Source organism: Nocardia sp. NPDC052566 (assembly GCF_044547285.1).
GTDB lineage: Bacteria > Actinomycetota > Actinomycetes > Mycobacteriales > Mycobacteriaceae > Nocardia.
In genome coordinates this window covers 57672-114006 of sequence record NZ_JBIUAF010000009.1, presented here as the reverse complement: position 1 = coordinate 114006, position 56335 = coordinate 57672, and the positions used below count along the sequence as shown (strand labels likewise).

The following is a 56335-nucleotide window of genomic DNA, read 5'->3' as shown; positions in this document are numbered from 1 at the left end:
AAGCAGGGCGACAAGCAGGCACTGCTGCGCTTCGCGCTGGCGTAACCGGCCGCGCCACCGCGTGATCGCCCGACCGGCATGATGGTCGCGTGGGGCAGACGTTCGAACGCTGGAGCTTTGTCATCGGCGCGTCGGTGTCGGCGATCCCACTCGCAGTGCTCGCCGCTTGGCTGTTGACGCGCGCTCGGCAACGGGCAGGCCATCCGCACGCGACGCGCACGGCCGTCGCGGATGTGGTCATGATGGTCGGCACCGCACCGTGGATCTGGATGATCCTGACGCCGACCGGAGGCCGGGGCGGCGTCGAATTCGTGCCGCTGCGCGACCTTTTCACGCTCGCGCCGAATGAGGTGCTCCCGCAGATCGGCGGAAACCTGCTGGTGTTCGCCGCGCTCGGCGCGATGCTGCCGGTGCGCTCGGCCCGATTCGCCTCGCCGGTGCGCATCGTGGGCCTGGCGGCCGTCGCATCACTGACGGTAGAGACATTGCAATACGTGCTGCACCTGGGGCGGGTGAGTTCGATCGACGATGTCCTCGTCAATTCGCTGGGTGCGCTGGTGTTTTCGCTGCTCACCCACCCCTGGTGGGCCGGGAGACCGGCCGTGCTCCCCTAGAAGTGCAGCGGTGGCGCCTTCGGGAATTCGACCGGCAGCGCGGCCAGCGCGCGGTGGAACGGGCCTGGCCGCCAGACCAATTCGGCGGACGGCACCGCGAGCCGGAGCTCGGGCAGCGCGTCGAGCAACTGGTCGATCGCGTCCTGGGCGATCAGGTAGGAGATCGATGTGGCTGGGCAGGCGTGCGGTCCGACGCTCCACGCGAGATGGGAACGGTTGCCCCCGTACTCGACACCGGCGATCTCCGGATCGTTGTTGCAGGCGGACATGCTGATCAGCACCGGCTGATGCGCGGGCAGCCAGACATCGTCGATCAGGATCGGGTGCCGGGGATAGCTGATACAGAAATTCGCCAGCGGCGGATCGGTGAACAGCACCTCGTCGAGCGCGTCCCTGGTGGACAGGCTGCCGCCGAGGATATCGCCGCCGAACCGGTCGTCGCTGAGCATCAGCAGCAGGGTGTTGGCGATCAGGTTCTGCGCGGGCTCGATACCGGCCCCGTACAGGACCATCACCTGCTCGAGCACCTCGAGGTCGGTGAGCGCGGCCGCATGCCGCAGCAGCCGGGTGGTGATGTCGTCGCCCGGTTCGGCCTTCTTCAGCTCCATCAGCTCGGTCAGCGCCTCGTGGACCAGGATGTTGCCCTTCTCGGCCTCGACGGTGTCGAGCATCGCGGCCAATCCGAACGCGACCCGTCCGCCGATCTCCGGCGGGCAGCCGAGCATCTCGTTGATCACCGCGAACGCCACGGGCAGCGCGTACTGGCCGATCAGGTCGGCGCTGCCGGTCGCGCCGAACGCGTTGATCAACGGGACCGCGATCTTCTCGATGACGCGGTGCAGCGAGTGCAGATCGACGCCGTCGATCGCATCGCTCACCGCCTGCCGGTAGCGCGCGTGCACCTGACCGCTGTTGCGTAGCAGGGTCGGTCGCCAATCCATCATCGGCAGTACGGGACAGTCGGCCGGGATGTCGCGCTGCCAGGTGCGCCCGTCGGCGGGAAAGTGCTCGGGATCGTGCAGGATTCGCACCGCGGTGCGGTAGCCGACCACCAGGGTGGCCGGTGTGCCGGGCGCCAGATCCACCGGCACCAGCGAACCGTGCTGCTTGCGCATCTCCCGGTAGGCCTGGTGCGGGTCGACGGCGAATTCCGGTGTGTAGAGCGGAACTCGGGGGCCATCGGCGTCGATGGGCGAACTATGCGGCAGTGCACCGGGTCTGGCGGGCACTTCGGGTTGTGAGAGGGACACGGGGAACTCCAGTCGGTCGAGCAGATCTCGGCAGGGTGTGCGACACGACTGTGTGCCGCGCACCCGCGCCGAGGGGTGAATCGAGGTGTGGTCCGGCCGAGAACAGATCCGAAAACCACGAGGTGACCGGAATTCGCGTGCTGCCCAGCGGGACTCACGGCTGTGGCGGGTGGGCGACCGCCGGTGGCGAGGGTCAGCCCTTCGCCTCGTAGAACGGCACGTAGCCGCCGCTGGGATCGATGTATCGAGCGGCTTCGACCGTGCGCAGTGCGCCGACCATCCCCTCGAGCAGTTGTTCCAGCACGACGATGGCGGCGTTCTCCTCGTCGGAGGTGGGCCAAGCGGGATTGGTGCTCATCGCGGTATCTTTCGGGTCAGCGGAGCTCGGTCGGGATCAGGCGGTGGTGGTCGGTGACGCGCTGGAAGGCGTCGGCGCCGCGCAGCACGGTCGCCTCGTCGAAATGCCTGCCGCTGAGCGAGAGCGACAGCGGGACACCGTCGGCCGTCAGGCCGATCGGAACGGCGACAGTGGGGTTCGCCATGACGTTCCAGTACGGCGTATGCAATCCGGCGAGGATGCTCACCGGATTCAGCTGATCGATGCCGTCCACCATGGGCGCGCCGAGATGACCCGTCGGGGTCGCCACCAGGTCGACCGTGCGGAACACCTCCGCCATCGCACGCTGCGCGACATGCCGGACCTTCTGCGCCAGTACATAATCCGCGCCGCGCACCGAACTGCTCGCGGCGAACACCACCCGGCTCCCCGTGGCGTAGTCGTTGTAGCGGGAGCGCAGCGTCGGCTCGTGGTACGCGGCCGATTCGGTGGCCATGATCACCAGCGCGGCCGCCGTCGCCTCGAAGTACATCGGGATCTCGATCGGCACGATCGTCGCGCCCGCCTCGCGCAGCGCGTCGATCGCGGCCGAGAACCGTTGCGGCTGTTGCGGATCGTGGCCGTCGCCGACGAATCGGTCGAGGTTGTCGACGCCGACGGTGCGGCCGCTGAGATCACCGGTGAGCGCGGCCGGGTAATCGGCCACGGGTTCAGTGGAGCTGTAGGGATCTTCGGCGTCGTAACCGGCCAGCACCGAGAGCAGCAGCGCGCAGTCGGCCGCGCTGCGCGCCATCGGCCCGGCGTGGTCGAGGGTGTAGGCGAGCGGCACCACACCGGCTTTGGAGACGCGGCCGAATGTCGGCTTGAATCCGGTGATTCCGCTGTAGGCCGCCGGAATGCGCAGGCTGCCACTGGTATCGGTGCCGACGGCGCCGAGGAAGGCCCCCGCGAGCAGGCCGCTGGCCGAACCGGAGCTGGAGCCGCCCGCCCAGCGCCGCACATCCCACGGATTGCGCGGGATCGGGAACGGCTTGTCCGGATCCGGTACGCCGATGCCGTATTCCATGGTGGTGGTCTTGCCGGTCACGATGCCACCGGCCTGCTCGAGCCGCCGCACCACCGCGGCATCGCCGACCGACTTACCCCACCCGGGATCGAGCACCAGGCTCTGCGCCGTGGTCGGCCCGGCGGAGTGCGCGTAGAGATCCTTGACGCCCAACGGGATTCCGTCCAGCGGTGCCAACGGCTCGCCCGCCGTGATCTTGCGGTCCACCGCGGCGGCCTGTTCGCGGGCGCGATCCTCGAATCGCGCCAGGAATATCCCGAAGGTTCCGTCGTGTGCGTCGGCCGCGCTCAGCGCCTGCTCGATCAGTGCCGCCGCGCTGACCTCTCCGCTGCGCAGCGCCGCGGCCGCTTCGGTGATCGTAGTGAATGATGTTGCCGTCGAATGCGTTTCAGCCATGCCATCCCCTGTAGTCGCTGCGGCCGATCATGCCACGCCGACTACACGGACGTACGCCGGTTGACGACGCCGGCGAATAATCCGTCCCGCCCCGGACAACCGGGACGGGACGGCGGCGGTGTGATCAGGCGGCGATCAGTCGCTTGATCACCATCGGCTCGGCCAGGATCTCGTCGAGTACGTCGCGCACGTGGAAGAAGTGCGGGGTGGCGAAGTGCTCCTCCAGCGCGGCGTCACCGGTCCACTCCTCGACCAGCACCATGCGGGCGGGGTCGTTGGGGTCCACGTAGGGCTGGTAGACAAGGCAGCCCGCCTCGGCGAGCGAGGGCTCGATCATCGCTTCCAGCGCGGTGCGCAGGCGATCCTCCTGGCCGGCGGCGGCATGGAATTCGGCGACGAGGTGCAGGGTCATTGTCGTATTTCCTTTCGGGGATTTCATTGCGGGGGTGGATATTTCAGGCACGCGCCGGACCGGTTCCGGCCCCGGTCGCGGTGATGGCGTCCGCGATCGTGTCCAGATCGGCGGCGGTGAGTTCCAGCGTCCGTGCGCCGAGCCAGCCGTCGATCTGGGCCGGTGTGCGCGCACCGACGATGGCGCCGGTAATGCCGGGCCACGCAGTGGTCCAGGCCAGCGCCACCTCGGCGACGGACACGCCGTGCGCGGCCGCGATCGGGCGCAGCGCGTCGACCAGGGCGAGGTTGGCGGGCAGTCCGGTGGTGAAATCGGCGCTGCTCGAACGCCAGTCGCCCGCGCCGAGGTTCGCGGCACGCTCGGCGGTGAACGCGCCTGTCAGCAAACCGGACTGCAACGGCGAGTAGACGATCACGCCGGTGTCGTTGGCCGCGGCCCAGGCGATCTCGGCGGCCGAGGAACGGTTGATCGCCGAGAACGGCGGCTGGATGGCATCGACGTGTGCGATGCGCTCGGCCGCGGTCAGTTGCGCGACATCGTGATTGGACAAGCCGATGGCGCGTACCTTGCCCTCCTTCTTCAGATCGGCCATCACCTGCCAGTACTCGTCGAGCGGGGTCGCCGTCTCGGCGGGCACGCCCTCCTCGCCGTAGACGAAGACATCGCCGGTGTCGGGCCAGTGCACCTGGTACAGGTCGATGTGGTCGACGCGCAGGCGGCGCAGCGACGCCTCCAACTCCTGGCGCACCGACTCGGGGCTCATGATCCGGCGCGGCGGCCCGCTGCGGTCGTCACCCTCGTGCCAGATCAGGCCCGTCTTGGTGAACAGGTACGGGCGATCGGGCTCGGGCAGGTCGGCCAGTGCGCGGCCGACCAGGTCCTCGGCGTGGCCGAGTCCATAGGCGGGCGCGGTGTCCAGCCAGTTCAGGCCGCCGTCGATCGCGTGCCGGATGGCGGCGATCGACTCGGCGTCGTCGGTGGCGCCCCAGGAATACTCCCAGCCGGGGCCTGCGATCACCCAGGTGCCGAAACCCAGCGGCGTCAGGTTCATTCCGGTGCTGCCGAGCGGACGGGTCTCGCTCATCGTCTACCTCCTTGTTCCGGAACCGTTCCGGCTGTGACCACTACTTTCGGCGTTCGCAAGCGGGGTAGACAGAGCGGCGCGAGCCTGGGCACGGGATGACCAGGATGCGCGCCGCGGCGCCGGAGGATACTGATCGGTATGAGTTTGGATCGACGGGCCGAGTTGGGGGAATTCCTGCGTTCGCGGCGGGCACGGCTGAGCCCGGAGGCGGTCGGGCTGCCCGACTACGGCAGCCGCCGCCGAGTGCCGGGGCTGCGCCGCGAGGAGCTCGCGATGCTCGCCGGCGTGAGCGTCGACCACTATGTGCGCCTGGAACAGGGCCGCACACTGCATTTTTCGGAATCGGTACTGGACGCGGTCGCCCAGGCGCTGCGCCTGGATCCGGTGGAGCGCGAGCACTTCTATCGGCTCGCGCGCCCGTGGTCCGGCGAGGAACCGCAGGGCGAGCAGCAGGTGCGCGCCGGGCTGCGCAGGCTGCTCGACGCCGCGGGCGATGTGCCCGCCTATATCGTCGGCCGCGGTGTGTCGGTACTCGCCTGGAATGCCCTGGCCGCCGCGCTGATCACCGATTTCGGCGCGCTGGCGCCGCGCGAGCGCAACCTGGCCAGGCTGGTCTTCCTCGACGAGGGCATGCGCGAGCTGTACGAGGACTGGCAGGCCAAGGCCGCCGACGTGGTCGCCTATCTGCGCTTGGACGCGGCGCGCAATCCCGGCCACCCCGCGATCGCCGCGCTGATCGAGGAATTGGCCGCCGAATCCGCCGATTTCCGCACCATGTGGGCCCGCCACCAGCTCAAGGACAAGACGCACGGCCGCTACGTGTACCGGCATCCGGTGGTCGGGCGCATCGACCTCGGCTTCGAAACCCTGCGGCTACCGGACGATCCCGATCAGGCACTGATCATGCACACCACCGAACCCGGCTCGCCGAGCGCGACGGCGCTGCAACTGCTGACGAATCTGAACGAGACATCCAAGCTGACACCGGCATTCGGCGGCCGGTCGCCGATCCCTTTGCCGCACAGCGGTTTCCGGACGCGCGGGGTCGATCCGAGGGCCGACGGTCAACCGGGCGAGTGATCCTGGTTCACTCTCCGGAACGATCCGCTCGGCACGACGGCTCGCTACCGTCGAAGGATGGATCCGCGGACCGCACCGCCCATCCCGCGCATCGAGGCTCTCGACGCGCTGCGCGGATTCGCGCTGGGCGGCATCTTTTTCGTCAACATCGTCTTCATGTCCGGGCCGGGCGGTTTCACCGAGGGCGCGGCGCCGTTCCTGGATCAGGCGTTCCTGCAGGGCAAGTTCTACATCCTGTTCTCTTTCCTGTTCGGCTACTCGCTGACCATGCAGTTCCGCTCGGCCGAGCGGGCAGGCGCGAACGGGACGCTCCGCACGGTGCGGCGGTGCCTGATGCTCGCGGTCATCGGCCTGCTGCACATGATGTTCCTGTTCCACGGCGATGTGCTGTTCGGCTACGCGGTGATCGGGCTGGAGCTGCTCGCGCTGAGCAGGCTGCGGCCCAAGACCGCGCTGATCGTCGCGGGGTCGCTGTTCGCGGTCTTCGTGGTGGTGATCACCGCGTTCCTGATGCTGGGAACCGGTGCCGCGCAGCGTGATCCGGCGCAGGCGTTGGCCGCGATGCGCGCGGGCTGGCTCGACGCGGCGAGCTACCGCTGGGACGGTTTCCTCAGCGGCCTGCCCCTGTTCGTCCCGTTCGGGATGCTCGGCATTCTGCCGCTGCTGCTCGTCGGCTTGGCCGCGGGCAAGGTGCGGCTGCTCGAGCAGCCGGACCGCTACCTGCACCTGCTCCCCCGGGTCCAATGGATCGGATTCGGCATCGGCATCCCGGTCTGCGTGCTCGCCACCGCATGGCCCGCGCTGACCGGACCCGCGTATCTGGCGGCGCCGCTGCTGTCCGCGGCATACGCGGCGACCCTGCTGCGGCTGCTGCACCGCTATCCCGCGGTCGGCGCGGTCTTCGCACCGGCGGGCAAGATCGCCGCGACCAACTACATCGGCCAATCGCTGCTTACCGCGATCCTGTTCACCGGCTACGGTTTCGCGCTCGCCGGGCGCCTCGGCGACTGGACGGTGCTCGGCATCGCCGCGGCGATCTACGCGGGCCAGCTCGCGTTCAGTGCGTGGTACGTGCGCCGACATCGGTACGGGCCGATCGAATGGGCGCTACGGGCCGCGACGTATGCCACGGTGCGGCCCGGCAGGCTCCGGCGCGCCGAAACACCTTCGGCGGCCACCGGATAGCCGACTACGCGGGTTTGGTGTTGCTGTCGATGAGCAGCTTGCCGCTGCTGTCGACGACCCGCAGCTGCGGCGAGCTGTTCGACCCGCCGGAGGTCAGGCTGGCCACGCTCATATCGGCCGAGCCGTCGCTCTTGTTGCTGCCCTCGATGCTGCGGTAGCTCGCGATGGGGTTGGCGGTCCAATACTGTTGCAGCGCCTGCTGACTGCCGTACACCTGCTGCGCGGCGGGCGTCAGCTTGCTCCACGCGCCGGAGTAGTTCGAGTCCAGGATGTTGGAGTAGAACCCGTTGATCACGTCGGCGGCCGCGGAGATGTCGACCCGCTGCCCGGAGCTCTTGGTCTGGCCGAGCCCACCGGACGCGGCGGAACTCGGCCCCGCGGACGGCTTGGCCGTCGAAGGCTGACCCGCCTGCACCGACGGCGTGGTGCCGCCACCACCGTTGAGCGCGCTCACCGCGATCGCGATGGCCGCGATCACCGCACCGACCAGCGATCCGATCAGGATCGCGCGGCGCTTGCCGCCCGAGGACGAACGCGGCGGCGGACGGTGCTGGGTCGAGGTGCGCGGATGCGCCGCCGTGCGCGGATGCGCGGCGGTATCCGGCTGCGGACCGCTGTGCCGGGGCGGACGCGGCGGCGCGACCGGCTGCGGACGCGACTGTCGTTCGGTCGGCGCGTAGGTCGGCGACGCGACGGCGCTCGGCCGTAGCGCGGTGGTCGCCCCGTCGGGCGCGCCGACCTGCCTGCGCGCGTACGCCTCACTGGCAGGCACGAATCCGGCGTGTACCGGCGCGGACCCGGAATCGGCGAGCGCGGCGAGGTGATCGTGCGCGTCCCGCATGGACGGCCGGTCCTCCGGCTCCGGGCTGAGCAGCTGCAGCAGGAAATCGGTGGCGGCTCCCGCGTTGCGCGGCTCGCTGACCTGGCCGTTGGCCGCCGCGTACAGCACGGCCAGCGGGTTGGCGTTCGCGCCGTAGGGCGGCTCGCCCTCCAGCGCGTGGAAAAGCGTTGCGCCCAGCGCGAAGACGTCGGCCGCCGGGGTCGGGTCCGCGCCGCGCGCGCATTCCGGCGCGAGGTAGGCCGCGGTGCCGCAGATCAGCCCGGTCTCGGTGAGGGTGACATCGCCGGTGGCCCTGGAGATGCCGAAGTCGGTGATCTTCACGATGCCGTGGTCGTCGAGCAGCACATTGCCCGGCTTCACGTCGCGGTGCACGATGCCCGCGTGATGCGCGGCGATCAGCGCCGAGGCGACCTGCTCGCCGATCCGCGAGACCTGGCTCAGCGGCAGCATGCCCTGCGCGGACAGCACCATCGCCAGGCTGCGCGACTTCATGTACTCCATCACCAGGCACGGATCGCCGTCGTGCTCGGTGATGTCGAAGACGACGATGGCATTGGGGTGCTGGAATCGCGCGGCGTTGCGCGCCTCGCGGATCGCCCGCTGGCGCACCACATCGCGCTCCGCCGCAGGCAGACTCGCTTTGATGTGGATCTGCTTGACCGCCACCGAGCGCTGAAGGCGTTCGTCGACGGCGCGCCAAACTACGCCTGTGCCGCCGCTACCAATCCGCTCGACCAGGCGGTAATGTTCCGCGATCAATTGACCGGTATCGATGGCGCCTACTCCGAACCTTCTCGAAATCGTGACATCCCGCGTATTGACCCACATACGTGGTCCGAGACGAGTGTAGCTGGCCCGCTCCGCGTGTCGGCGAGGGCTACGGCGTGGCGCACTTTCTAGCGTGGCGCGCGCAACATTTTCCCAGCTGCCTGCACCGCGGGGCCCGAACTTCCGGCGTCGCTGATGAAGACCGCGAAGGCCAGATCGCCGTCGATGCCGACGAACCAGCCGTGCGCGTGCTTGTCATCGATGTACTCGGCGGTGCCGGTCTTGCCGAGCAATCCGGGGATGTCCTTCAGCGCGGTGGCCGTGCCGCCGGTGATCGTCTCCCGCATCATGGTTTTGATCTGGTCGTCCACGGTCGGCGGCAGCGCGGCGGGCGTTTTATCCGGAACGCCGGGCTTGCCCTTGACGATCGCGGGCGCGGGCACCGCACCCTTGGCCAGCGACGCGGCGACGAGCGCCATGCCGAACGGCGTCGCGGTCACCTGTCCCTGGCCGATGCCGGACTCGACCCGCTGCGCCGGCGTATCGGCGGCGGGCACCTTGCCGGTGACGGTGGTCAGGCCGGGTGTGACGTAGTCGATGCCGAGGCCGAGCTGTGCGGCGGCCTTGGTCAGGGCGTCCGGCGGGAGTTTCACCGCGAGGCTGCCCATGGTGGTGTTGCAGGAATTGGCGAAGGCGGTGTGCAGCGGCACGCTGCCGAGATCGAAGTTGTTGTCGTTGGGGATCCGGCGGCCCTCGATATTCGCCGAACCCGGGCACGGCAGCACAGTGTCCGGCGTCACCGAACCCGCCTGCAGCGCCGCCGACACCGTGACGGTCTTGAAGGTGGAGCCCGGCGGGTACAGACCGGTGAGCGCGATCGGGCCCTGCGCGTCGGCGGGCGCGTTCTGCGCCATCGCCAGCACATTGCCGGTCGACGGTTGCAGCGCGACGATCGCCGCGGGCGTGCCGATCGGGGCGAGCGCGGCCTCGGCGGCCCGCTGCAGCCCGAGATCGAGGGTGCTGGCGATATCGGCGCTCGGCTTGGGATCCTGACCGGCGATGCGCTGGGTGCTGCCGTCGGCGGTCTGCGCGCGCACCGCCCAGCCCGCGGCGGCGTCGGTGCTCTGCTGCCACAGCTCGGCAAGCCCGGACAGCGTCGGCGAGGCCAGTGCCTTGTCGGTGGTCAGCAGGCGCGTCTGCGGGGCCAGGGTGACGCCGGTGATGGCGGCCAGCTGCGTCTGGATCGGCGCGATATCGGCGGCGCGCAGCGTGATCGCGGTGATCGGTTTGCCTTGCGCCCCGGCTAGTTCCGATTGCAGCGACTGGGAGGTGATCCCTGGCGAGATCGGCGCGAGCAGCGCGGCGACCGCGGCGGTGTCGGCGCCCGGCGCGAGATTCACCAGCGTGACGACCTGCTGGGTCATCAGCTCACCGCCGGACGCGTCGAGGATCCGCGCGGGCGGGCCGTAGGACGGGCCGTAGCTCAGCGGGCCGAGATCGAGGCCGGGCGCGAGCATGGTGGGGTTCCAGTTGATCCGCCAGCCGCGATTGTCGGTGGCGGCGCCCGTGGTGGTGTAGCTCCACTCGTTCTTGCCGTCCGCGCCGAGCTTCCAGGTGGCCGCGAGACCGAAAGTGCCCTTGTCCTTGTTGGATTCGCGGACCTCGAATTTCACCTCTTTGCCGAGGCCGTCGAACAGCCGACCGATGGTCTGCGCGGCCTTGGCCGGGTCGTCGGTCAGCGACGCTGCGCCGTTCACATCGTCGCGGTTCAGCGCGTCGGCGAACTGCTGGGCGACCGTCTTCGGCTGATCCGGGCCCGACGAGCATGCGGCGAGGGCGAACACCGGGGCCGCGAACATGGCGAGGATCCTCAAGTGGTTACGCACCCGCTCGACCCTAGCCGGTACCCGTGCGCACACGGTCAGGCCGGACATCAGCGTCGCATCAGTTCACGTCGGCGGCCGCCGGTCGGACCGTGGCCGAGTTCGCCCGATCAACCGGATCAATCGTCCTTGCCGAACCTGAAACCCAACTCGCCCTTCTGGGAATTTGTCCACCTTCGCTCGGGTTTCCCACTCCCGCGATATCCCATCGACCGATAGTAGTTCGGCATGGAGTTGTATACGATCATCACGCGATCGAACTGCTCCTTTTCGAGGTCGGTATACATTCCGGTATTCGGATCTTCGCGACAGATCAACGCGGGCCCGAGCACCATCGGATTCGATCTGTCAACGAATGCTGCATGCAAATCGCAAGCAGGGAGATTCGTCCGGCCTATTATCAGCGCCGCCGAGATCATCACTATCTCGCGCTGGAGCTCGACGACGGCAATGCCGCCACTCTTCCGCCGTGGACGATCACTTTCGTCCAATAACTCGGCGAACCAGGTCTCGACCGATCCGGACGGAATGTTGACTTTTTTCAGGGAACCGGAAATCGGGTCGATGACCAGCGAACACACCCTCTCCCGAGCGACGATGTCTCGCAAGAAGCGTTCGGATATCCGATCGACCTGAGCGACGAATAAATCGTGTACGGCGCCGGCTCGCTGATCCCATCGACACACCGCGACCGCTCCACGGATGGTCCCCGGCGATTCCGCCGGATATGCGCGCAGCATTTCAGATGTAACAGAATTTTCTGCACGCGTCGATTCCGGATCGTAATATAGTCGCATTTGCGGACCGAGCGGAATATGATCGACAGTATCCGATACGAGTACGGCCCGCAGCCAGGCCAATGGCTCATTATCGGCCATCTGGAGACGCTCGACGCGGCCTGTTTCGTGAATAACAATAGTGGCTGGTATCGTTGCCATTTCTCATCCCCGAATATATTATCGAATACGATGAGCGTACCACGGCCATTTGATAGCGGCCCCATGAGCGACCAGTCCGACTCATGCGCCGCAGGTACGTTGACGAACTGTTGACGGATCAGGAAGGCGGCTAGCCGGGGCAGCGACAGCATCCCCTACTCCTTGCGCCAGAACGGACAACCGGGCCGTCTATGAACTGCGCCTGAAATAGGTGGCTTCGCTGATGAATCCTTGCGGGGTTACCCCTGTACTCACGACATCAGGCGTCAGGTCGGCCGACTCGGAGCGCGAGCCATGGGGCCGAGCTCAGCGTCGCGGCGTCGGTCTCATCGAGTTCTATGTCGAAGACCTCGTGCAGGAGTTTCGGCAGATCGGCAGGTTCCACCTCACGCGACTCGCCCGAACCGTCGGGGTACTCGGTGATCCAGGTGGTGCCGTCCAGGACGTGGTGCACCTCGGGCAGGAAGCGCTGGACGAACGGGCGGGCGGTGAACGGCGAGCGGGGTGAGGTGGCGACGAAGTGGTTGCCCACCGCGAAATCGATGCGGTACTGCGGCGCGGTGGTGAAGGTGTAGCGGTCGACCCAGCCGTCGCGGGCGAAGTGGTGCAGCACCCAGAGGTCGGTATCGAGTTCGCCGCGGGTCAGCTCGAGCCGGAATCGCCACTGGCCCAGCGCGAATTCGCCGCCCTCGGTGAGCTCGTACGGCGCGAGCGGTCCGGAGCCGAAGCCGACATCGCAGATCCACGCGCGAGCGTCGCCGGGGACCGTCACCCGCAGCAGGGCGTGCGTCGCGGGCCGCAGCGCACCGGATCCCATGCTGGTCCTGGCGTGCAGGCCCGTGACGCCGAACCCGATGCGCTCGAGCGCCGCCGCGAACAGGTCGACGTTCTCGTAGCAGTAGCCGCCGCGCCGCCGCCGGATCATCTTGTCCTGCAACGACACCACGTCCAGCAGCACCGGACGGCCGAGGATCGTCTCCAGATTCTCGAACGGGAAGGTCGTGGTGTGCGCGTACACGAGCTCGCGCAGCGTCTCCAGTGTCGGTGTGCGCTCGCCATCGAAACCGATCCGGCGCAGATAGGCGTCCAGGTCCAGGCTCTGTCCATCCCAGTGGTACGCCGGATCGGTCGGCTTGCTCATGACACCTCACTTCATCGTTTGGCCTTTGATCACGAGAACCGGCCCGGCGCCGAATCTGTTCCACCGCGCCGAGTGACGAAAACCGCACCGGCCGCCGCCGCACTCAGCACCACCGCGCCGAAAATCGTGGCGCCCGCGGTCAGTCCGATGGCGTCGCTGAGGAATCCGGCGCTCAGCGGCAGCACCGCGGCGGGCAGATAGCCGCCGACGTTCTGCGCGGCGTTCGCCTCGGCCAGCCGGTCCGCGGGCACGGCCGCGCTGATCGAGGTGAGACCGCCGAACTGGCCGAGCCCCTGTCCGACACCGGCGAGCACCGCGGCCGCGGCGAACAGCGCGATCGATCGGGCGGACAGCGCGGCCACCAGCGCGAGCATGCTCAGCGCCGTCGCCGCCGAACCGCCGAGCAGGATGGTGCGCACCCGGAGCCGCTTGGCCGCGAACTGAATTCCGGTGGCGCCGAGGAACATCACGAACGCAAGGCCGCCGGCAAGCACCCGGTTGGTCGCGCCGAGCAGATTCGACAGCAGCGAAGGGCCGAGCGACAGCACGAACGACGTGGCGGTGATCCCGGGAGCGAAGACCGCGATGCCGAGCAGCACCGCCGTGCGCCCGCCGGGGGCGACCGCGGGAATGCGGATCCACGGTCCGCGACCGCCGGCGCCGCGCGGCAGATCCAGCCGGGCCACCACCACGAAAGCCGAGGCGAGCAGGACCATTTCGACACCGAACACGGTCACGGTCGGTCCGGGCAGCGTCTCCGACAGCACACCGGCAAGCAGCGGGCCGAGCCCCGCGCCGAGCACCATCGCCGACGAAGCCGCGAGCGCGGCAAGCTTTTTCCGCTCGCCGCCGCCGATATCGGTGACCGCGGCCATGCCCGCCGAGACGGTCGCGCCGACCGCGAGACCGGTGAGCAGCCTGGCCAGCGCCAGCATCGCGACCGAGGACGCGGTGGCGAACAGCACGCAGGCCACCATGGCCAGCGCGATCGCGGGCAGCAGCACCGGCTTGCGCCCGATCCGGTCCGACACCACACCGGCCACCAGCAGCGCGGCGAGCAGCCCGACGATGTAGCAGGCGAAGACCACGGTCAGCGTGCCCGCGGAGAAACCGAGCTCGCGCTGCCACACCACGTACAGCGGCGTCGCCGCGTTGGACAGGATGAATACCGCCGCCACCGGCCACGCGGCCAGCCAGAGCGGGCCACTGCGCTGTGCGGTGTCCACGCGTTCGAGTACCGCCGTCATCTCGACCTCCATCAGTTCGATTTTCTTCGTACTAGTACGAGCGGAGTCGAACATAGCATCTAGTACGATGAAACTCGTACAAGGAATTCGCGACAGGAGGACTCCCGATGACTTCGGTGCCGACGCCGTTCCCCGAACCCGCGCGCGCCGAGCTGCGCCTGGAGGAGGTGCTCGGGGTACTCAGCGATCCGCTGCGGCTGGGCATCGTGCGGAAGTTGCTGCTGGAATCGCCCGATACCGACCGTTCCTGCGGCTGGTTCGAGATCGACCGGCCGAAATCGACGCTGACGCACCACTTCAAGGCGCTGCGCGAGGCGGGCGTCACCCGCCAGCGGCAGTACGGCTTGGAGCGGCGCAGCATGGTCAGGATCGATGACCTCGACGCGCGGTTCCCCGGCCTGCTCGACCTGGTCCGCGATTGGAAGCCGTGAACTCGTCTGGGGGCACGCCGAATCCGGTTCGCTGAGCGGAACGGGGCGCATTTCGGGGCGCGCGTGTCGAACCCGGTTCTGCTACGGTGCGCGGTGTCGATCCAGCGTTCGGGCACGCTGCGTCATCAAACAACGTGGGTCTGTCGCGTCCGAACCTTTCCGGGGAGTGTGCCATGGCCTTCTTGAACCGTCTGCTGACCAACGCGACGAACTTCGGCCGACTCATGGATGTCATGGAGAAGGCGCCGAAATGGCGGGAACAGCTGCTGGCCAAGAAGAACGAGCTGCGCGGCGGATCGTTCCGTGACGCGAGCATGGCCATGTGCGCGCTGGTCGCCGCGGCCGACGGCACCATCGAGACCGCCGAGCGCACCAGGGTCGCCGGGCTGATCACCACCGATCAGGTGCTGCAGAACTTCCCGGCCGATGAACTGCGGAATCTGTTCGAGGACAACTGCAATCGCATCGTCGCCGATCCGGCGTTCGGGCGCGCGCACGTCATGCAGCAGATCGCCAAGGCGGCGAGCAAGCCCGTCGAGGCGAACGCGGTGATCCAGATCGGCATCATGATCGGCAACGCGGACGGCAACTTCGACCAGACCGAGGTCGCGGCGGTACGCGAGGCGTGCCAGGCGCTGCGGCTGAACCCACAGACGTTCGGCCTCTGAGGTCTTCGGCCTGCCGCTAGTATTCGTCCATGCGTTCGATGGATGTGGCCGAGCGGCGGGCCAGGCTCGCGGTGCGGCACCGGCTCGCCGCGCTGGCACGGACCGATGCGGTGACCGATATCGTCCGGTCACTGGTGGTGCTGCACGCCACCGATCCGGCGACGGTGTTCCTCTCGGTCGGCGCGCGCAGTGTGGCGGCCGAACCGAGGCATGTGGAGAAGGCGCTCTACGACGACCGCACCCTGCTGCGCATGCTCGCCATGCGGCGCACCATGTTCGTCGCGCCGACCGAGCTGGTTCCGGTGCTGCAGGGTTCGTGCGCGGACGCGTTGGCGCACAAGCAGCGGCGCACCTACGGGCGCTTCCTCGAACAGGCCGGTGTCACCGACGGTGACGCGCTGGCCTGGCTCGCGGACGTCGAAGCGGAGACGCATCGGGCACTGCTCGCGCGCGGCGCCGCGACCGGCGCTCAGCTGAGCAAGGAGGTGCCGCGGCTGCGCACGCAGGTGAATACCGCACCGGACAAGGCGTATTCGAAACCCACCGGCATCACCACCTGGGTGCTGGTGATCCTCGGCTGCGAGGGCCGCATCGTGCGCGGCAGGCCCAACGGCAGCTGGACGAGCAGCCAATACACCTGGTCCCCCATGGAATCCTGGCTGCCCGAAGGGGTTACGGCACTGCCCGCCGAAGCGGCGCGCACCGAACTGGTCCGCCGCTGGCTCTACGCCTTCGGCCCGGCGCCCGTCGCCGACATCAAGTGGTGGACCGGCTGGACGCTCGGCGAGGTACGAAAAGCGCTGGCGGGCTTGGATACCGTCGAGGTCGACCTCGACGGCATCACCGGCCTGCTGCTCGCCGACGATCTCGAACCCGTGCCCGCGCCCGACCCGTGGGTCGCGCTCCTGCCCGCACTCGACCCCACCCCGATGGGCTGGCAGTCCCGCGACTGGTACCTCGGGCCGCACGCACCCGCGCTGTTCGACCGCAACGGCAATATCGGCCCCACCATCTGGTCTGACGGCCGCATCATAGGCGGCTGGGCCCAGCGCTCGGACGGCGAAATCGTCTATCGCCTACTCGAAGACGTCGGCTCGGACGCCACGACCCTGATCGATGCCGAGGTCGCCCGGACCGCGGCGTGGTACGGCGACGTCCGGGCCATACCGCGCTTCCGCACCCCGCTCGAACGCGAACTGACCGCCTGACCGCGCAACGCTCCCGTTACACCGGCGGCCACTGCCGGGCGCACGCGGCCGATCCGCCCGAGGTGTCGTATGCACCCACAACTCAGGATCTGCCCGGCTGAACCGTGCTACATGTCCAGGCCGAGGTCGAGGACTCGGACCGAATGGGTCAGGGCGCCGACGGCCAGGTAGTCGACGCCGGTGCGGGCGTAGTCGGCCGCGGAGTCGATGGTCAGGCCGCCCGAGGATTCGAGCTTCGTATTCGGTGCGGCATTGTTGCGGCGCTGGACGGCGGCCTGAGTCTGCCAGAGTGGGAAGTTGTCCAGCAGAACGAGTTCCACGTTCTCGGCGAGGACGGCGTCGAGCTGTTCGAGGCTGTCGACCTCGACTTCGCAGGCGATATCGGGCGCCATGGCGCGGACGGCGCGCAGGGCGTCGACGACCGAGCCCGCGGCAACCACGTGGTTGTCCTTGATCAGTGCGGCGTCACCGAGACCCATGCGGTGGTTGACGCCGCCGCCGAGGCGCACCGCGTACTTCTGCAGTGCGCGCAGGCCGGGCAACGTCTTTCGGCTGTCCCTGATCTTGCAGTCGGTACCCGAGACCTCGTCCACCCAGGCCGCGGTGGCCGTCGCGATACCGGACAGGTGACAGACCAGGTTGAGCATGGTGCGCTCGGCGGTGAGCAGGCCGCGGGTCGGCGCGACCAGATCCAGCACCGACTGGCCGGGCGACACCCTGGTGCCGTCCGGCACCCGGCCGGTGATCTCGTAGTTGTCCGCGCCGATCACCTCGTCGAGCACGAGCAGGCCGACATCGATGCCCGCCACCGTGCCCGGCTGACGCGACACCACCGACGCCTTGACCACGGCGTCGGCGGGAACCGTTGCCGCCGTGGTGATATCGGGTCCGTAGCGCAGATCCTCGTCCAGTGCGGTGCGGATCAGCCGGAGCATCTCGTCCCGGTCGAGTCCGTTGTCTAGAACCATCGGTGCACTCCTGTCTGACTGCCCGCGACACGGCGCGGACAGCGGCTGCGGTGCCGGCGGAATCGACCGCCGCCGGCACACGGGTCTGCGAATTGCGTGGTACCCCTGGGCAAACCGGTCATGGCGCGGTCAGTGACAGCGCGTGCCGGGGCGCGACGGGGAGGCCCGCGGGCGCCAATTGCGGGGTACCGTCGCGGCCGAGCCGGATCGACATGCTCTGGCGCAGCCAGTCTTCGGGGCCGCGATGATCGGATCGGGTATGGCAGCCGCGACTTTCGGTGCGCACGGTGGCGGCGAGGAGCAGTGCGCGCGCGGTGAGCGTGAGCGCGGCGTCCTCCAAGGCCGTGATCCGCTGTGCCACAGCGCCGTTGCGCGCCTCGGGATCGTCCACTACCGAAGCGCCCTTCGATGCGGAGGCATTGCTCAGTGCCGCAGCGCCATTCGAGACCCTCGCACTACTCGACGCCGCGGCGCCGTTCGATACCGCGGCATTGTTCCTCGCCACAGCCTCGTTCGATGCCGCTGTACCGCTCAGTGTCGCGGCGTTGTCCGAGACCGCGGCCTCATTCAATATCGCTGTCGCGGCGGCCAGTCCGGCGCCGTCGCGCACCACGGCGGCGTGCTCGGTCATCGCCTGCTGGAGCACCGCGCGGTCGACGTATTCCAGCGCGCCGTCGGGGATTTCGGTGACCCGGGCAGGTTCGCCCTGTCGCTCGGCGGCCGCCGCACCCGCGCGCTCACCGACGACCAGGCCTTCCAGCAGGCTGTTGGAACCTAGTCGGTTCGCGCCGTGCAAGCCGGTCCGCGCCACCTCTCCGGCGGCGTACAGTCCGGGCACCGTGGTACGGCCGTACGGATCGGTGACGACACCGCCGCACTGGTAGTGCGCGGCGGGTGCGATCGGGATGAGATCGGTGGCCGGATCGATGCCCGCCGCCAGGCAGGAGGCCGTGATGGTCGGAAACCGTTGCGCGAAGGCATCGATCGCCCGGCCGTCGAGGTAGACGTGATCGGTGCCGGTTGCCCGCATCCTGGCGGCGATGGCACGCGAGACCACATCGCGCGGCGCGAGATCGCCCCGTGGATGGACACCCGCGGTCACCGAATCGCCCGCGGCGTCGACGAGTATCGCGCCCTCACCGCGAACCGCCTCGCTGATCAGCGGCCTGCGCCCGATGCCGTCCGGCGCGTAGAGGACCGTCGGATGGAACTGCACGAACTCCAGATCGGCCACGGTCGCCCCGGCCCACAGCGCCAGCGCCACACCGTCGGCGGTGGCGCCGGGCGGATTGGTGCTGAGCCGGTAGAGCTGGCCGAGACCGCCGGTGGCCAGCAGGACGGCGGGCGCGTGCACCACGCCGAAACCCTTGCCGGACAGCGCGACAACGCCCTGCACCCCGGACGGCCCGGTGATGATCCGATACGCGGCCGCGCCGAACATCACCGGTAGCCCGGCCGCGTTCAGCGCGCGCTGCACCTCCGCGCCGGTGGCGTCACCACCCGCGTGAATGATCCGGCGGGCGCTGTGCCCACCCTCCCGCGTCCGCGAAATCTGGCCGTCACGACCGAGATCGAAGACCGCGCCGAGGTCGGTCAGCGCCGCGACGGCCTCCTGGCCACCGGACACGATGGAGCGCACCGCGGCCAGATCGCACAGCCCGCCGCCCGCCTCGACGGTGTCGCGGACATGCGATTCCACCGAATCCCCGTCCGGCGCGACGACGGCGATACCGCCCTGCGCGTACTGCGTCGAGGTGTCGTTGGGACCGCCCTTACTGAGCGTGAGTACTCGCAGACCACGCAGCGACGCCGTGCGCGCCGCGGTCAGGCCCGCGACGCCGCCACCGATCACCACCAGATCGGCCTCGGCCTCCCAGCCGATCGACACTGGACTCATCACGCACCTGTGCCTCTCTGTGCGTTTCCGGGTGTCCGGCAGCGGGTTCCGGCAACGACCGGAACCACGCGCCGCCGGCCAACCACTCGGAACCGGTTGCGGCGCAACCGATCAACGACCACCGCCGGGACGGCAGGGGTCACTCACCACCGCCCGGATTGCCGATCTCGATCATGCGCTGCACCGAATTGCGGCCGCGTGCTGCGGTTTCCAGGTCTACGTGCACCTCGTCGGTGCCCTCGACCAGGCAGCGCAGCAGCGCCGCCGGGGTGATCATCTTCATGTATTTGCACGACGCGCGGTCGTTCACGGCCTGGAAGTCGATGCCGGGCGCGGCTTTGCGCAGCTGATGCAGCATGCCGATCTCGGTGGCGACGAGCACCTGGTTCGATTTGGCCGCCTTGGCGGCGTCGATCATGCCGCCGGTGGACAGGATGTGCACCCGGTCGGCCGGGAACGCGCCCTCGCCCGCCAGGTACAACGCCGAAGTGGCGCAACCGCATTCGGGGTGCACGAACAGTTCCGCGTCCGGGTGGGTGCGCGCCTGCTCGGTGAGCTCGTCACCGTTGATGCCCGCGTGCACGTGGCATTCGCCGGCCCAGATCCGCATGTTCTCCCGGCCGGTGACCCGCTTGACGTGCGCGCCGAGGAACTGGTCTGGCAGGAACAGCACCTCGCGGTCCGGATCGATCGAGGCGACCACGTCGACCGCGTTGGACGAGGTGCAGCAGATATCGGTGAGCGCCTTCACCTCCGCGGTGGTGTTCACGTAGGACACCACGACCGCGTCCGGGTGTTCGGCCTTCCACGCGCGCAGCTCGTCGGCGGAGATCGAATCGGCGAGCGAACAGCCTGCCCGCTGATCCGGGATGAGCACGGTCTTGGCCGGGCTGAGGATCTTGGCCGTCTCGGCCATGAAGTGCACGCCGCAGAACACGATGGTGTCCTCGGGCGCCTCGGCCGCGATGCGGGACAGCGCCAGGGAGTCGCCGACGTGGTCGGCCACGTCCTGGATCTCCGGCAGTTGGTAGTTGTGCGCGAGGATGGTCGCGTTGCGCTCGCGCGCCAGTCGCTTGATCTCCTGCGCCCACTCGGGCGTCGCCTCGACTCCCGCGTATCCAGCGGGCCCGTCGAACACCTGCCCCATCAGCGGGGGCGCCAGCTTCGCTCCCGAAGTCGCCATGACGGCTCCCTTCCTCGTGCCGGTCGGCGCAGTGACTTTTCACAACACCGCCGATTCGCACCAAACCAGGTTTTCGACTTACAATCGAAAACGTGCCCCATAGTAGCACCATCCACGAATCGCTCACCGCGGTGTTCCAGGTTCGCCGCTTCCCGTCGACCATCACCGCAGGTCGAAGCCCCGTCACCGCCACGGCGGCGGCCATGGACCGGTGCCCGCCCGGTCAGCGGACCGAACTCGCGGTATTGCTGTGGGAGCGCGCGCTCGACCCGCAGAAGGGCACCTGGTCGCTACCGGGCGGCCGCCTGCGCGACGACGAGGACCTTGATGCGTCCGCCCGCCGCCAGCTCGCCGAGAAGGTCGACGTGCGCGAACTGGCGCACCTGGAGCAGCTGTCGGTCTTCAGCGATCCGCACCGCGTCCCGGCCCCGCGCCGCATCGCCTCGGCCTACCTCGGCCTGGTCCCGCTCACCGCCGAACCCGAACTGCCGCCCGACACCACCTGGCATCCGGTCTCGGCGCTCCCGGCCATGTCCTTCGACCACGGCACCGTCGTCGAACACGCCCGCACCCGCCTCGCCGCGAAACTGTCCTACACGAATATCGCCTTCGGACTCGCCCCCACCGACTTCACCATGTCCACCCTGCGTGAAATCTATTGCGCCGCACTCGGATACGACGTCGACACCACCAACCTCCAGCGAGTCCTCACCCGCCGCAAGGTGATCACCCCCACCGGCGCGACCCGCCCCCCTGGCCGCGCGGGCGGCCGCCCCGCCGCCGTCTACCGCTACACCGACTCCTTCATCCGCGTCACCGACGAATTCGCCGCGCTGCGTCCCCCGACCTGATCGCCCCAACCGTCGAGCGCAGTCGAATGGCCGTGCGACACGCCGTAACCAACGACCATTTGACTGCGCTCGAACTCTGGCCGGGCCTTTTACGCGCCGAACGAATGGTGTTGCCCGGCAAGGCGGTAACCCGCGCGTACCAGGCGGCCACGCAATGCGCGGCGTGCTCTGCGGATCATGAGTCCACCGCCTGTTTGCGATGTTTGCTCCCCCGCCGATACCGCCGCTTGTTCGCGATCGGCTGCGCCGCATTGCTCTGCCGAATCGCATGCCGACGCCGCCACGCGACGAGATCGGCGCGCTCGGCAGGCTCCGGAGACAGGTCCGTCCCCGACACCGCTCGGCTGTCGTTCTTCATGGTCGAACCTCCTCCTTCAGTCTCGGCTGGTCGTTCCGACGGATCAGGGTAGCCAGGCCCACCGACAACCCTCCACCTATTTTCGCCGCCTCGCTATATACAGGCCGGTTGATAAGCGATACCGGGCAAGTGCTCTCGCCACACCTGCTCGTCGAGCCGAGGGCTCGTGACAGCACAGATACGGTCGACCGCATGCCGCGGATTCATATCCCACCACCAGGTACCGGCGCGGCCACTCGTCACCAGATATTTTCCCGTGGGATCGAACGCCAGATAGCCCGGCCGCTCCGACAACGACGTGCCGAGCGACGCTTTTACAGCCACCGGATGCCTGCGATCGCTGACGTCCCACAGCCGGATCTCCGAGTCCTCGGACAGAGTGGCAAGGGTACGGCCATCTGGAGCGAAAGCCATCGCGGTGATACCAGCGGCATGGCCGGCGAGCGGATCACCGATCGCCACTGGACGGGCCGGGTCCGCGATATCCCAGATACGAACAAATCGGGAGTCGTACGTGACCGCCGCCGTACGACCGTCCGGGCTGAATGCCGGACCGGTGATATAGATCCCACGCCCTGTCGGAATTCGCCCGAGGCGTGTCGAACCGCCCGAGGGCGGGGAGCGCCACAGCGTCACGTCGTTGCCCCCTGAGGTAGCGAGGACATCGCCTTCCGGAACGAAATGCGGGCGGAGATCGGTGGCTGCCGAGCTGACTTCCTCGATCAGTCTCGGGAGGCCACGGTTCGCCAGGTCCCACAACCGAACTCGGGTGCTCGGCCCACCGGCGTACAGGATTGCCAGACGTTTCGAGTCAGGGCTGAACGAGGCGAATCTGGTGGTTCTGCCGTCCTGTGGAAACTCGGCAAGCGGCGTGACAGCGGCAGGGTCGGTGATGTCGAAAAGCCTTGTCGGGCTGTCGTCCCACGCACTCATGGCAATCATGCGGCCATCGGGACTGAGCGTGATATCGGAGATGTCGTGGTCGATGGGGAATCTCCCGGCCAGCCGGCGAGCGCGCACATCGCCACCACGCCAGATCTCGACTGTTCTGCCATTCACGGTGACCGAGGTATTCCCACCCGCGTCGAATATCGGCGCGGCGGCAAAGGTCGACGCCTCCGAGTCACCGCGGGGCGATGACCACAGGTGAATTCGGCCGTCGGCACCACCGGTCACCAATTGCCCATCCGGCAGGAACATCACCGTCGTCGTATCGCCCCGATTCCCTGAGACCTGAGAGTCGAGCGCGGGCATATCGTCCGGGTCGACGATCGACCACACCGTCGACTTTCCCGAGCCGACCGCGGCGGCCAGCCGTCCGCCGTCCGGACTGAAGGCCACCGGCAACCCGAATTGGGCCTGGGCGACACTGACGGGTTTGCCCAGTTTTCGCGGATCACTCGCGTCGGACACATCCCACAGTTGCAAGGTCTCGCCCGTCGCCACCGCGAGTCTGCGGCCATCCGGACTGAATTCGACAGCGGATCGTGGCCCCGGCAACTGGCCGACCAACCGGCTCGAGCGCAGATCGGTGATATCCCAGATCTGCACCGATCCCCGCAGGTCGGCAACCGCCATCCGGTGCCAGTCCCGGCTGAATGCCGGCACGAGATTCGCCGTCCGATCTCCCTGGGGAAGGTCGGGCAGACGCAGGTCGAGGCGCTGCGGCCGTACCGGATTCGCGATATCCCAGAACCAGAATCCGCCACCGGCATCGGAGGTCAGCAATGTCCGCCCGTCGGGGCTGATGTCGACCACGGCGAACGGTCCTGCCGGTAGCGGGGCGCCGATCGAGACCGGGCGCCGCGGATCAGCGATATCCCACAGGCGCACGGTGCCGTCGTGACTGCTCGATGCCAGCATTCGGCCGTCCGGACTGAACCGCACCGACACCGCACGACGCGTGTGCCCGGTGAGCGGCTGTCCCAATGCCGTGGGATGTCGCCGATCGGAAATGTCCCACAGCCGCACCGTGCCGTCGTCATGCGAGGAAGCGAGCACGCGACCATCCGGCCTCGACGCCACCGTGGTGACGCGCCCAGCCGGACCGGACACCGTCGCCGCCAGCGAAAGACTCTGCGAATCCAACAGGCGCGCCTCGATTTCCGGATCTCCGGGCCGCAAGCGGGCGGCCGCCATCGTGAATTGCACGGACAGTGAGGGATCGGTGTCGTGCAACCTGTCCGCCTCGGCCAGCACTGCGGTCACGATCGCGTTGTCGCGCTGCTGTTTCGCGGTACCACTCTGCACCAGGGCCACACCGGCGAGTACCAGGGCAGCGCCGCCGAGCAGAGCGAGCGCGGCCCGCGTCACCGATGTCCTCCGCTCCGTATGGCGGCGGGCGACCTGTGCGGCAGTCAGGAACTCGGCAGCGACCGTGCCGATCGTGCCGCTGTCGGCGTGGCCCTGCATCGTGGTCAGCCGTGCGCCCCGGTACAGCAGTGATGGGTCGCGGCCGTGTGCTGTCCAGTCCGACGCATCCGCTTGCAGGCGTTGGCGTTCCAGGTAGCCGACGCGGTCTTCGTCGATCCAGGAGCGGAGGCGGGGCCAGGCGTCGAGGACGATTTCGTGGGTGAGGTAGGCGGAGTCGGCGTCGAGGGTGACCAGGCGGGAGCGGGCCATGGCGTCCAGGGCGGCTTCGGCGGCTTGCACTGTCTGCCTGATCAATTCGGCGCGGGCGACCTTGCGGCGGGTGTCGCGGGAGTCGTCACCGACGGTGACCAGGCCGAGCAGGACCTGTTTGCCGACGGACTGTTCGAATTCGGAGAGTTGATTCCAGGCGCGCTCGGCGGTCGCGGCGACCGAGCCGAGTACGCCGCCCGCCCGCTGGTAGCCGTCGATGGTGAGCCTGGTGCCGTCGCGGCGCTGCCATACGGCTTCCATCACGTGCGAGACCAAAGGCAGTGCGCCGGGGTCGTATCCGCGCCGCTCACCGCGCCCACCCAAACCGCACAGCTCGCTGACGACGAGCTCTTCCAACCCGGATTCCAGTTTGTATCCGGCCAATTCGGCGGGACGCGCGATGGCTTCGGCGAGTTCGTCCAGGCGCATCGGACCGAGCAGATAGCTGCGGTGTTTGAGCGCGTCCTCCAGCACAGGGACATCCAGGCAGCGGGCGTAGAAGTCGGCGCGCACAGCGGCGACCACCGCCGCAGGCTCGCGCTCACCTCGAATCGCCATGTGCTCCAACGCCCCGAGGAAGATCTCGCGCTGAGCATCGTCGCGGCAGAGGGTGAACAACTCCTCGAACTGGTCGACGATGACCACACGGCGCCGACCCGCTCCCCACGAAGCCAGCTCCGCCGCAACGAATTCCGCTGACGCCGCGCAGTGGTCGACAAGCGCGGCGGCCTCGACACCAGGGTCGCCGACAGCACTACCGGAACCCGTTGCCATACCGATCTGTCCGGCAGATTCGGTATGCGATACACAGTCGGCGCCGATCGCGGTCAACAGGGCGTGCACCGGACTGGCGCCCGGCGTCAGTGTTGCTACCGCCCATTGGTCGGCCGGGTCGACCAGCGCCGGGAGCAGCCCCGCGTGCAGGAGTGAGGATTTGCCCGCGCCCGACGCGCCGACCAGCATGACGAGGCCGCCGTGGCCTTCTGGGCCGGTGGTGTCGCGGATCAGTTCGGTGAGTTCGGTGGTCGGCCTGGCGCGGCCGAAGAACAGGTCGGCGTCTTGGCGGCGGTACGAGGTCAAGCCGAGGTAGGGGCATTCCGTCGACTCCGTGTCCGGGTCCCAGGCGTTGGAGGCGTGCCACAAGCGTTGCCACTCTTGGACATCCAGTAGCGCGGGCGGCACCGGCTTGCTCGATTTGCGTGCCTCGGCGATGAGGGTGAGCAGGACCGGCAGCAGGGATTCGAAGCGGGCGGGGACATTTCGGCCCGCCTTCCAGTCGCTGATCCGCTGCACCGATGCCCCGCCCTTCTGCCCGGCGGCCCGTGTGCCGCGCATCCGCGCCTCGGCCGCCGCCGCGACCCGGCGCAGTGTCGGATTGCCCGCGGCCTCGAACAGTGCCGCGAACTGTTGCGCGAACACGGTTCTCGGCGACGGGCGCCAGCGCGATCCCGGTGGGCGCGAATCCATCTGTCCTCCTGCGTATCCCGATGCGGGAGCAGCCCCCCGACCTGTTCCGAGAGTACGGCCGCGGCTGCGGTGCCCTCATGTGATAGCCGGCAAATGCCGAGGTAGCGGCCCCGCAACCGGATTCCGGACCGGACACCGCACCTGCCAACTGTCAGGCGGTCGGCCCGAGCGGCCTCGCGGCGGCGACCGCCAGCGCGCGGGCCCGTGTCCAGCACGCCGCCAGCGCGGTGAGCTCGGCGATCTCGCCGCCGACGTCTTCGGCGGTGGAGGGCAGGGGAACGGCACTGCCGACGGGTGGTTCGCCGCGCGATTTCGCGGCGCAGGCATGGGCGATGCGGATCGCGAACGCCATCACCTCATCGGCCGGGCCGGCGTCGTCCTGCTCGGTGTATCGCGACAGGATGCGCAGGCAGTCGCGGATCTCGATCACCGTGCGGTGCAGCAGGTATCGGCTGCCGAGGGCGGCGGGAGACGGTGCGTGGTAGACGATCTCCGGACAGGCGGCGGTCAGGTCGGTCCACAGCGGCAGCAGTCGTCTGCGGTGGCGGGAGTCGCGGTCGATGCCGAGCCGGTCGGCGAGGTGCGCCACCACCGGAATGCTGACGACGGCGGCGAACAGCACCGCCTGGTACAGGAGTACGTCGCGGTCGATGGCGGCCTGGATACGCGCGAAAACCGTATCCCTGCCGCTGATCTGGTAGATCGCGGCGATCGGCGCGCACACGAAGCCGCCGCCGAGCAGCAGGACGAACGTCGCGCCCGCGCCGTAGACCACGAAATCCCTGGCGTCGACGCGCTTGCGGAACTCCGCGAGGCAGATCCGCACGAGCAGCACATCCATCCACCAGGTCAACGGCAGCAGCGACATCCAGAACCCGAGCGCGCCCCACCCGGCGGCCTGTTCGATCATCACGCCCTCCGCGCGCGCCGCACTCCCGCAGATCAGTGCGAGCGCAGCCGATATCACCCCCAACCCGACCAGCGGCCCTGCGCGATAACCGATTCCGAGGACCGTGCCGATCGTCAGGATGTTCACCGCCCCGACCACGCTCATTCCCGCCATGGCGAACTGGTACAGGAATGCCTCCGACAGCCACCCACCGGAGGCGGAGATGATCGCGTGCTGCCAGGTCGGCTCGCGCAGCGCGCACGCGACGGCGAGCCCACCGAGCGCGAAATTCGCGCGGCGATCGAGCACCGTCGCGTTGAACAGCGTCAGTTGCGCGGCGAGCAGCGCGAATATCGCGAGCACCAGGGGCGCCGAGATCGCCGTCGGCCAGGACGATTGCATGCGAAAACCTCAGTCCCGGAAGACCACCCGGCGGATCGGCGATCCCGCGGGGGTATCCCTGGCCGTGGACATGATCAGCGAGGCGAACAGCTCCGCCTGCCGTTCGGCCAGTTCGTCGTAGTCGGTCCTGGCGAGTACCCGCAGTACGGTCGCCGGATCCACACTGGGAAACAGGTTTTCGAGGGTGGCGCGGTCGGTGTGATCCGCGCCGGCGTGCCCGAGCAGCAGGTGCCCGATCTCGTGCAGCACGATGTGGTCGGCGTGGTAGCCGGAACTGGTCGCGTCGTAGGCGATCACGATGTCCTCGGCGCGTTCGATGACGAGCCCGCACGGCAATCCCTCGGTCACGGGCAAGGGATGCAACCGAATCCGCTTGCCGACCACCGCGGCGACCTGCGCGAGGAATTCGTCCAGCTGCCACGGTTGCGGCACCGCGAGCGGCGCGGCCACCCGGCGCACGTGTGCCGTCACCGGATCACGCCGGCGCCGCAACCTTTCCCACACCCGCCTGACGGTACCGCGTCAAGCGCTTTTCATCTCCGGGGTCGGCGGTGGTTCCGGTGCGCGCCTGCCGAGCCGCGCGATACCCCAGAAGCACAGCTCGACGAGCCAGAACAGCACGCCGAACACGGTGACCACGGTCGCGGGCACCGCGAGGAACAGCACCGACGGCACCGCGATGAGGAAACACAGCACGATCTGGCCCACCGAGGCGCCGCGCAGGCCGCTGCCGAATCGCACCGCGGCCCACATCATGTAGCGCCGCGGAATGGAGACGTTGTCCTCGTGCAGGCAGCGCCGGAAGATGCCGTCGGCGTCGGCGGCGCTCACCGTATGCGACTGGCGCAGGAAGTCGTGCAGGATGGCCGCTTTGGTGTAGACCCCGTAGCGGGGCACCAGCCACACCACCGCGCGCGGCACCGAGGCGAAATCGGTGCGGAAGCCCTCGGGAACAATGAATTCCTGCCTGGCACCGTGATAGACGACTGGCGCGGCCACCCGCCAGTATTTCGCGTCGAGTTCCTCGACGATGGGCCCGCTACCGACGAACACCACGATCCGTTCCTCCTTGAACGCACAGCGTGTACCACAATTCTAGAACTGAGTGGTACAGCTGTACCGTCGCGCGAGCAACGGTTCGGACAACGTGTCAGCGCGATCCCGGCGCCGCGCCGGAACCAGCCTCCCCGGCGGGTTCGTATCCACCGTAGGGCAGCATCGCGGCATCGGGACCGTACGACCCGAATGTGCTTGCCGCGTGCCGTGGTTCGGCGCCGGGATCACCGAACGGCGCACGATTGCCGGTGCCGAGATCCTCCGAGGCGCTGAGCGCGGCGAGGAACAGCACCACCAGCGAGGCGACCAGCGGTTGCAGCAGCAGCGCGAGCCAGGTGTCCAGTTCCGGTGCGATGGTGACGATCTGCCCGACCGGCGGCGTGGTCGGCTTCGGATGGTGCCATCGCGCGACCTGATCGCCCACCTGCCACATGACCGCGGCGCCGACGCCGGAGGCGATCAGCAGCGCGAGCTGCAGCGCCGGCCCGCGCATCGCGCGCCGGCGCCAGGCCGCGGCGGCGCAGAGCACGCCGATGACCGCGCCGAGGCAGAGGAAGATCGCGACGGCGTCGAAGCGATGCGCGCTCTCCCCGATCAGCAGCGCGCCGCACAGCGCGTCCTTGTCGCACTGACCGGACGGTTCGACGACGAGGAACTGCTGGCCGGGCGCGAGCAGACCCCACACCACCCCACCGAGCGCGCTGACCAGCAGTACGACGGCGCCGACGAGTGCGGCCGCCCGCGTCTCCCGCGAGCCCACTAGCGCAGTTCCAAACCGGCCGAGTCGATCACGCCGTGCCTGGAGCACTTCGCCCACCAGCCGTCCGGACTGACCTGCACGATCATCCGGCGGCCGCAGTGCTCGCAGAAGCGCGGCGGTTCCAGGCCCAGCGCGGCAGCGGCCGGTACCGGGTCGTCGAGACCGGGCACGATCCGCTTGCCGGTGAACGGGTTGTAGCGCTCGTCCATGTCCATGACATTACTCATGGTGCACTGCGCGAACGACGGGCCCGGAGGCGGCAGCTTGTGTAACCACGGAGGGACCCGTGAGCGCAGTCATGGATACAGCAATCAGAGCGTCTCGTTGAGCGCCTTGATCGGCATCTTCAACTCGCCCAGCAGATCGAGATCCGCTTCGGCGGGCCTGCCGAGAGTGGTCAGGTAATTGCCGACGATGACGGCGTTGATGCCGCCGAGGATGCCCTGCTTGGCGCCGAGGTCGCCGAGGGTGATCTCGCGGCCGCCCGCGAAGCGCAGCATGGTGCGCGGCAGCGCGAGCCGGAACGCGGCGACGGCGCGCAGCGCGTCGGACGCGGGCAGCACCTCCAGATCGCCGAACGGCGTGCCCGGACGCGGGTTGAGGAAGTTCAGCGGCACCTCGTCGGGTTCGAGATCGGCCAGCTGCGAGGCGAATTCGGCGCGCTGCTCCAGCGTCTCGCCCATGCCGAGGATGCCGCCGCAGCACACCTCCATGCCCGCCTCGCGCACCATGCGCAGGGTGTCCCAGCGCTCCTCCCAGGTGTGCGTGGTGACCACCTGCGGGAAATGCGACTTGGCGGTTTCCAGGTTGTGGTTGTAGCGGTGCACGCCCATGGCGGCCAGCTGGTCGACCTGCGCCTGGGTGAGCATGCCGAGCGAGCACGCGACCTGGATGTCGACCTCGTTGCGGATGGCCTCGACGCCCGCGGCGACCTGTGCCATCAGCCGCTCGTCCGGGCCGCGCACGGCGGCGACGATGCAGAATTCGGTGGCGCCGGATTTCGCGGTCTGCTTGGCGGCCTCGACGAGGCTGGGGATATCGAGCCAGGCGGCGCGCACCGGCGACTGGAACAGGCCGGACTGCGAGCAGAAGTGGCAGTCCTCGGGGCAGCCGCCGGTCTTCAGGCTGATGATGCCCTCGACCTCGACCTCGGGACCGCACCACTTCATCCGCACCTCGTGCGCGAGGGCGAGCAGATCCTCGAGCCGATCGTCGCCGAGCTGGAGCACCTCCAGGGTCTGCTCCTTGGTGAGGCCTTCGCCGCGCTCGAGCACCTGCTCGCGGGCAATGGCCAGTATGTCGGTGGTGACGGGCACCTGGGTCACTGCGCGAATCCCTTCGTCCTGGCGGGGGCGGTCATGCAACTTGAACGGTGTTCAGGCTAGGGTAGGTTGGACAGTGAGTCAAAACACTGCGGCGCGAGCGACGGCCCCGGAGGCGGCAGCCTGCGTAACCACGAAGGGGCCCGGGAGGGCCGCCATCGAACACTGCGGGAAGGGATTCAAGGGTGCAGCTGCACAGGGCCGATGTGGTCGACGGCGCGATCGCCATTCTCGATCAGTACGGTCTCGCCGATCTGACCATGCGCCGCCTCGCGGGCTCCCTTCAGGTGCAGCCCGGCGCGCTGTACTGGCATTTCCCGAACAAGCAGGCACTGCTCGGCGCGGTCGCGGACAAGATCCTCGCGCCGATGGAGGATCCGATCGAGGCGACCGAATGGTCCAGCCAGATCGGCGAATTGGCGCACCGGCTGCGCGGCTGCCTGCTCGCCTACCGCGACGGCGCCGAACTGGTCTCCGCCACTTACGCTTCCAGGCTCACCACGAGCAAGGGCCGGGAACGGTTGGTCGGCGCGGCGATTCGCGCCGGGATGCCGCGCCAGGAGGCCGAGATGGCCGGGTTCACCGTGCTGTACTACGTACTCGGCCAGACCGTCGACGAACAGTCCAGGATGCAGATGGATTCGGCGGGCGCGCTCACCGAGGACGCCTCCCCGCTCTACGACACACCGGACGCGACCGCGCGTTTCGACTTCGGCCTGCAGCTGTTCATCGCCGGTGTGCGTCATCTGCTCGGCGAGAAGGTGCGCTGAGCGCCGGTTCGGCAACCGCGGCGGCCCGGATCGCGGCGCGGCCGGGCAGTGCGAGGGCGACGAACGCGCCGAGCGCCGACAGGCACGCGCCCACGGTGATCGCCGGAACGAATCCGTCGACGAACGCCGCCGCCGAGCCGTAGCCGCCGGAACCGGCGAATACCGCGACCACCAAGGCGATTCCGAATACCCCGCCGAGCTCGCGCATCATCGCGTTGGCACCGGCCGCCCTGCCGATGGCGTCGTGCTCGACCGCGCCGACCACCGCGCTCTGCGCGGTCGGAATCGCCATGGAGACACCGACACCCGAGACGACGAGCGGAATCACCAAGGCCGCGTACGACATCGCGGGGTCGGCCGCCATGGCGATCCACAGCATGCCGACGGCCTGCAGCGCAAGCCCGGCCGTCATGATCGGCCGCTCGCCGATCCGGTCGGCGAGCGCACCGGCGATCGGTGCGCAGCAGAACAACGTCAGCGTCCACGGCAGCAACCGCAGCCCGGCGCCGAGCGGGCCGTAGTCGAAGACCACCTGCAGGAATTGGGCGTAGAAGAACACCGCGCCGAACAGCGCGCCGAAGGTCAGGAAGATCGCCGTATTGCCCGCGGCGAAACCCCGTGCGGTGAACAGCCGCATCGGGAACATCGGCACCGTGGTGCGCGCCTCCCACACCACGAAGGCGGCGAGCAGCGCGGCACCGCCGAACAGCGTCACCACGATCTCCACACTGCCCCAGCCCGCGACATTGCCGCGCACGAGTCCCCACACCACACCGAGCGCGCCGCCGGTGACCAGCCCGAGCCCGACGCCGTCCAGCGCGGTACCGCCGCCGCGGCTCTCCGGAATCCGGTTCAGCGCCAACGGGATCGCCACCAGGCCGAGTGGCACGTTCACCCAGAAGATCCACTGCCATGACAGGCCCTCGGCGATGGCGCCGCCGATCAGCGGCCCGCAGGCCACCGCCAATCCGGTGACGCCCTCGAGTATCCCGATCGCGACGCCGCGCCGTTCGGGCGGGAACGCGGCGCCGACCAAGGCCAGCGCCAGGCTCATGATCAGCGCCGCGCCCACGCCCTGCACCACGCGCGCGGCGATCAACGTCGTGGCCGAGGCCGACACCGCGCAGGCCGCCGAGGCGGCGACGAAGACGCCGAGCCCGACCACGAACATGCGCTTGCGGCCGAACCGGTCGCCGAGTATCGCCGCGGTGATCAGCAGGACGGCGAAGCTGAGGTTGTAGCCGTTGACGGTCCATTCGAGCGTCGCGAGCGAGGCGGCCAAATCCTGGCGGATGGTGCCGAGCGCGGTCGACACGACCAGCGTGTCCAGTGCCGCCATCATCGAGGCGACGGCGGCGAGTGCGAGTACCCAGCGCCTTGTCGACGCCGAAATCATCGTTGTGTTCACCCAGATACCGACCGGGGGCGGCGGGAAAGTCATCGTGGCGGCACCGATGAGTTCCGCGGGCCTGGCCGGTCGGTATTCGAGGAGCCGGATGTGCACAAGGAGGTCGGATGATCGACAGCTACGAGTTCGCCGCGCGCACCGCGCCGTACCGGCGGGAGTTGCTCGCCCACTGCTACCGGATGCTCGGTTCGGTGGACGATGCCGAGGATCTGGTGCAGGAGACCATGCTGCGCGCCTGGCGCTCGTATGGCGAATTCGAGGGACGCGCCTCGATGCGCACCTGGCTGTACCGCATCGCCACCAACGCGTGCCTGAACGCGCTGGAGCACAGCAGCCGTCGCGTGCTGCCGACCGGATTGGGCGGTGCGGCAGACGATCCCCTGCGGCTCGGCGGGCCCGCGCTCGATCTGCCCTGGCTGCAGCCGCTGCCCGACGCACTGCTCGCCGGGGAGTCGGCGGATCCGGCGTCGATCGTCGCCGCGCGCGAGGGTATCCGGCTCGCGCTGGTCGCCGCGTGGCAGTACCTGCCGCCGCGCCAGCGCGCGGTGCTGATCCTGCGAGATGTGCTGCACTGGAAGGCCGCCGAGGTGGCCGACCTGATCGGGGTCAGCGTGGCCGCGGTGAACAGCATCCTGCAGCGCGCGCACGCGACGCTCGGCCAGCGCGGCGCCGAGACCACCGTCACCGAGCCCGACGATCCCGAAATCCGTTCGCTGCTCGACCGATACGCGACGGCCTTCGAGGCGGCCGACATGGAAACCTTGACCACGCTGCTGAAAACCGACGCGACCTTCGAGATGCCGCCACTGACCGAATGGTTCCACGGCAACGCCGCCATCATCGATCTGATCGAGCGGGCGTGCGCCTTCCGCGCGGGCGACGTGCGCATGCTGTCCACCGCGGCGAACGGCCAGCCCGCCTTCGGTTTCTACCGGCACGGCGTCGCCGAATCCATCCAGGTGCTGACGATCACCGCCACCGGTATCGAGCACATCGTGTCGTTCCAGGACAACAGCCTGTTCGAGGCCTTCGGCCTGCCGAAAACCCTGTCATGACCGATGATCTGCTCGAGCGCGCCATCGCCTACCTGCTGGCCGCGCTCCCCGACGCACGCGCCGATCTGGACGGCCCCACGCCGTGCCACGACTGGAACCTGCGCATGCTGCTCGCCCACATCGACGAATCACTCACCGCATTGCGCGAGGGCTTCGGGCACGGCCGGGTCTGCCACACTCCCACCGCACCCCGTGCCGTGCGCGCAGGGGCGCCACCGATCCGGATGCGCGCCACCGGCCTGCTCGGCGACTGGACCAACGCCCGCCCCACGCACGTCACCGTCGACGGCCGCCCCATTCCCGTCCCCCTCTTCAGCGCCGTCGCCGCCCTCGAACTCACCGTCCACGCCTGGGATCTCACCGCGGCGACCCACACCCCCACCCCGATCCCGCACCACCTCGCCCGCGAACTCCTCACCGTCGCACCACAACTGGTCCCACCCACCGACCGCCACCCCCTCTTCGCACCCCCACTCCCCACACCGACCACCACACCCTCCAACGTCCTCCTCGCCTACCTGGGCCGCGCTCCCCGCTGACCCAGTGCGGCGTCAGGGGTTCGGCCGGGGAACCAGCGGTGCCATGGCCATGGCGCCGGTGGGGGTTTCCAGCGCCTCCTGGCTCACCGCACGCGCACCGGTGTGCTGGGACAGGGACTTTCCAGTGGGGCGCGGCTCACCGCGACAGCGCGGGGTCGGCGTGCCTGCTGCGCGGCGTCGGCAGGCAGAGGTGGTCGCGCAGTGTGGTTCCGGTGTATTCGGTGCGGAACAGGCCGCGCTCCCGCAGGATCGGCACCACCGTGGCGGTGAAGACCTCCAGCCCGCCCGGGTAATAGGGCGGCATCACATTGAATCCGTCGGCGGCGCCGTACCGGAACCACTCCTCGATGGTGTCGGCCATCTGCTGCTCCGGCGTGCCCGTGACCACCCGGTGCCCGCGCGCACCGGCCAGCCGGTGCAGCAGCCCGCGCACGGTCGGCCGCTCACGCCGCACGATGCCGGCCACCACCTGCAGGCGGCTCTTCGCGTTGTCGGTGACATCGCCCGCGTTGGTGAACAACGCGTCCGGCACCGGCTTGTCGAGTGACAGCTCGCTCAGGTCGAGGCCGACGATGCGCCCGAGCTGCGCGAGCCCGTACGCCGGCACGGTGAGCTCGTTGAACTCCCGCTCCAGCCGCCGCGCTGCCGCTGTTCGGTCATGACGCTAGTTCTTCCTCATGCTCGGTGGTCACGACGCCGAGGCTGGCGAGCAGCAGCTCGCGCAGCGCGGTGAACACCGGATCGCCTTGGCGGCGTGGCCGTTCCAGATCGATACGCTGGTCGACGGCAATGCGGCCCTCGTCGAGTACCAGTACCCGGTCGGCGAGCAGTACCGCCTCGTCGACATCGTGGGTGACCAGCAGTACGGCGGGCTTGTGCCGGTCGACCAGATCCTGCAGCAGCGCGTGCATGCGGATGCGGGTCAGCGCGTCGAGCGCGCCGAACGGTTCGTCGGCCAGCAGCAGCTTCGGTTCGCGCACCAGCGATCTGGCCAGCGCGACCCGCTGCTGTTCACCGCCGGAAAGTTCTCTGGGCCAGGCCTTTTCGCGACCGGCAAGTCCGACCTCGGCCAGTGCGGCGCGCCCACGCTCGGTGGCGTCGCGCCCGGTCAGGCCGAGGATCACGTTGTCGAGCACTCGGCTCCACGGCAGCAGCCGCGAATCCTGGAACACCACCGCGCGTTCGGCGGGCACGGTCAGCTCGCCGGAACCCGGCACGTCGTCATCCAGTTCGGCGAGCGCGCGCAGCAACGTGCTCTTGCCGGAGCCGCTGCGCCCGAGCAGCGCGACGAATTCGCCGCGCGCGATATCGATGTCGATGCCGCGCAAGACGACTCGCTCGCCGAAGCCACGGGTGAGCTCGCGGGCCCGTACGGTCAGTCCCCCAGCGTCTGCCGCCATGACAGCGCCCTCCTCTCCACCGCGCGCACCGCGATATCGCCGAACAGCCCGAGCAGCCCGTAGATCACCAGCCCGACCACGATCACGTCGATCTGCCCGTAGGTGCGTGCCTGGGTCATCAAATAGCCGATGCCGCTGGTGGCATTGACCTGCTCCACCACGACCAGCGCCAGCCAGGCGATGGTCACCGCGAGCCGCAGCCCGAGGAAGAAGCCGGGCAGCGCGCCGGGCAGCGCGATCCGGCGGATGAAGCTCCACCGCGAAAGGCCGACGGTCTCGGCCAGTTCCACGTACCTGCCGTCGATACCGCGCAGGTGCGCATGGGTGTTCAGGTAGACCGGAATGGCCACGCTGGTCACGATGACGATCAGCTTCATCTGCTCGCCGATGCCGAACCAGACGATGAACAGCGGGATCAGCGCCAGCGTCGGAATGGCGCGCTTGATCTGGATCGGCCCGTCCAGCAATGCCTCTCCGACCCGGCTGAGCCCGGCGAGCAGCGCGGCGACCAGGCCGATGCCGACGCCGAGCGCCAGCCCGAGCCCGGCGCGCTGCACCGAGGTGAGCAGGTTCGATTGCAGCGTGCCGTCGGAGATCAGCTGACGGGCGGTCTGCGCGACGGTCCACGGCGCGGGCAGCGTCTCGGCATCCAATGCGCCGGAGGCGGATCCGGCGATCCACGCGGCGATCAGCAGGGCAGGTCCGATGGCGATACCGAACGGGATGGGCCTGCCGGGTCCGAGCCTGCGGCGCTTGGGTTTACGCGTCGTGAGCGCGGGCGCGGCGTCGGCGGTGCGCGTAATACGGTGCGGTACAGCAATATCAACGGTGGCCATCAGCGCGCCTTCAGTTCGTGCGCGGCGCCGCTCTCGGTGACGGCTTGGGTGATCGCCGCGTCGAAGCGCAGATCGAAGCCGTCGGCGGCCTTGACCTTCTTCGGCAGCTGCCCGGCCGCGGCGATGGTATCGATGGTGCGCTGCTGGCGATCGACGAGCTGCTGATCGAGATGCGGGAACGCCAGGGTGCCGCGGGCATCGAAGATCCGCTTGCCCTCCTCCACGGTCAGCTTCTGGCTGTCCACGTAGTACTTCTGGATGTATTCCTGCGGATGGGTGTTCGACCACTGGTACGCGCGCACGAACGCGGCGGCCAGCGCGCGCGTCGCGCCTGCCTTCGCCGGGTCCACCACCACCGCGCGCCGGGCGTACAGGTAGGCCAGGCCGGGATAGAGGCCCTCGCCCTCCGCTTCCGACACCACCGAACTGCCCGGCGTGCGCAGGAACCGGCTCAGCGTCGGCTCCGACAGCGGCGCGACATCGACCTGGCCGGTGCGCGCCGCGTCGAGGAATTCCGCGAGCTGCAACCGGATCAGTTGCACGTCATCGGTTTTCAGCCCCGCCCTGGCCAGCGCCCTGAGCACCACCGCCTGCTGCGCGGTGCCTTCGGCGTAGGCGATCTTCTTCCCCTTCAGATCGGCGAGCGTCGCCACCGACTTGCCCGGCGCCACCGCGAGCCGCACGGCGAGCGCACTGGTCTGGTATGCCGCGATGATCGGCACCTGCTGGCCCGCGGCCTGCGCGTGGATCGGCGGCACGTCGCCGACGATGGCGGCATCGGCCGCGCCGGCGCGGAACGCCTCCAGAATCGCCGGGCCGCCGGTGAAGTTGGCGTATTCGATCTGGAACGGCAGCTTGTCCTGTTCGCCGGAGATCTTCAGGATGGTCTGCAGCGCCTCGGACTGATCCGCGACCACCAGCTTGGTGCCCGCGGGCACCTCGGTGGGCAGCGGTGTGTCGGCGGCAGCCGGCCCGACCGGTTTGTCGCCGCTCGCACAGCCGGTCAGTCCGAGCGTCGCAACGGACGCCACGGCGAGCAGTGCGGCGGCGGTGCGGCCACGAAGGCCGGTCGAGAACGTGCTTGGTCGGAACATGCAGGGATTCAAACAGGGCGAATCCGGCGGGAACACCGTTGCCGTCAGCGAGATTCCAAAGCCGTCAGCGCGGCGAAGCGGCGTTGCCCGCGGCCCTGATCTCGCGCTGGAAGCGCTGCAGGAACGGCAGGATCTGATCGGCGATCACCGCGTTGTACTCCTGCGGCCGCTGCACCGGATTGGCGTGCCCGGCATTTCGGGTGAACACCACAAGCAGCGTGCCGTCCACGCCGCCGGAGCGCTCGATCAGCACCTCGTGCGAATACTCGACATCGACGATCGGATCGCGCCGCGGCTCGTGCGGCCGGATGAAGACGATCGCGGGCGGCGGCTTGCCCGCCACCGGGCGGGCAAGCGCGCGTAGGTCATTGGCGGCGCCGCCCGCGACGATCGCGGTGAACTGCGCCTGGATCAACCCGTTGCTCGCCGCGTCGGCGGAGAAGATCTTGTCGCGCAGCACCTCCGCGAGCACACCGCGCAGTTCCCGAATCCTGATGCTGGGCACACCGTTCGGCGCCTGTTCGAAGTAGCGCCGATGGCGGGCCGAGGTTTCCACCACCAGCCGCAGCGTCCTGCTCTCGCGCGCGCCGGGCAGCCAGCCCATCCAGCGCAGCATTTCCGCACCGCGGCTGCGGCTTTCCGGGCGTACCGCGTTCAGATCCACCGGCGTGCAGTCCAGGATCACCCCGACCAGCCTGCGGTCGCTGTCGTTGTGGATGTGCCTGGCCACCTCCAGCGCGATCACCCCGCCCATGCTGTGCCCGGCCAGCACGATGTTCTTCAGCCCGGACAGCTGGGTGGCGCGCACGATCAGGTCGGCGATCACCTTGGTGTCGATACCGCGATTGTCGTAGCGGATCGCCCACACCACGCCGAGCCCGCGCAGCGCGGGCAGCGCGGTGGCGGTTTCGGTGGCGTCCAGATTGCCGAGCCCGACCATGTCGACCACCACCGTGTCCCAGTTCTTCGGGTCCGACGGGACCGCGACGGGCGCGATGGCCGGTGTGGTGAGCGCGAGCCGATCCCGCTCCGGCACCACGTCGTAGACCCAGTACTGCGCGAACACGATCAGCAGGGCCAGCAGCAGCGCGGCGCCCCGAAGCAGGGTCACCCTGGTGCGGCGCAACGTGTTCCACCGGTACCCGAGGCGGGTTTCCCGCAGCCGGGCCCGACGCCGCGCATCATCCCAGTCAGCGACGGTGGACGGGTGCCGCTCCTCGAACGGCGACACCCACTCCACTGTAGGGACGCCGCGGGCACCCGGCCACGCGGCAAACCCGACCGGACGGTAGAGTTCGCCCGTCATCCTCGGCGGGTGCGGGAATCCGGTGTGAATCCGGAACGGTCGCGCCACTGTGATCGCCCTCGGGCGAGAGTCAGACCTCCCCTGCCGCGCACATACTCGAAAGGCCGCGACTTGCCTGTGGAGCGCCGATGATCCGTGTCCGGACATCGCTCGCCGTCCCCGTCCTCGGGGCACTGTTGATCTGCGCGATGGTCGTCGCCACCGGTTTCGGCGCGGAGACGCTGCCCGTCGGCTCCGTCGTCGAGGTGCTCACGCACCGGTTCACCGGCCGCATCCCCGCCGACCTCGGCCTGGACACCATCGTCTGGCAGCTGCGGGTGCCGCGCACGGTGCTCGCCGCGATCGTCGGCGCCGGCCTGGCACTGGCCGGTGCGGCGATGCAGACGCTGGTGCGCAATCCGCTCGCCGATCCCTTCCTGCTCGGCGTGTCCTCCGGCGCCGGTGTCGGCGCGGCCGCCGTCATCACCTCCGGGCTGTTCGTCGGCGCGGGCATCTGGGCGCTGTCGGGCGGCGCGCTGCTCGGCGCGTTCGTCGCGGCCGGACTGGTGTTCCTGATCGCGATGGCGCAGGGCGGATTGACTCCGCTGCGGCTCGTCCTCACCGGCACCGTGCTCAGCTGCGCGTTCAGCGCGTTCAGCAGCTACCTGGTCTTCCGCAGCCCCGATCCGGCCGCCGCCCAATCGGTGCTGTTCTGGCTGCTCGGCAGCCTCGCGGGCGCGGACTGGACGAAGATCGCGCTGCCGTTGGGCGTGGTCGCGGTGTGCGGTGTGGCGCTGCTGCTGTCCAGCGGCTGGCTCGACGCGCTCACCATGGGCGCGGATACCGCCGCCTCGGTGGGCGTTCCGGTCCGCGAGGTGCGGATCGCGCTGTTCGGGCTGCTTGCGGTGCTGGTCGGCGTGCTCGTCGCGGTATCGGGCGGCATCGGCTTCGTCGGGCTGGTGGTGCCGCATGCCGCGCGGATGATCGTGGGGCCCCGGCACCGCAATCTGCTGCCCGTGTGCGCGCTGTGCGGTGCGCTGTTCCTGGTGATCGCCGACGCGGCAACGCGGATCCTGGTGCGGCCGACCGAGATTCCGGTGGGCGTGCTGACGGGGTTGATCGGCGCGCCCGCCTTCCTGATGCTGCTGGGGCGGCGGCAGTACCGGTTCGGTGGTTCATGAGCAACAGTACCGGCGCTGCGATCTCGGCCGTCGCGCTGAGCTGCGCCGCGGGCAAGCGGATCGTCGTCGACGACGCCGCGTTCACCATCGGCGCGGGGGAAACGATCGGCATCGTCGGCCCCAACGGCGCGGGCAAATCCACCCTGCTGCATGTACTCGCCGGAGTGCGCAAACCCGCGCACGGCCGGGTGCTGGTGGACGGGCATGTGCTGCACGATCTTTCACCGCGCCGGCGGGCACGGGTGGTGGCGCTGGTCGCCCAGGACGAGCAGCCGCCCGCCGACCTGCGCGCGGGCGAGGTTGTCGCACTGGGCCGTACGCCCTATTTACCGCCGTGGGGCGCGGGGTCGCCGCGAGAACAGCAGATAGTCGAACAGGCACTGGCGTCCGTGGATCTCGAAGGTTTCGCCGATCGCCCGGTGCACCGGCTCTCCGGCGGCGAACGCCAGCGCGTCCTGCTCGCCCGCGCCCTCGTGCAGGACACCCCGGTGCTACTGCTCGACGAGCCGACGAACCACCTCGACATCACCCACCGGCTCGAATTGCTCGCGCTGGCACGCACACTCGGCCGCACCGTCGTGATGGCGCTGCACGAGCTGGCGCTGGCCGACCGCTACTGCGACCGAATCCTGGTGCTGCACAACGGCGGCGCCCATCCACTCGAACCACCGGAGACCGCGCTGCGGCCCGAGGTGCTCGACACCGTATTCGGCGTGCGCGCGAGCCGCGTGCCGCATCCGGATACCGGCGAATCCCATCTGCTCATCACCGCGCGAGAGGCGAACGCATGAGACATCTTTCCCGAGTGGCCGCCACGGCCGTTCTTGCCGCCGCGCTGGCGGCGTGCAGCGCGCAGGCACCGGCCACGGGCGGCATTACCATCCCCAATTGCGGTGCGGAGGCGAAGTTTCCGGCGCCGGCCAAGCGGCTGTTCGTCAACGACGGCAACCTGATCTCGATGGTGCTCGCCCTCGGCGCCGCGGATTCGGTGGCGGCGGTCTCCAGCGTCCAGCGCGACGCCGACACCCTGCGCAAGCACTACGGTCCGGTCGTCGACACGCTCAAATCCGTTGCCACCGAATACCCGTCGCGCGAGACCGTGCTCGCGCAGCGCCCCGATGTGATGGTGGCCGGCTGGAACTACGGCTACGACGAGGCCAAGAAGCTGACCCCGGACACGTTGCGCAAGGACGGCGTCGCCGCCTATGTGCTCACCGAGAGCTGCCGCCAGCACACCGGCGAGAAGCAGCGCGGCGTGGTGGAACCGTGGGAGGCGCTGCGCGGCGATCTGCTCAATCTCGGCGCGATCACCGACCGCGGCGAACGCGCCCGCGAGGTGACCGCCGACCTGGACCGCAGGCTCGCGGCACTGCGCGGCGCGCCGCAGGCCGAGCGCCGCCCGAACATCTTCCTGTTCGACAGCGGCACCGATTCGCTCATGTCCAGCGGCAGTTTCGGTGCGCCGCAGGCGATCCTGGACGCGGCGGGCGGGCGCAACGTCCTGTCCGACGTACCGGACACCTGGACCAAGGTCTCCTGGGAGCGCCTGGCCGCGGCCGACCCGGACGCCATCATGTTCGTCGACTATCCGCCGCAGACCGTCGCGGAGAAGATCGCGCTGCTGCGCGCCAAGCCAGGGATCAATCAGCTGCGCGCGGTCACCGAGAACCGTTTCCTCAATCTGCCCTACGCGCTGTGGACCAGCGGCCCGCTGAACATCGATGCGGCAGAACAGATCCGCAAGCAGCTCGAACGCTGGAACCTGGTGCCGCCGTCGGCGATCGCGCCGCAGGCCGACGACACCGTGCGCTGAGCGAGCACACCGGCGCGGCTAGTGGGCCAGGATCTGCACCTCGCCGGTGTCGGCGAGCACGGTGGCGCCCTGTGTCAGTTGCGCGTCGGCGATGCCGAGGCCGCGCACGACCAGGGTGCGGCCGCTGCCGCCGAGCGCGGCGGACCACGGATGAACTTTGCCGTCGCAGGCCACGGTGACCGGTGTGGTCATCTGCAGTGCGATCGGGTTCATATTCGGGCTCGGCAGCCGGTGCGAGATCATGCCGCCGACGGTCACCGTGGCCTGACCGCCGCCGGAGCAGGCCGCGGTGCCCCTGGCCAGCAAAGTATCGGCATCCATCCGCATCGTCGGTTCCAGATTGATGATCGCGGCATCGGCCGAGGCCGCCGGTGCGGACAGCAGCACGCCGGTCGCCACGGCCGCCGCCGAGAGCAGCGCCTTCGCGCTCGTGGCCGGAAACATCGGGTCTACCTCCTTTTCGTGATGCCTGAGCAGTGCGAATGCGAGGTATGACAACAGCGATTCCCGGGTTAATCGTAGAGCCGAATCACCACGGCAAATGTTTCATTTCGGGCAATTCAGGCGTGGCCGGTCACTGTTCGGCCACAGCAGGCGCGCGGACCAGTCCGGGTCGAACCAGGCGGGCGCGGCCGCGGTGAACCGGTCGCGCGACCAGCTCCCCGCGCCCTCGGGCACCGCGCCGACCACGCCGACACCGGTGTGCCTCGGCAGATCGATACGATTGCATTCCGACGCGAGATCCGGCGCGGCGGGCCAGGAGCCGATCACCAGTCCCGCGCAGGCCACCCCGGCCGAAGACAGTGCGCGCGTGGTCAATTCGCTGTGGTTCAGAGTGCCGAGCCCGGCCATCGCGACCACCAGCACCGGCGCGCCCAGCTGCTGCGCCAGCTCGAGCAGCGTGAAATCGCCCAGGCGAACGAGCAGCCCACCGGCGCCCTCCACCAGTGTCAGCCCGTCACCGTCGAATTCGGCGATGGCCGAGGCGGTTTCGGCCAGCGTCAGCTCCGGGCGCCCGCAGCGCCGTGCCGCGGTATCGGGCGCGAGCGGATCGGGATAGCGCGCCAGTTCCAGGCCGCCACCCACACCGGAGAGGCGTTCGATCTCGGCGAGATCGCCGGGTTCGCCCGGCCCCACACCGGTCTGCGCCGGTTTGCACACCGCGACCGAACGGCCCGCGGCCACCGCCGCGGCCGCCACCGCCGCCGTGACCACGGTCTTCCCGACCTCGGTGGAGGTTCCGGTGATGAACAGCACACTCATGCGGGCACCGCATCCCATCCGCGCGCCTCGACCAGTACCTCGCCGAGAACCACAGCGATCGTAGTCATTTCGGCCTCGGTCAGGTTGGCCCGTGCGGTCAGCCGCAGCCGCGAGGTGCCCTCTGGCACCGACGGCGGCCGGAAACAGCCGACGTCGAGGCCGCGGGCCCGGCAGGCCTGCGCGGCGTCGAAAGCCACCTGCGCCTCGCCGAGCACCACCGACACCACCGCCGAATCCGGTTGCGCCACACCGGCGATGCGCGCGATATCGGCCGCGCGGGTGAGCACGCGCCCGGCCAGCTCCGGTTCCCGGCGCAGGACACGCAGCGCCGCACGCGCCGCGCCGACCGCCGCCGGGCTCAGCCCGGTATCGAAGATGAAGGTGCGCGCGGTATCGATCAGATGCGCACGCACCCGCTCCGCGGCCAGCACCACACCGCCCTGCGCGGCAAGGGATTTCGACAGCGTCGCGGTGATCACCAGATCCGGCGCACCGGCCAGGCCCGCCTCGTGCACCAGCCCGCGCCCGCCCGCGCCGCGCACGCCGATGCCGTGCGCCTCGTCCACCAGCAGCACCGCGCCGTTGGCCCTGGTGACCCGGTGCAGTTCGGCCAGCGGCGCCAGATCGCCGTCGGCGCTGAACACCGAATCGGTGAGCACCAGCGCGCGCTCCTCGGTGCGCGTCGCGAGCAGCCGGTCCACGGCGGCGACGTCGCCGTGCGCGGCGATCTCCACCCTGGCCCGGGAGAGCCGGCAGGCGTCGACGAGCGAGGCGTGGCTGCCCGCGTCCGACACCACCAGCGCGCCGCGCCCGGCCAGCGCGGTGACCGCGCCGAGGTTGGCCGCGTAGCCGGAGGAGAACACCAAACCGGTCTCGGTACCGGCGAATTCGGCGAGCTCGGCCTCCAGCAGCGCGTGGTCGGTGGTGGTTCCGGTCACCAGCCGCGAGCCGGTGGCGCCCGCGCCCCAGCGCCGCACCGCTTCGACCGCGCCGTCGATCACCTCCGGATGCCGGGTCAGGCCGAGGTAGTCGTTGGAGGCCAGGTCGATCGATGGCGACTCGGGTGCGCGGGGCCGTAGCTCGCGACGCAGTCCGGCGGCCATGCGCTCGGCGGCACGCGAATCCAGCCAACTCAACGGATCGGTAGTCACAGCTCCGCAGCATACTTGAACACCGTTCAGGACGGCTACTCTCCACTGTTGCCGTGGCCGCTCGCGCCCGGCGCTGCTACGGTGAAGTTGTCTTGGTTTGTCGTCGCCGGCCGGCCGGTGGCGTTGCGGTTCCGGGGAGGCAAACGGCCGGATGCCACGGTGGGCAGTAGTTGTCGAAGAGACCACGGGCGCGGGCGACCACAAACGATGGTCACCGCGCATACTCGCGGAGGTGGTCGGCACCCGCGAACAGGCGATGACCAAGCTGATCTCGCTCATCCCCACCTTCACCCCCGAACATCCCAAACTGCGCGGCCGCCGCATCGTGCTGCGCGACGGCGACACCTTCCTGCTCATCGCGCGCGGCTGGTCCGACGACTACCACTGCGTATTCCGGGTGTGGGAAATGCTGTCCGACAGCGACCGCCCGGAGATCGCCGAGGACCGGCGGACGGTGCACGACTGAGCTACGGACTGTCCGGCCGCACCGGCGCACCGAACGGCCCGAAGTCGAGATCGCCCGGCTCGGCGGGCTCCGCCGGTTCGACCGGCGTCGGTTCGACCGACACCGGTGCGCGCGAATCCGGTTGCGCGAGCGGCTGTTGCGGCTCGTGCGGCCAGCTCACGCCGACACCGAACGAGCCGGACTGCCCGGCGGCCGCATCCGGCGGCAGGATCACGATGCTCCCGCCCGGCACCCGAATGACCCCCGGCTCGCCGGCGCTCGGCACCACCGGCCGCGGCGCACGCGCGGCGGCGACCGCACTGAGCACCGCGGACACGAACGCGACCACCGCGGCGGCCACGATCGCGAACAGCCCGATCCACAGCCGCCCTTCGGGATTGAGCAGCGCGGCGGCCATCGCCACCGCGGCCGTCGCCATGAACACCAGAAATGCCGCGAGCAGCGCGCACACCCGCAGCGCCGGATACCGGACACCGAGACCGACCAGCGGCAGCACCGCGACCATCAGCCCGAGCACACCCGCCGCTACCAGCGGAATCCCCAGGTACACCGTCGAACCGCCGCCCTCGGCCAGCCGCCACGCGGTGTAGTTCGCGGTCGCGCCGAAGCCGCCCCGCGCCGAGATCGGCGCGAGCGAACCGGCGATGGCGAGCAGTGCGGCGAGGATCAGGAAGGTACCGGCCGCGCGATCGACACCCGCTCCCGTCGACACCCGGCGAGGCGGGGTGTCCGGCGCGGCGGTGGTAGCCGGGGTATGCACACCGAAAGCGTAAGGGGCCGAACGCGACACTGTCCGCTGTTCGGCGGCGGTCGGCCGGATCGCTCACACCGACTGCGCGCGCACCGCCGCCGCCATGCCAGCGGTGATCGCCGCGATATCGGCCGAGGAGCTGATGAACGGCGGCATCGCGTACACCAGGTTGCGGAACGGCCGCAGCCAAACACCGTGCGCGACAGCCGCATCGGTGGCCGTACGCATATCGACGGCCGCGTCGAGCTCGATCACGCCGATCGCGCCGAGTACCCGCACCTCGGCCACCCCCGGCAGTTCGCGCACCGGCGCCAGCCCGCCGATCAGCTCGGACTCGATCCGCGCGACCTCGCCGCGCCAATCCCGCGAGACCAGCAATTCGATCGAGGCGACCGCGACGGCGCAGGCCAGCGGATTGCCCATGAAGGTCGGCCCGTGCATCAGCCCGCCGTGGCCCGCGCTGATCGTCTCGGCGATCGCGGTGGTGCACAGTGCGGCGGCCAGCGTCAGGTACCCGCCGGTCAGCGATTTGCCGACGCACATCACGTCGGGGGCGACACCGGCCTGATCGGCCGCGAAAAGCGTTCCGGTGCGGCCGAATCCGGTCGCGATCTCATCGAAGACGAGCAGCACGCCGTGCGCGTCGCACAGCCTGCGCAGATCCGCGAGATAGCGCGGGTCGTGCCAGCGCATCCCGCCGGCCCCCTGCACGACCGGTTCCACGATGACGGCGGCGAGTTCGTCGGCATGACCCGCGATCGCCCGCTCGAGTTCGGCGGCGTACTCCGGCAGATAGTCGCGCGGCGGCGCGGGCACGAAGACCTGTTCGACGAGCACGTCGGTCCAGATCGAATGCATGCCGCCCTGCGGATCGCACACGCTCATCGGGGTGAAGGTGTCGCCGTGGTAGCCGCCGCGCCAGGTGAGCAGGCGCCGCTTGCCCGGCCTGCCCACCGAGCGCCAGTACTGCAGGCACATCTTCACCGCGACCTCGACCGAGACCGATCCGGAATCGCAGAGGAACACCTTGTCCAGCCCGGCCGGACTGAGCTCGACGAGCAGTTCGGTCAGCCGCACCGCCGGTTCGTGGGTGAGCCCGCCGAACATGACGTGGCTCATCCGCTGCGACTGCGCGATCAGCGCCGCGTCGAGCACCGGGTGCCGGTAGCCGTGGATCGCGGCCCACCAGGAGCTCATGCCGTCGACCAGCTCGCGGCCGTCGGCCAGCGTGAGCGTGGTGCCCGCCGCCGAAGCCACTACCAGCGGTTCGGTCGTCGCGGGGAATCCGCCGTAGGGATGCCAGACGTGTTTCGCGTCGAGTGCGGTGATCTCGTCAACAGTGAGTGCCACAGGAATCCGTCCTTGGTCTCGGCAGCGCCGGGGCTTGAACGGCGTTCAAGTTACCACCGGAGCTGGCGCGGTACGAATTTCGCTGCGCCGGAGGCGGTCCGGGCGTATTCTTTGACTCGGTCAAACAATTTGCCGAGACAGGAGCCGTTGTGAGTACCGTCGCCGCCGCGGATATCGCCGCCGTCCGCGCCTTCAACCGCCGCTACACCGCCGTCATCGGCGTGCTCGGCGAGGGTCTGCTCGACACCGACTATTCGCTCACCGAGGCGCGAATCCTGTTCGAGCTGGCCACCTCCGGCTCCACCGAGGCCATCCGGCTGCGCCACGATCTGGATCTCGATCCCGGCTACCTCAGCCGCATCCTCACCAGGTTCAAGAACAAGGGGTTGATCGAGACCGGCCGGTCCAGCACCGACGCCAGGCGCCAGGAGGTGCGGCTCACCGATCGGGGCCGCGCGGAATTCGCCGAGCTCAACCACCGCTCCGGCGAGGACGTGCGCAAGCTGCTTGGCACGCACTCCCCCACCGACCGGCTGCAACTGCTCAAAGCCATGCAGCTCATCCACCGGATCCTGGACCGGCCGGCCGATTCGGGGGCCGCCACCCCTTTCGTCCTGCGCGACCCAGAACCCGGTGACTACGGCTGGGTGGTCAAACGGCACGCCGAGCTGTACACGGCCGAATACGGCTGGGACACAACATATGAGGCGCTGATCGCCCGGATCATCGCCGACTACCTGGACAACCGCGACGAGCGCCGCGAGCGCGCCTGGATCGCCGAGGTCGGCGGCGAGCCGGTGGGCAGCGTCTTCTGCGTCGCGGACGGCGAGCACACCGCGCGGCTGCGGCTACTGCTCGTCGATCCGTCCGCGCGCGGCCTGCGGATCGGCTCGGCACTGGTCGAGCAGTGCCTGCGGTTCGCCGCCGAGACCGGCTACCGCGAGATCGTGCTGTGGACCAACGACGTACTCGCCTCGGCGCGCCACATCTACGAGCGCGCCGGGTTCGAACTGGCCGACTCCTACGAACACCACAGCTTCGGCGCCGACCTGGTCGGGCAGACCTGGCGGAAATCGCTGATCCCCACCGCACCGGACATCCACGCGTAGGGCTGTTCCGGAGGCGACGATCCGCGTAGTGCGCCGGGCGCAGTTCGTCGTGCACGAATTCTGGAGTGAGGCACCGGATACCGCGTTCGATCACGGGATCCGCCCGCCGCTGCGGCACTGGGAGATGTTCGTGCTGTGGCGCAATCTCGACGCGGCGGGCAAGACCACCGCGTCGAGGATCCCCCGCGACCCACTGGCATCGGCGTTGCTGTGGGATTACCAGGACGGTTACCTCGGCGGCGTCCCCGCCTGGCTACAGCGCGCCCTACTAGGCGGTCTTGCCCGGTTCGCCCGATTCCTCGGCTACCGTCGCCGCCGGCTGGAAAACGGTCCCGACCACGGGTGATTCGCCCGGGTCGCAACCGCCCCGCTAGGGTCGTTGCTATGGCCAAGCCCGACGCAGCGACCGGTGACATGACACCACTCGGTGTGTGGCCCGGCACCGCCTACCCGCTTGGCGCCACCTACGACGGCGTCGGCACCAACTTCTCGGTCTTCTCCGAGGTTGCCGACGCGGTCGAACTGTGCCTGATCGCCAAGGACGGCAGCGAAACCCGGATCGCGCTCGACGAGGTGGACGGCTTCGTCTGGCACGCCTATCTGCCCGCCGTCGGCCCCGGCCAGCGCTACGGCTTCCGCGTCCACGGCCCCTACGATCCCGAACGCGGATTGCGCTGCGACCCAAGCAAACTCCTGCTCGATCCGTACGGCAAGGCATTCGACGGCGATTTCGACGACGACCCCTCGCTGTACACCCACGGCCTGGATTCGCTCGGTCACACCATGGCGACGGTGGTGATCAACCCGTTCTTCGACTGGGGCGCCGATCGACCGCCGAACCGGCCCTATCACGAGACGGTGATCTACGAGGCGCACGTCAAGGGCATGACGATCACCCACCCCGACGTGCCGGAGGAATTGCGCGGCACCTACGGCGGCCTGGCGCATCCGGCGATCATCGAACATCTGAAGGGGCTCGGCGTCACCGCGATCGAGCTCATGCCGGTGCACCAGTTCCTGCACGACCGGGTGCTGCTCGATCAGGGTCTGCGAAACTACTGGGGCTACAACAGCTTCGGCTACCTGGCCCCGCACAACGAGTACGCGGCCATCAAGCGGGCCGGCTCGGCGGTGACCGAATTCAAGGCCATGGTGCGCGAATTCCACGCCGCCGGTATCGAGGTCATCCTCGACGTGGTCTACAACCACACCGCCGAGGGCAATCACCGCGGCCCGACCATCAACTTCCGCGGTATCGACAACGCCGCCTACTACCGGCTGGTCGACGAATATCCTTCGCAGTACATGGATTACACCGGAACCGGCAACAGCCTCAACGTCCGCCATCCGCACACGCTGCAGCTGATCATGGACTCGCTGCGCTACTGGATATTGGACATGCACGTCGACGGCTTCCGCTTCGACCTGGCCGCCGCGCTCGCCAGGGAACTGCACGATGTGGACCGGCTCTCGGCGTTCTTCGATCTGGTGCAACAGGATCCGGTGGTCAGCCAGGTCAAGCTCATCGCGGAGCCGTGGGATGTCGGCGAGGGCGGCTACCAGGTCGGTAACTTCCCCGGCCTGTGGACCGAATGGAACGGCAAGTACCGCGACACCGTGCGCGACTACTGGCGCGGCCAGCCGGCGACGCTCGGCGAGTTCGCCTCCCGGCTCACCGGCTCCTCCGACCTGTACGAGGCCACCGGACGGCGGCCGGGCGCCAGCATCAACTTCATCACCGCGCACGACGGCTTCACGCTGCGGGATCTGGTGTCCTACAACGACAAGCACAACGAGGCCAACGGCGAGGGCAACCGCGACGGCGAATCGTGGAACCGCTCGTGGAACTGCGGGGTCGAGGGCCCCACCGACGATCCGGAGATACTCGCGTTGCGCGCCAGGCAGAGTCGCAACCTGCTGGCGACGCTGGTGCTCAGTCAGGGCACGCCCATGCTCGCGCACGGCGACGAGATGGGCCGCACCCAGTTCGGCAACAACAATGTGTACTGCCAGGACTCCCAGCTGGCCTGGATGGATTGGTCACTGATGCAGACGAACTCGGACCTGCTCGAATTCACCCGCTCGGTGATCGCGTTGCGCACCGAGCACCCCATCTTCCGGCGCCGCCGCTTCCTGGAGGGCAGGCCGATCAGGTCCAAGGAGGACGCGCACGATATCGCCTGGCTCACCCCGGCCGGTGAGGAGATGACCGCGGCGGACTGGGACAGTGGATTCGGCAAATCGCTGACCGTCTACCTCAACGGCGCGGGCATCCCCGAGCCCGGCCCGCGCGGCGAGCGCATCACCGACGATTCGTTCCTGCTCTGCTTCAACGCACACGACCAGGGCATGGACTTCGCACTGCCCGGCACCGACTACGGCACCGAATGGACTGTCGCACTGGACTGTTCGACACCCACCGGCCAGGCCGAAGGAACCTACCCCGCGGCGAGCGTCGTACCTGTCCCCGCCCGCTGTCTGCTCGTCCTCCGCCACGCAGCATGACCGAGAATATGAACGAGACGCACGTGACCGATCCGCTGTCGCTGCGCCGCCCGCGCGCCAGGCAGACCACGATCCGCAGCACCTACCGGCTGCAGCTGCGCCCCGACGCGCTGACCTTCACCGAGGCCCGCGCCATCGCGGAATACCTACAGCAGCTCGGTATTTCGCATCTGTACCTGTCGCCGATCCTCACCGCGGCACACGGTTCGACGCACGGCTACGACGTCACCGATCCGACCACCGTCTCGGCGGCGCTCGGCGGGCCCGCCGGGCTCAAGGCGCTGTCGGACGAGGTGCGCAGCCGCGGCATGGGCCTGATCGTCGATCTGGTGCCCAACCATGTCGGCGTCGCCGATCCGCGGCAGAACCCGTGGTGGTGGGATGTGCTGCGCAACGGGCGCGAATCGCAGTTCGCGCACTACTTCGACATCGACTGGAGCCCGGGCAACGGCGCGGGCGGGCGGCTCGCGCTGCCGGTACTGCAGAGTGAGAACGATCCCGCGGCGCTCACCGTCGACCGCAGCGGCGCCGAACCGATGCTCGCGCTGCACGATCTGCGCTTCCCCATCGCGCCGGGCACCGACGGTGACAACGCGCTGCGCATCCACGACAAACAGCACTACCGGCTGGTGAGCTGGAAGGCCGGATTGTGCACCTACCGGCGGTTCTTCGCGGTGAGCAGCCTGGCCGCCGTGCGCGCCGAGGATCACGAGGTCTTCGAGGTGATGCACCGCGAGCTGGCCGCCTGGTGCGAACACGACCTCATCGACGGTGTACGGATCGACCATCCGGACGGATTGTCCTATCCCCGTGCGTATCTGGACCGGCTGCGCCGGGTCATCGGCCCGCACCGCCTACTACTCGTGGAAAAGATCCTCGCCAATCGCGAACCGCTCGACGCCACCCTGCCCATCGACGGCACCACCGGCTACGACGCGCTGGCCGACCTGGGCGGTGTGCTCTTCGACCCGGACGGTGAGGCGGCGCTGACCGAGCTGTCGCGCCGGTTCGCCGGCCACGGCAGCGATCGCGCCTGGATCGGCGAGACCGAGCACCGGATCAAGCGCGCGGTCGCCGAAAGCCTGCTGGCACCGGAGATCCGGCGCCTGGTCGCCGCGATCAAGCGCGATGCGAACGCCGAGAGCTTCGACACCATGGCGCTGACCAACGCCACCATCGAGGTACTCGCCTTCATGCCGGTCTACCGAGTCGATTACGCGCCGCTGGCCGGGATGACCGGCGCGGTGGTCGCCGAGGTGGAAAAGCGCAACAGCGAACTCACCGTGCCGCTTTCGGTGCTGGTCGCCGCGCTCGCGGCCGACGGTGAGGCCAGCGTGCGATTCAGCCAGGTGTGCGGTGCGATCACCGCGAAGGCCGTCGAGGACACCATGTTCTATCAGGCGGCGCGGTTGGTCTCGCTGCAGGAGGTTGGCGGCAACCCGGCCCGATTCGGCCACTCGCTCAACGAATTCCACCTGTCCAACAGCGAACGCGCCCAGCGCTGGCCCGCCACCATGACCACGCTGTCCACCCACGACACCAAGCGCGGCGAGGACGTGCGCGCCCGCATCGGGGTGCTCTCCCAGGTCGCCGACGCGTGGGCGCGCGGCGTGGATTCCTGGCAGGAGACGACGCCGGGCCCCGACGGCGCCACCGCACTGTTCCTGCTGCAGAACATGTTCGGCGTCTGGCCCGCCGACGGCCGCCCCGCCTCCTCGGTGCCCGGCCTGCGCGAGCGGCTGCATCTGTTCGCGGAGAAGTCTATTCGCGAGGCGGGCGTGCACACCTCGTGGGAGGAGCCGGATACCGAATTCGAGACGGCGGTGCACGGCTGGCTGGACGCGGTGATCGACGGCCCGGTCGGCATCGAGATCGGCGATCTGGTGCACGAGCTGGCCCCGCACGCGTGGTCGGATTCGCTGTCGCAGAAGCTGCTTCAGCTGTGCGGGCCCGGGATCCCCGACATCTACCAGGGCTGCGAGCTCTGGGAGGATTCGCTGGTCGATCCGGACAACCGGCGCCCGGTGGATTTCGCGGTCCGCGCCGGACTGCTCCAATCGCTCACCGGCACACCGGCATTGGACACCACCGGCGCGGCGAAGATGTGGATCGTCGCCTACGCGCTGTGGCTGCGCCGCGAGCGGCCCGACTGCTTCGTCGGCGGCACCTACCTACCCCTGTTCGCCACCGGCGAGCAGGCGGGCAGGCTGGTGTCCTATGCCAGGGGCCGGACCGGCGAGACCCCCGAGGTGATCGTCGCGGCGACCAGGTACAGCGTGGGCCTGGCCGAGGCGGGCTGGGCCGATACGACCCTGGATCTACCGCAGGGCAACTGGACCGATCGGCTGACCGGCCACACCTTCCAGGGCCGCGCCAGGCTGGAGAAGCTGTTCGCCCGGCTGCCCGTCGCCCTGCTGGTCCGCTGAGCCCCGCTCGTCCGCCGAGTGCGCCGAACCGGCGCCGGTCTTCTCGATCAGCTCCTCGGGGAACATGCCGCCGAGTTCCTCGCGCCAGTCGCGCACATTGGGCGGCCGGTAGTCGGCCACATCCTGGGCGCTCGACGCGAGCCGCACGCACTGATCGGTCGGGACGGACAGGCGCCGCCACGAATTCCAGTGGAACCGCGGGTTTCTCGGCCTGCGCACGGTCCGGATCAGGTTCAGCACGCGATAGGCCATGGACAGCGAATCGTGCAGTTCCAGGTGATCGTCGCAGCCGCGGCAGTCCTTGGCCAGCCGTTCCAGCCTGGCCTTGTCGAAGACCAGGCCGACCTCCTCGGCCTCGCGGATCATCCAGCGCAGCGTGATGTCGGACAGTCCGCACTGCTCGTAGCCGCCGCCGATATCGCTGTGCACACCCTCGAACCAGACCTGCTTGACCCGCTCGAATCGCTTGCGGTACTTGACATTCGGCTCCACCGGCACATCCCACAGGCAGGGCTCGAAGGCGCGGCGGCGCTCATCGATGGCCAGCGCCTGGCGGGCGCAGTGCACGATCGAGGGCAGTTTGACGTCGTGGAAGCCGTGCAGGAACGAGCTGAGCCCGGGCACGCCGAGCGCGCCGACGGTGTCGAAGACGCCGAGGAAGTCGATCTTGACCCGGTGCGGCGAGTTCAGCTTGCGGAACTGCTTCCACTCCGGCGGCACCGAACCGTCGGCGGGCGCGGGCGTGCGGTAGAGCTGCATCGCCTTCGGGTACACGCCGCGGATCATCGCCTCGGGTGTCAGGATGCCGACGCGGTTGATCAGCCCGGCCAGGCTGCGCGCGGTGTAGGCGCCGCGGCTGAAGCCGAAGATGTAGATCTGATCGCCCGGCTCCCAGTTGAGTGCGAGATGCCAGTACGCGGCGGACAGATTGGCCTCGAGCCCGAGGCCGAACGCACCGCCCATCAGCCGATCGGCCAGGAACCCCCGCGCACCTGGCCCGGACACATAGCTGACCCACTGCTGGATCTGCTCCCCATTGGGCCCAGGCGCGTCGAACGCGATCGTCTGGGCAATCTTGATGATGTTGGAAACCGTCGTGCTCGACTCGGCCTTCCATGTACCGTCACAGCAAACAACCAGGCGTTTCATGGGTCCATCCTCCCGCCGGACTCCGGTCGAGACTTGCGTACTCGACTACTCGAATCATCGCTGGCGGAGCGGGGACGTTAATGAAAATCTGGCATTTTAGAGCCAGGTCGGGTCGCCGAACACCGCGCCCGAGTCGTCCACCTCGGGGGATTTCACGTCGGCGTAGGTGTATTGCCGCAGGGTGACTGGGCCAGTGCAGGAATTGACCTTGATGTGATAGTCGCGAATGCTCAGCTGGATCAGCTTGCCCGGGATGATGTCCTTCTCCATCAGCGCCACCTCGGTCACTTCGCCGGGGCTGAGGTTGATCGTGAACACCGGATTGGGGTTGGCGCTCGGCGTCGCGCCGATCACCAGGTCCGGCGTCGCGCCGAGGGTGGCGGCGCCGAGGGTCACCGCGCAACCGATGTGATACCCGGCCCGGATCTTGCCGCCCGCCGCCGCCCCTTGGGTGCGTCCATAGGCGATCAGGGTGACCAGCGCTTCGCGGGTGGTGCCGGACATGTTCAGCGGGGCGATCCGGTTGATCTTCTCCTCGCGGCTGCCGACCATGAAGCCCATCGGGGTTTCCCCGGGTGAGACGAACGACCTCTCGTGCGGCGGCATGCTGATGATCTCGGCACGCACCGGCGACGCCGTCACCAGCGACAGCACGCACACGGCGGCCGCACCGGCGACGGATGCTATCGCCCGCAGGAGATTCGACGACATGAGCCGAACTTTAGTAGCGACCGGCTATATCCCGTGGGTATGACACGGCCCGAGGCACAACCTGTTATCGCGGCAGCCGGTGCGCGAGCACCGCGTACATGGTGACCGACAGCAGGTAGTCGCCCTCGGCGATGCCCTGTTCCATCTCGGCGGTGAGCGTGTCGTGCTGCTCCTGAGTGATCACCCCGGCTTCCAATGCCGCCCTGCGCATCTCGGTGTACAGCGGCCGCGCCGCCTCCGGATCCCAGATCACCGCCTCCGAGCCCATATCGTCGATCGCGAAACCGGCGCGCACCAGCAGCCCGCGCAGCCTGCGGCCCGAGGTCGGATTGACGGTGCGGGTCAGCAGCGCCTCGGACGCCGCACGCACCACCTCGGGATCACCGGGATGGGTGATGGCGGTGGCCCAGTCGCTATCGATGAGGATCACCCGCCCGCCGGGACGCAGTACCCTCGCGATCTCGGCGGTGGCCGCGGCCGGATCGTCGAGGTGCTGGTAGACCCGCTCGCAGCGGACCGCGTCGAACGACGCGTCCTCGAACGGCAGCTGGTAGGCCGAGCCGTCGACGAAGCGCGCCGTCAGCCCCGCCGCCGCGGCCCTGCGCTCGGCGACGGCGATCATCGCCGGATTCGGGTCGACGCCGACCGCCGCCCCGTCTTCGCCCACCCGCCTGGCGAATTCGAGCACCTCGGAGCCGGTGCCCGAGCCGATATCCAGTGCCCGCTCCCCCGCACGGACGTCGAGCACCGCACCGGCCCACGCCCGCATCCGCTGGATACCGGGCAGCGCGGCCTGCTTGTCGAGCACATCGACGAGCAGATCGATCGTCGCGGTGTCGATTCCGTCCGCGTGAAACGTCGGCAGCTGTGCCTCTTCCTGAGCCATAGCCACGACCGTACCCGGTCGGCGACCGGATACGGTGGGGGAATGCTCCACGGTAGAGAGGCCGAACAAGCGCGGATCGATCGGCTTCTCGCCGCAGCGCGCGAGGGCCGCAGCGGCGCACTGGTATTGCGCGGTGAGGCGGGGATGGGCAAGACCGCGCTGCTGGATTACGCGGCGGGCGAGGGGATCACCACGATCCGCAGCACCGGGATCGAATCCGAGGCCGAATTGCCGTTCGCCGCACTGCATCTGCTGGTGCGGCCCGCACTGCCACTGCTGGACGCGCTGCCCGATCGGCAGCGTGACGCGCTGCGCGGCGCTTTCGGTCTGGCACACCACGATCCGGCCGACCGGATGCTGATCGGGCTCGCGGTGCTGTCGCTGCTCGCCGAGGAGACCACCGAGGGGCCGCTGCTGTGCCTCATCGATGACGCGCACTGGCTCGACCGCGCCACCGCGGAAACCCTGCTGTTCGCCGCGCGCCGCCTCGACGCCGAGGGCGTCGCGATCATCTTCGCCACCCGGACCGGCGACAACGACTTCCCGGCGCCGGGACTCGACGAACTGCGGCTGACCGCGCTCAGCCCGGAGTCGGCGGCGGCGCTCGTCGACCGCCGCGCCCCCGATCTCACGCCGGCGGTGCGGTACCGGCTGCTGGCCGAGGCGGCGGGCAATCCCCTTGCCCTGCTGGAACTTCCGGCACTCCTGGCGGCCGAAGCGCCGGATACCGGGCCGAATCCGCTGCCGCTGACCCAGCGGCTGCAGGTGGCCTTCCACGGACAGGCGGCCAAGCTGCCGGCGGCGACCAAGGCGCTGCTCGTGCTCGCCGCCGCGGCGGGCAGCGACGATCTCGCCACGGTGCT

54 protein-coding genes, 1 pseudogene and 1 riboswitch (2 of these 56 only partly in view) are annotated in these 56335 nt (G+C 69.1%); of the genes and pseudogenes, 20 read left to right on the top strand and 35 right to left on the bottom strand.

All coding sequences use genetic code 11. The annotated features are described in order from the left end of the window. Together ACIG5A_RS41155 and ACIG5A_RS41150 are read left to right on the top strand one after the other, a co-directional pair. Positions 1-45, top strand: partial view of a TerD family protein gene (locus tag ACIG5A_RS41155; protein WP_397250557.1) — the final stretch only. 537 nt of this gene lie to the left of the window's left edge; the window shows 45 of its 582 coding nt (coding positions 538-582); its start codon lies beyond the left edge, outside the window; its stop codon occupies positions 43-45. A 44-nt stretch (positions 46-89) separates the two neighbouring features. Next, positions 90-614: a VanZ family protein gene (locus ACIG5A_RS41150; protein WP_397250555.1), complete on the top strand. Its 525-nt coding sequence runs from the start codon at positions 90-92 to the stop codon at positions 612-614. Here ACIG5A_RS41150 and ACIG5A_RS41145 read toward each other — a convergent pair. The 5 genes from ACIG5A_RS41145 to ACIG5A_RS41125 all read right to left on the bottom strand — a co-directional run bounded on the left by ACIG5A_RS41145 (position 611) and on the right by ACIG5A_RS41125 (position 5159). Further along, a complete protein-coding gene (locus tag ACIG5A_RS41145; protein WP_397250553.1) occupies positions 611-1864 on the bottom strand; it encodes a cytochrome P450 in 1254 nt (417 codons plus the stop codon). The two genes, ACIG5A_RS41150 and ACIG5A_RS41145, sit on opposite strands and share 4 nt — an antisense overlap. Before the next feature lie 193 nt (positions 1865-2057). Further along, positions 2058-2222: a hypothetical protein gene (locus ACIG5A_RS41140; protein ID WP_397250551.1), complete on the bottom strand. Its 165-nt coding sequence runs from the start codon at positions 2220-2222 to the stop codon at positions 2058-2060. Between the two features lie 16 nt (positions 2223-2238). Continuing rightward, complete coding sequence (locus ACIG5A_RS41135) at positions 2239-3663, bottom strand: amidase (RefSeq protein WP_397250549.1); 1425 nt, start codon at positions 3661-3663, stop codon at positions 2239-2241. Between the two features lie 124 nt (positions 3664-3787). Further along, positions 3788-4075, bottom strand: a complete 288-nt coding sequence (locus tag ACIG5A_RS41130) for a putative quinol monooxygenase (RefSeq protein WP_397250547.1) — start codon at positions 4073-4075, stop codon at positions 3788-3790. Positions 4076-4118: 43 nt separating this feature from the next. Beyond that, positions 4119-5159, bottom strand: a complete 1041-nt coding sequence (locus tag ACIG5A_RS41125) for an aldo/keto reductase (protein WP_397250545.1) — start codon at positions 5157-5159, stop codon at positions 4119-4121. 138 nt (positions 5160-5297) lie between these two features. On the opposite strand from ACIG5A_RS41125, the gene ACIG5A_RS41120 reads away from it, so the two are divergent. Together ACIG5A_RS41120 and ACIG5A_RS41115 are read left to right on the top strand one after the other, a co-directional pair. Further along, a complete protein-coding gene (locus ACIG5A_RS41120; RefSeq protein ID WP_397250543.1) occupies positions 5298-6239 on the top strand; it encodes a helix-turn-helix transcriptional regulator in 942 nt (313 codons plus the stop codon). Positions 6240-6296: 57 nt separating this feature from the next. After that, a complete protein-coding gene (locus tag ACIG5A_RS41115; RefSeq protein WP_397250541.1) occupies positions 6297-7424 on the top strand; it encodes a DUF418 domain-containing protein in 1128 nt (375 codons plus the stop codon). 4 nt (positions 7425-7428) lie between these two features. Here the strand turns inward: ACIG5A_RS41115 and ACIG5A_RS41110 are convergent, their stop codons facing one another. The 5 genes from ACIG5A_RS41110 to ACIG5A_RS41090 form a co-directional block, all read right to left on the bottom strand. Next, positions 7429-9024, bottom strand: a complete 1596-nt coding sequence (locus ACIG5A_RS41110; RefSeq protein WP_397250539.1) for a protein kinase — start codon at positions 9022-9024, stop codon at positions 7429-7431. A 137-nt stretch (positions 9025-9161) separates the two neighbouring features. Next, on the bottom strand, positions 9162-10892 hold the full coding sequence (locus tag ACIG5A_RS41105) for a penicillin-binding transpeptidase domain-containing protein (protein ID WP_397250974.1): 1731 nt from the start codon (positions 10890-10892) through the stop codon (positions 9162-9164). 143 nt (positions 10893-11035) lie between these two features. Beyond that, positions 11036-11854 (bottom strand): hypothetical protein, encoded by an 819-nt coding sequence (locus ACIG5A_RS41100; protein ID WP_397250537.1) that lies wholly within the window; start codon positions 11852-11854, stop codon positions 11036-11038. 259 nt (positions 11855-12113) lie between these two features. Next, positions 12114-12995 (bottom strand): arylamine N-acetyltransferase, encoded by an 882-nt coding sequence (locus ACIG5A_RS41095; RefSeq protein WP_397250535.1) that lies wholly within the window; start codon positions 12993-12995, stop codon positions 12114-12116. Between the two features lie 29 nt (positions 12996-13024). Next, the gene (locus ACIG5A_RS41090; RefSeq protein WP_397250533.1) at positions 13025-14254 is read right to left on the bottom strand and encodes an MFS transporter; all 1230 of its coding nucleotides are present in this window, start codon (positions 14252-14254) and stop codon (positions 13025-13027) included. Positions 14255-14349: 95 nt separating this feature from the next. Between ACIG5A_RS41090 and ACIG5A_RS41085 the strand changes: the two genes are divergently transcribed. The 3 genes from ACIG5A_RS41085 (at position 14350) to ACIG5A_RS41075 (ending at position 16549) form a co-directional block, all read left to right on the top strand. Continuing rightward, positions 14350-14673, top strand: coding sequence for an ArsR/SmtB family transcription factor (locus tag ACIG5A_RS41085; protein WP_397250531.1), 324 nt, complete (start codon positions 14350-14352; stop codon positions 14671-14673). A 224-nt stretch (positions 14674-14897) separates the two neighbouring features. Beyond that, on the top strand, positions 14898-15341 hold the full coding sequence (locus ACIG5A_RS41080) for a tellurite resistance TerB family protein (protein ID WP_397250972.1): 444 nt from the start codon (positions 14898-14900) through the stop codon (positions 15339-15341). Between the two features lie 29 nt (positions 15342-15370). Then, complete coding sequence (locus tag ACIG5A_RS41075) at positions 15371-16549, top strand: winged helix DNA-binding domain-containing protein (RefSeq protein ID WP_397250529.1); 1179 nt, start codon at positions 15371-15373, stop codon at positions 16547-16549. A 107-nt stretch (positions 16550-16656) separates the two neighbouring features. Here the strand turns inward: ACIG5A_RS41075 and nadC are convergent, their stop codons facing one another. From nadC to nadA, 3 genes are all read right to left on the bottom strand, one after another. Next, positions 16657-17517 (bottom strand): carboxylating nicotinate-nucleotide diphosphorylase, encoded by an 861-nt coding sequence (gene nadC / locus ACIG5A_RS41070; protein WP_397250527.1) that lies wholly within the window; start codon positions 17515-17517, stop codon positions 16657-16659. Positions 17518-17635: 118 nt separating this feature from the next. Next, positions 17636-19414, bottom strand: a complete 1779-nt coding sequence (locus ACIG5A_RS41065) for an L-aspartate oxidase (protein ID WP_397250524.1) — start codon at positions 19412-19414, stop codon at positions 17636-17638. Between the two features lie 139 nt (positions 19415-19553). Beyond that, complete coding sequence (gene nadA, locus ACIG5A_RS41060; RefSeq protein WP_397250521.1) at positions 19554-20597, bottom strand: quinolinate synthase NadA; 1044 nt, start codon at positions 20595-20597, stop codon at positions 19554-19556. Positions 20598-20689: 92 nt separating this feature from the next. Between nadA and ACIG5A_RS41055 the strand changes: the two genes are divergently transcribed. Further along, the gene (locus ACIG5A_RS41055; protein ID WP_397250519.1) at positions 20690-21448 is read left to right on the top strand and encodes an NUDIX hydrolase; all 759 of its coding nucleotides are present in this window, start codon (positions 20690-20692) and stop codon (positions 21446-21448) included. A gap of 175 nt (positions 21449-21623) precedes the next feature. Here ACIG5A_RS41055 and ACIG5A_RS41050 read toward each other — a convergent pair whose 3' ends face one another. From ACIG5A_RS41050 to bioB, 8 genes are all read right to left on the bottom strand, one after another. Beyond that, positions 21624-21806 carry a hypothetical protein gene (locus ACIG5A_RS41050; protein WP_397250517.1) on the bottom strand — a complete coding sequence of 61 codons (183 nt, stop codon included), beginning with the start codon at positions 21804-21806 and terminating at the stop codon, positions 21624-21626. Positions 21807-21899: 93 nt separating this feature from the next. Beyond that, positions 21900-25895: a hypothetical protein gene (locus ACIG5A_RS41045; protein ID WP_397250515.1), complete on the bottom strand. Its 3996-nt coding sequence runs from the start codon at positions 25893-25895 to the stop codon at positions 21900-21902. Between the two features lie 151 nt (positions 25896-26046). Then, entirely contained in the window at positions 26047-27186 is a 1140-nt protein-coding gene (locus ACIG5A_RS41040; protein WP_397250513.1) for an MAB_1171c family putative transporter, read from the bottom strand. Positions 27187-27195: 9 nt separating this feature from the next. Then, a complete protein-coding gene (locus ACIG5A_RS41035; protein ID WP_397250511.1) occupies positions 27196-27690 on the bottom strand; it encodes a hypothetical protein in 495 nt (164 codons plus the stop codon). 18 nt (positions 27691-27708) lie between these two features. Next, on the bottom strand, positions 27709-28242 hold the full coding sequence (locus ACIG5A_RS41030) for a DUF1353 domain-containing protein (protein ID WP_397250509.1): 534 nt from the start codon (positions 28240-28242) through the stop codon (positions 27709-27711). A 94-nt stretch (positions 28243-28336) separates the two neighbouring features. Continuing rightward, on the bottom strand, positions 28337-29002 hold the full coding sequence (locus ACIG5A_RS41025) for a DUF2567 domain-containing protein (RefSeq protein ID WP_397250507.1): 666 nt from the start codon (positions 29000-29002) through the stop codon (positions 28337-28339). Next, positions 29002-29229 (bottom strand): hypothetical protein, encoded by a 228-nt coding sequence (locus ACIG5A_RS41020; protein ID WP_397250505.1) that lies wholly within the window; start codon positions 29227-29229, stop codon positions 29002-29004. Before ACIG5A_RS41020 ends, ACIG5A_RS41025 begins: the two co-directional genes overlap by 1 nt. Positions 29230-29313: 84 nt before the next feature. Next, positions 29314-30327 carry a biotin synthase BioB gene (gene bioB / locus ACIG5A_RS41015; protein ID WP_397250503.1) on the bottom strand — a complete coding sequence of 338 codons (1014 nt, stop codon included), beginning with the start codon at positions 30325-30327 and terminating at the stop codon, positions 29314-29316. Positions 30328-30509: 182 nt separating this feature from the next. Here bioB and ACIG5A_RS41010 point away from each other — a divergent pair, with 182 nt between their 5' ends. After that, positions 30510-31094, top strand: coding sequence for a TetR/AcrR family transcriptional regulator C-terminal domain-containing protein (locus ACIG5A_RS41010; RefSeq protein WP_397250501.1), 585 nt, complete (start codon positions 30510-30512; stop codon positions 31092-31094). On the opposite strand, the gene ACIG5A_RS41005 is transcribed toward ACIG5A_RS41010, so the two are convergent. After that, entirely contained in the window at positions 31051-32502 is a 1452-nt protein-coding gene (locus ACIG5A_RS41005; RefSeq protein ID WP_397250499.1) for a DHA2 family efflux MFS transporter permease subunit, read from the bottom strand. The two genes, ACIG5A_RS41010 and ACIG5A_RS41005, sit on opposite strands and share 44 nt — an antisense overlap. Positions 32503-32609: 107 nt before the next feature. Here ACIG5A_RS41005 and ACIG5A_RS41000 point away from each other — a divergent pair, with 107 nt between their 5' ends. Together ACIG5A_RS41000 and ACIG5A_RS40995 are read left to right on the top strand one after the other, a co-directional pair. After that, positions 32610-33557: a sigma-70 family RNA polymerase sigma factor gene (locus tag ACIG5A_RS41000; RefSeq protein ID WP_397250497.1), complete on the top strand. Its 948-nt coding sequence runs from the start codon at positions 32610-32612 to the stop codon at positions 33555-33557. After that, on the top strand, positions 33554-34096 hold the full coding sequence (locus tag ACIG5A_RS40995; RefSeq protein WP_397250495.1) for a hypothetical protein: 543 nt from the start codon (positions 33554-33556) through the stop codon (positions 34094-34096). Before ACIG5A_RS41000 ends, ACIG5A_RS40995 begins: the two co-directional genes overlap by 4 nt. 136 nt (positions 34097-34232) lie before the next feature. Here the strand turns inward: ACIG5A_RS40995 and ACIG5A_RS40990 are convergent. From ACIG5A_RS40990 to ACIG5A_RS40970, 5 genes and pseudogenes are all read right to left on the bottom strand, one after another. Continuing rightward, positions 34233-34754 (bottom strand): annotated as a pseudogene (locus tag ACIG5A_RS40990) (LLM class flavin-dependent oxidoreductase); the annotation flags it as partial. Then, positions 34753-35496, bottom strand: coding sequence for an ABC transporter ATP-binding protein (locus tag ACIG5A_RS40985; RefSeq protein WP_397250493.1), 744 nt, complete (start codon positions 35494-35496; stop codon positions 34753-34755). The pseudogene ACIG5A_RS40990 and the gene ACIG5A_RS40985, both read right to left, overlap by 2 nt. After that, positions 35472-36332 (bottom strand): ABC transporter permease, encoded by an 861-nt coding sequence (locus ACIG5A_RS40980; RefSeq protein WP_397250491.1) that lies wholly within the window; start codon positions 36330-36332, stop codon positions 35472-35474. The genes ACIG5A_RS40985 and ACIG5A_RS40980 overlap by 25 nt, the downstream gene beginning before the upstream one ends. Further along, on the bottom strand, positions 36332-37426 hold the full coding sequence (locus tag ACIG5A_RS40975; protein ID WP_397250489.1) for an ABC transporter substrate-binding protein: 1095 nt from the start codon (positions 37424-37426) through the stop codon (positions 36332-36334). The genes ACIG5A_RS40980 and ACIG5A_RS40975 overlap by 1 nt, the downstream gene beginning before the upstream one ends. A 64-nt stretch (positions 37427-37490) precedes the next feature. Continuing rightward, entirely contained in the window at positions 37491-38657 is a 1167-nt protein-coding gene (locus ACIG5A_RS40970; protein WP_397250487.1) for an alpha/beta fold hydrolase, read from the bottom strand. Positions 38658-38700: 43 nt separating this feature from the next. Then, positions 38701-38831: riboswitch (cobalamin riboswitch) on the top strand. Positions 38832-38860: 29 nt separating this feature from the next. Between ACIG5A_RS40970 and ACIG5A_RS40965 the strand changes: the two genes are divergently transcribed. From ACIG5A_RS40965 to ACIG5A_RS40955, 3 genes are read left to right on the top strand one after another with little or no spacing between them, the layout of a single operon-like run. Then, the gene (locus tag ACIG5A_RS40965) at positions 38861-39892 is read left to right on the top strand and encodes a FecCD family ABC transporter permease (protein WP_397250485.1); all 1032 of its coding nucleotides are present in this window, start codon (positions 38861-38863) and stop codon (positions 39890-39892) included. Continuing rightward, on the top strand, positions 39889-40683 hold the full coding sequence (locus ACIG5A_RS40960; protein WP_397250483.1) for an ABC transporter ATP-binding protein: 795 nt from the start codon (positions 39889-39891) through the stop codon (positions 40681-40683). The genes ACIG5A_RS40965 and ACIG5A_RS40960 overlap by 4 nt, the downstream gene beginning before the upstream one ends. Continuing rightward, positions 40680-41705: an ABC transporter substrate-binding protein gene (locus ACIG5A_RS40955; RefSeq protein WP_397250481.1), complete on the top strand. Its 1026-nt coding sequence runs from the start codon at positions 40680-40682 to the stop codon at positions 41703-41705. The genes ACIG5A_RS40960 and ACIG5A_RS40955 overlap by 4 nt, the downstream gene beginning before the upstream one ends. Positions 41706-41723: 18 nt before the next feature. Here the strand turns inward: ACIG5A_RS40955 and ACIG5A_RS40950 are convergent, their stop codons facing one another. The 3 genes from ACIG5A_RS40950 to ACIG5A_RS40940 all read right to left on the bottom strand — a co-directional run bounded on the left by ACIG5A_RS40950 (position 41724) and on the right by ACIG5A_RS40940 (position 44071). Continuing rightward, a complete protein-coding gene (locus ACIG5A_RS40950) occupies positions 41724-42149 on the bottom strand; it encodes a hypothetical protein (protein WP_397250479.1) in 426 nt (141 codons plus the stop codon). Positions 42150-42251: 102 nt separating this feature from the next. Next, complete coding sequence (gene bioD, locus ACIG5A_RS40945) at positions 42252-42968, bottom strand: dethiobiotin synthase (protein WP_397250477.1); 717 nt, start codon at positions 42966-42968, stop codon at positions 42252-42254. Then, positions 42965-44071 carry an 8-amino-7-oxononanoate synthase gene (locus tag ACIG5A_RS40940; protein WP_397250970.1) on the bottom strand — a complete coding sequence of 369 codons (1107 nt, stop codon included), beginning with the start codon at positions 44069-44071 and terminating at the stop codon, positions 42965-42967. The genes bioD and ACIG5A_RS40940 overlap by 4 nt, the downstream gene beginning before the upstream one ends. Positions 44072-44270: 199 nt before the next feature. On the opposite strand from ACIG5A_RS40940, the gene ACIG5A_RS40935 reads away from it, so the two are divergent. Beyond that, on the top strand, positions 44271-44585 hold the full coding sequence (locus ACIG5A_RS40935; protein ID WP_397250475.1) for a hypothetical protein: 315 nt from the start codon (positions 44271-44273) through the stop codon (positions 44583-44585). Position 44586: 1 nt separating this feature from the next. Here ACIG5A_RS40935 and ACIG5A_RS40930 read toward each other — a convergent pair whose 3' ends face one another. Continuing rightward, positions 44587-45345: a hypothetical protein gene (locus tag ACIG5A_RS40930; RefSeq protein ID WP_397250472.1), complete on the bottom strand. Its 759-nt coding sequence runs from the start codon at positions 45343-45345 to the stop codon at positions 44587-44589. Positions 45346-45408: 63 nt separating this feature from the next. Continuing rightward, complete coding sequence (locus ACIG5A_RS40925) at positions 45409-46686, bottom strand: adenosylmethionine--8-amino-7-oxononanoate transaminase (protein ID WP_397250470.1); 1278 nt, start codon at positions 46684-46686, stop codon at positions 45409-45411. A 149-nt stretch (positions 46687-46835) separates the two neighbouring features. Between ACIG5A_RS40925 and ACIG5A_RS40920 the strand changes: the two genes are divergently transcribed. Genes ACIG5A_RS40920 through treY form a run of 4 tightly spaced genes read left to right on the top strand, consistent with a single transcriptional unit; the run spans position 46836 to position 52726 of the window. Then, the gene (locus ACIG5A_RS40920; protein WP_397250468.1) at positions 46836-47795 is read left to right on the top strand and encodes a GNAT family N-acetyltransferase; all 960 of its coding nucleotides are present in this window, start codon (positions 46836-46838) and stop codon (positions 47793-47795) included. Positions 47796-47823: 28 nt separating this feature from the next. Further along, on the top strand, positions 47824-48141 hold the full coding sequence (locus ACIG5A_RS40915) for a hypothetical protein (RefSeq protein WP_397250466.1): 318 nt from the start codon (positions 47824-47826) through the stop codon (positions 48139-48141). Between the two features lie 38 nt (positions 48142-48179). After that, positions 48180-50300 carry a glycogen debranching protein GlgX gene (gene glgX / locus ACIG5A_RS40910; RefSeq protein WP_397250464.1) on the top strand — a complete coding sequence of 707 codons (2121 nt, stop codon included), beginning with the start codon at positions 48180-48182 and terminating at the stop codon, positions 50298-50300. A gap of 8 nt (positions 50301-50308) precedes the next feature. Then, complete coding sequence (treY, locus tag ACIG5A_RS40905; protein WP_397250462.1) at positions 50309-52726, top strand: malto-oligosyltrehalose synthase; 2418 nt, start codon at positions 50309-50311, stop codon at positions 52724-52726. Here the strand turns inward: treY and ACIG5A_RS40900 are convergent. The 3 genes from ACIG5A_RS40900 to ACIG5A_RS40890 form a co-directional block, all read right to left on the bottom strand. Further along, a complete protein-coding gene (locus ACIG5A_RS40900; protein ID WP_397250460.1) occupies positions 52619-53875 on the bottom strand; it encodes a DUF2235 domain-containing protein in 1257 nt (418 codons plus the stop codon). The two genes, treY and ACIG5A_RS40900, sit on opposite strands and share 108 nt — an antisense overlap. Positions 53876-53971: 96 nt before the next feature. Then, positions 53972-54586 carry an MspA family porin gene (locus ACIG5A_RS40895; protein WP_397250458.1) on the bottom strand — a complete coding sequence of 205 codons (615 nt, stop codon included), beginning with the start codon at positions 54584-54586 and terminating at the stop codon, positions 53972-53974. 64 nt (positions 54587-54650) lie between these two features. Then, the gene (locus ACIG5A_RS40890; RefSeq protein WP_397250456.1) at positions 54651-55472 is read right to left on the bottom strand and encodes a methyltransferase domain-containing protein; all 822 of its coding nucleotides are present in this window, start codon (positions 55470-55472) and stop codon (positions 54651-54653) included. 42 nt (positions 55473-55514) lie between these two features. Here ACIG5A_RS40890 and ACIG5A_RS40885 point away from each other — a divergent pair, with 42 nt between their 5' ends. After that, on the top strand, positions 55515-56335 hold the start of the coding sequence (locus ACIG5A_RS40885) for an AAA family ATPase (RefSeq protein WP_397250454.1). 1882 nt of this gene lie beyond the right edge of the window; only the first 821 of its 2703 coding nucleotides appear in the window; the start codon lies at positions 55515-55517; its stop codon lies beyond the right edge, outside the window.

Excerpts from the sequence above, each read along its gene's own strand:
- ACIG5A_RS41140 (WP_397250551.1), bottom strand. The coding sequence starts at position 2,222 with ATGAGCACCAATCCCGCTTGGCCCACCTCCGACGAGGAGAACGCCGCC.
- ACIG5A_RS41135 (WP_397250549.1), bottom strand. The coding sequence starts at position 3,663 with ATGGCTGAAACGCATTCGACGGCAACATCATTCACTACGATCACCGAA.
- ACIG5A_RS41130 (WP_397250547.1), bottom strand. The coding sequence starts at position 4,075 with ATGACCCTGCACCTCGTCGCCGAATTCCATGCCGCCGCCGGCCAGGAG.
- ACIG5A_RS41125 (WP_397250545.1), bottom strand. The coding sequence starts at position 5,159 with ATGAGCGAGACCCGTCCGCTCGGCAGCACCGGAATGAACCTGACGCCG.
- ACIG5A_RS41120 (WP_397250543.1), top strand. The coding sequence starts at position 5,298 with ATGAGTTTGGATCGACGGGCCGAGTTGGGGGAATTCCTGCGTTCGCGG.
- ACIG5A_RS41115 (WP_397250541.1), top strand. The coding sequence starts at position 6,297 with ATGGATCCGCGGACCGCACCGCCCATCCCGCGCATCGAGGCTCTCGAC.
- ACIG5A_RS41105 (WP_397250974.1), bottom strand. The coding sequence starts at position 10,892 with ATGTTCGCGGCCCCGGTGTTCGCCCTCGCCGCATGCTCGTCGGGCCCG.
- ACIG5A_RS41100 (WP_397250537.1), bottom strand. The coding sequence starts at position 11,854 with ATGGCAACGATACCAGCCACTATTGTTATTCACGAAACAGGCCGCGTC.
- ACIG5A_RS41095 (WP_397250535.1), bottom strand. The coding sequence starts at position 12,995 with ATGAGCAAGCCGACCGATCCGGCGTACCACTGGGATGGACAGAGCCTG.
- ACIG5A_RS41090 (WP_397250533.1), bottom strand. The coding sequence starts at position 14,254 with ATGGAGGTCGAGATGACGGCGGTACTCGAACGCGTGGACACCGCACAG.
- ACIG5A_RS41085 (WP_397250531.1), top strand. The coding sequence starts at position 14,350 with ATGACTTCGGTGCCGACGCCGTTCCCCGAACCCGCGCGCGCCGAGCTG.
- ACIG5A_RS41080 (WP_397250972.1), top strand. The coding sequence starts at position 14,898 with ATGGATGTCATGGAGAAGGCGCCGAAATGGCGGGAACAGCTGCTGGCC.
- ACIG5A_RS41075 (WP_397250529.1), top strand. The coding sequence starts at position 15,371 with ATGCGTTCGATGGATGTGGCCGAGCGGCGGGCCAGGCTCGCGGTGCGG.
- nadC (WP_397250527.1), bottom strand. The coding sequence starts at position 17,517 with ATGGTTCTAGACAACGGACTCGACCGGGACGAGATGCTCCGGCTGATC.
- ACIG5A_RS41065 (WP_397250524.1), bottom strand. The coding sequence starts at position 19,414 with ATGAGTCCAGTGTCGATCGGCTGGGAGGCCGAGGCCGATCTGGTGGTG.
- nadA (WP_397250521.1), bottom strand. The coding sequence starts at position 20,597 with ATGGCGACTTCGGGAGCGAAGCTGGCGCCCCCGCTGATGGGGCAGGTG.
- ACIG5A_RS41050 (WP_397250517.1), bottom strand. The coding sequence starts at position 21,806 with ATGAAGAACGACAGCCGAGCGGTGTCGGGGACGGACCTGTCTCCGGAG.
- ACIG5A_RS41045 (WP_397250515.1), bottom strand. The coding sequence starts at position 25,895 with ATGGATTCGCGCCCACCGGGATCGCGCTGGCGCCCGTCGCCGAGAACC.
- ACIG5A_RS41040 (WP_397250513.1), bottom strand. The coding sequence starts at position 27,186 with ATGCAATCGTCCTGGCCGACGGCGATCTCGGCGCCCCTGGTGCTCGCG.
- ACIG5A_RS41020 (WP_397250505.1), bottom strand. The coding sequence starts at position 29,229 with ATGAGTAATGTCATGGACATGGACGAGCGCTACAACCCGTTCACCGGC.
- ACIG5A_RS41000 (WP_397250497.1), top strand. The coding sequence starts at position 32,610 with ATGATCGACAGCTACGAGTTCGCCGCGCGCACCGCGCCGTACCGGCGG.
- ACIG5A_RS40995 (WP_397250495.1), top strand. The coding sequence starts at position 33,554 with ATGACCGATGATCTGCTCGAGCGCGCCATCGCCTACCTGCTGGCCGCG.
- ACIG5A_RS40985 (WP_397250493.1), bottom strand. The coding sequence starts at position 35,496 with ATGGCGGCAGACGCTGGGGGACTGACCGTACGGGCCCGCGAGCTCACC.
- ACIG5A_RS40980 (WP_397250491.1), bottom strand. The coding sequence starts at position 36,332 with ATGGCCACCGTTGATATTGCTGTACCGCACCGTATTACGCGCACCGCC.
- ACIG5A_RS40975 (WP_397250489.1), bottom strand. The coding sequence starts at position 37,426 with ATGTTCCGACCAAGCACGTTCTCGACCGGCCTTCGTGGCCGCACCGCC.
- ACIG5A_RS40965 (WP_397250485.1), top strand. The coding sequence starts at position 38,861 with ATGATCCGTGTCCGGACATCGCTCGCCGTCCCCGTCCTCGGGGCACTG.
- ACIG5A_RS40960 (WP_397250483.1), top strand. The coding sequence starts at position 39,889 with ATGAGCAACAGTACCGGCGCTGCGATCTCGGCCGTCGCGCTGAGCTGC.
- ACIG5A_RS40955 (WP_397250481.1), top strand. The coding sequence starts at position 40,680 with ATGAGACATCTTTCCCGAGTGGCCGCCACGGCCGTTCTTGCCGCCGCG.
- ACIG5A_RS40950 (WP_397250479.1), bottom strand. The coding sequence starts at position 42,149 with ATGTTTCCGGCCACGAGCGCGAAGGCGCTGCTCTCGGCGGCGGCCGTG.
- bioD (WP_397250477.1), bottom strand. The coding sequence starts at position 42,968 with ATGAGTGTGCTGTTCATCACCGGAACCTCCACCGAGGTCGGGAAGACC.
- ACIG5A_RS40940 (WP_397250970.1), bottom strand. The coding sequence starts at position 44,071 with ATGGCCGCCGGACTGCGTCGCGAGCTACGGCCCCGCGCACCCGAGTCG.
- ACIG5A_RS40935 (WP_397250475.1), top strand. The coding sequence starts at position 44,271 with ATGCCACGGTGGGCAGTAGTTGTCGAAGAGACCACGGGCGCGGGCGAC.
- glgX (WP_397250464.1), top strand. The coding sequence starts at position 48,180 with ATGGCCAAGCCCGACGCAGCGACCGGTGACATGACACCACTCGGTGTG.
- treY (WP_397250462.1), top strand. The coding sequence starts at position 50,309 with ATGAACGAGACGCACGTGACCGATCCGCTGTCGCTGCGCCGCCCGCGC.
- ACIG5A_RS40900 (WP_397250460.1), bottom strand. The coding sequence starts at position 53,875 with ATGAAACGCCTGGTTGTTTGCTGTGACGGTACATGGAAGGCCGAGTCG.
- ACIG5A_RS40895 (WP_397250458.1), bottom strand. The coding sequence starts at position 54,586 with ATGTCGTCGAATCTCCTGCGGGCGATAGCATCCGTCGCCGGTGCGGCC.
- ACIG5A_RS40890 (WP_397250456.1), bottom strand. The coding sequence starts at position 55,472 with ATGGCTCAGGAAGAGGCACAGCTGCCGACGTTTCACGCGGACGGAATC.